This is a genomic window from Longispora urticae (genome assembly GCF_053902585.1).
Genome location: NZ_JAQZSH010000051.1, coordinates 1 through 57,671, shown reverse-complemented (window position 1 = coordinate 57,671; position 57,671 = coordinate 1). Strand labels below are relative to the sequence as shown.

At 73.9% G+C, this 57,671-nt stretch carries 48 protein-coding genes and 1 pseudogene (1 of these 49 running past the window's edge); 21 read left to right on the top strand and 28 right to left on the bottom strand.

Going from position 1 to position 57,671, the window contains the following annotated elements; translation table 11 throughout:
• The 3 genes from PT931_RS34045 to PT931_RS34035 form a co-directional block, all read right to left on the bottom strand.
• Positions 1-530, bottom strand: the 5' portion of a protein-coding gene (locus PT931_RS34045; protein ID WP_456249831.1) for a phosphotransferase enzyme family protein. The gene continues 457 nt to the left of window position 1, outside the view; the window shows 530 of its 987 coding nt (coding positions 1-530); it begins with the start codon at positions 528-530; its stop codon lies beyond the left edge, outside the window.
• 86 nt (positions 531-616) lie between these two features.
• Positions 617-1,510: a universal stress protein gene (locus PT931_RS34040; protein ID WP_456249830.1), complete on the bottom strand. Its 894-nt coding sequence runs from the start codon at positions 1,508-1,510 to the stop codon at positions 617-619.
• A gap of 22 nt (positions 1,511-1,532) precedes the next feature.
• Positions 1,533-2,540 carry an Acg family FMN-binding oxidoreductase gene (locus tag PT931_RS34035; protein ID WP_456249829.1) on the bottom strand — a complete coding sequence of 336 codons (1,008 nt, stop codon included), beginning with the start codon at positions 2,538-2,540 and terminating at the stop codon, positions 1,533-1,535.
• Between the two features lie 182 nt (positions 2,541-2,722).
• Between PT931_RS34035 and PT931_RS34030 the strand changes: the two genes are divergently transcribed.
• Together PT931_RS34030 and PT931_RS34025 are read left to right on the top strand one after the other, a co-directional pair.
• Positions 2,723-3,268: a hypothetical protein gene (locus PT931_RS34030; RefSeq protein WP_456249828.1), complete on the top strand. Its 546-nt coding sequence runs from the start codon at positions 2,723-2,725 to the stop codon at positions 3,266-3,268.
• 17 nt (positions 3,269-3,285) lie between these two features.
• A pseudogene (locus PT931_RS34025) lies at positions 3,286-3,699 on the top strand (response regulator); the annotation flags it as partial.
• A gap of 48 nt (positions 3,700-3,747) precedes the next feature.
• Here the strand turns inward: PT931_RS34025 and PT931_RS34020 are convergent.
• Positions 3,748-5,460, bottom strand: a complete 1,713-nt coding sequence (locus PT931_RS34020; protein WP_456249827.1) for a GAF domain-containing protein — start codon at positions 5,458-5,460, stop codon at positions 3,748-3,750.
• Between the two features lie 34 nt (positions 5,461-5,494).
• Positions 5,495-5,755: a helix-turn-helix domain-containing protein gene (locus tag PT931_RS34015; RefSeq protein WP_456249826.1), complete on the bottom strand. Its 261-nt coding sequence runs from the start codon at positions 5,753-5,755 to the stop codon at positions 5,495-5,497.
• 37 nt (positions 5,756-5,792) lie between these two features.
• Here PT931_RS34015 and map point away from each other — a divergent pair, with 37 nt between their 5' ends.
• Positions 5,793-6,560: a type I methionyl aminopeptidase gene (map, locus tag PT931_RS34010; protein WP_456249825.1), complete on the top strand. Its 768-nt coding sequence runs from the start codon at positions 5,793-5,795 to the stop codon at positions 6,558-6,560.
• A 45-nt stretch (positions 6,561-6,605) separates the two neighbouring features.
• Here the strand turns inward: map and PT931_RS34005 are convergent, their stop codons facing one another.
• Complete coding sequence (locus tag PT931_RS34005) at positions 6,606-7,304, bottom strand: response regulator transcription factor (protein WP_456249824.1); 699 nt, start codon at positions 7,302-7,304, stop codon at positions 6,606-6,608.
• Between the two features lie 93 nt (positions 7,305-7,397).
• Here PT931_RS34005 and PT931_RS34000 point away from each other — a divergent pair, with 93 nt between their 5' ends.
• From PT931_RS34000 to PT931_RS33975, 6 genes are all read left to right on the top strand, one after another.
• Positions 7,398-8,357 (top strand): LysR family transcriptional regulator, encoded by a 960-nt coding sequence (locus PT931_RS34000; RefSeq protein ID WP_456249823.1) that lies wholly within the window; start codon positions 7,398-7,400, stop codon positions 8,355-8,357.
• Between the two features lie 581 nt (positions 8,358-8,938).
• Positions 8,939-9,421, top strand: coding sequence for an SRPBCC family protein (locus PT931_RS33995; RefSeq protein ID WP_456249822.1), 483 nt, complete (start codon positions 8,939-8,941; stop codon positions 9,419-9,421).
• Positions 9,422-9,586: 165 nt separating this feature from the next.
• The gene (metH, locus tag PT931_RS33990) at positions 9,587-13,204 is read left to right on the top strand and encodes a methionine synthase (RefSeq protein WP_456249821.1); all 3,618 of its coding nucleotides are present in this window, start codon (positions 9,587-9,589) and stop codon (positions 13,202-13,204) included.
• Positions 13,205-13,355: 151 nt separating this feature from the next.
• Positions 13,356-15,152, top strand: coding sequence for an RICIN domain-containing protein (locus tag PT931_RS33985; protein ID WP_456249820.1), 1,797 nt, complete (start codon positions 13,356-13,358; stop codon positions 15,150-15,152).
• A 131-nt stretch (positions 15,153-15,283) separates the two neighbouring features.
• Positions 15,284-16,846, top strand: a complete 1,563-nt coding sequence (locus PT931_RS33980) for a DUF885 domain-containing protein (RefSeq protein WP_456249819.1) — start codon at positions 15,284-15,286, stop codon at positions 16,844-16,846.
• A gap of 106 nt (positions 16,847-16,952) precedes the next feature.
• Positions 16,953-19,037: a HEAT repeat domain-containing protein gene (locus PT931_RS33975; protein WP_456249818.1), complete on the top strand. Its 2,085-nt coding sequence runs from the start codon at positions 16,953-16,955 to the stop codon at positions 19,035-19,037.
• Here the strand turns inward: PT931_RS33975 and PT931_RS33970 are convergent.
• From PT931_RS33970 to PT931_RS33935, 8 genes are all read right to left on the bottom strand, one after another.
• Positions 19,006-21,393 (bottom strand): penicillin acylase family protein, encoded by a 2,388-nt coding sequence (locus tag PT931_RS33970; RefSeq protein WP_456249817.1) that lies wholly within the window; start codon positions 21,391-21,393, stop codon positions 19,006-19,008. The genes PT931_RS33975 and PT931_RS33970 overlap by 32 nt on opposite strands.
• The gene (locus tag PT931_RS33965; protein WP_456249816.1) at positions 21,394-22,362 is read right to left on the bottom strand and encodes a DMT family transporter; all 969 of its coding nucleotides are present in this window, start codon (positions 22,360-22,362) and stop codon (positions 21,394-21,396) included.
• 80 nt (positions 22,363-22,442) lie between these two features.
• Positions 22,443-23,690, bottom strand: coding sequence for a preATP grasp domain-containing protein (locus PT931_RS33960; protein ID WP_456249815.1), 1,248 nt, complete (start codon positions 23,688-23,690; stop codon positions 22,443-22,445).
• Positions 23,687-24,739, bottom strand: coding sequence for a lysine-2,3-aminomutase-like protein (locus PT931_RS33955; protein WP_456249814.1), 1,053 nt, complete (start codon positions 24,737-24,739; stop codon positions 23,687-23,689). The genes PT931_RS33960 and PT931_RS33955 overlap by 4 nt, the downstream gene beginning before the upstream one ends.
• A 5-nt stretch (positions 24,740-24,744) precedes the next feature.
• Positions 24,745-26,229, bottom strand: coding sequence for a pyridoxal phosphate-dependent decarboxylase family protein (locus PT931_RS33950; RefSeq protein WP_456249813.1), 1,485 nt, complete (start codon positions 26,227-26,229; stop codon positions 24,745-24,747).
• A complete protein-coding gene (locus PT931_RS33945; RefSeq protein ID WP_456249812.1) occupies positions 26,226-27,977 on the bottom strand; it encodes an NAD(P)/FAD-dependent oxidoreductase in 1,752 nt (583 codons plus the stop codon). Before PT931_RS33945 ends, PT931_RS33950 begins: the two co-directional genes overlap by 4 nt.
• A gap of 36 nt (positions 27,978-28,013) precedes the next feature.
• Positions 28,014-28,670 (bottom strand): GNAT family N-acetyltransferase, encoded by a 657-nt coding sequence (locus PT931_RS33940; protein WP_456249811.1) that lies wholly within the window; start codon positions 28,668-28,670, stop codon positions 28,014-28,016.
• 8 nt (positions 28,671-28,678) lie between these two features.
• Positions 28,679-29,383 (bottom strand): gamma-glutamyl-gamma-aminobutyrate hydrolase family protein, encoded by a 705-nt coding sequence (locus tag PT931_RS33935; protein ID WP_456249810.1) that lies wholly within the window; start codon positions 29,381-29,383, stop codon positions 28,679-28,681.
• A 479-nt stretch (positions 29,384-29,862) separates the two neighbouring features.
• Here PT931_RS33935 and PT931_RS33930 point away from each other — a divergent pair, with 479 nt between their 5' ends.
• The gene (locus PT931_RS33930) at positions 29,863-30,231 is read left to right on the top strand and encodes a hypothetical protein (protein ID WP_456249809.1); all 369 of its coding nucleotides are present in this window, start codon (positions 29,863-29,865) and stop codon (positions 30,229-30,231) included.
• 102 nt (positions 30,232-30,333) lie between these two features.
• Here the strand turns inward: PT931_RS33930 and PT931_RS33925 are convergent, their stop codons facing one another.
• Together PT931_RS33925 and PT931_RS33920 are read right to left on the bottom strand one after the other, a co-directional pair.
• The gene (locus PT931_RS33925) at positions 30,334-30,591 is read right to left on the bottom strand and encodes a hypothetical protein (RefSeq protein WP_363723030.1); all 258 of its coding nucleotides are present in this window, start codon (positions 30,589-30,591) and stop codon (positions 30,334-30,336) included.
• A gap of 71 nt (positions 30,592-30,662) precedes the next feature.
• Positions 30,663-31,115, bottom strand: coding sequence for an ATP-binding protein (locus PT931_RS33920; protein ID WP_456249808.1), 453 nt, complete (start codon positions 31,113-31,115; stop codon positions 30,663-30,665).
• Positions 31,116-31,708: 593 nt separating this feature from the next.
• Here PT931_RS33920 and PT931_RS33915 point away from each other — a divergent pair.
• Positions 31,709-32,104, top strand: coding sequence for a VOC family protein (locus tag PT931_RS33915; RefSeq protein ID WP_456249807.1), 396 nt, complete (start codon positions 31,709-31,711; stop codon positions 32,102-32,104).
• 288 nt (positions 32,105-32,392) lie between these two features.
• Complete coding sequence (locus tag PT931_RS33910) at positions 32,393-35,134, top strand: helix-turn-helix transcriptional regulator (RefSeq protein WP_456249806.1); 2,742 nt, start codon at positions 32,393-32,395, stop codon at positions 35,132-35,134.
• Here the strand turns inward: PT931_RS33910 and PT931_RS33905 are convergent.
• The gene (locus PT931_RS33905) at positions 35,106-36,653 is read right to left on the bottom strand and encodes a diguanylate cyclase domain-containing protein (RefSeq protein WP_456249805.1); all 1,548 of its coding nucleotides are present in this window, start codon (positions 36,651-36,653) and stop codon (positions 35,106-35,108) included. The two genes, PT931_RS33910 and PT931_RS33905, sit on opposite strands and share 29 nt — an antisense overlap.
• A gap of 293 nt (positions 36,654-36,946) precedes the next feature.
• The gene (locus PT931_RS33900) at positions 36,947-38,194 is read right to left on the bottom strand and encodes an RNA polymerase sigma factor (protein WP_456249804.1); all 1,248 of its coding nucleotides are present in this window, start codon (positions 38,192-38,194) and stop codon (positions 36,947-36,949) included.
• 300 nt (positions 38,195-38,494) lie between these two features.
• On the opposite strand from PT931_RS33900, the gene PT931_RS33895 reads away from it, so the two are divergent.
• Positions 38,495-40,429: a M3 family metallopeptidase gene (locus PT931_RS33895; RefSeq protein ID WP_456249803.1), complete on the top strand. Its 1,935-nt coding sequence runs from the start codon at positions 38,495-38,497 to the stop codon at positions 40,427-40,429.
• A 36-nt stretch (positions 40,430-40,465) separates the two neighbouring features.
• Here the strand turns inward: PT931_RS33895 and PT931_RS33890 are convergent, their stop codons facing one another.
• Both PT931_RS33890 and PT931_RS33885 read right to left on the bottom strand, forming a co-directional pair.
• A complete protein-coding gene (locus PT931_RS33890) occupies positions 40,466-40,915 on the bottom strand; it encodes an SHOCT-like domain-containing protein (RefSeq protein WP_456249802.1) in 450 nt (149 codons plus the stop codon).
• 20 nt (positions 40,916-40,935) lie between these two features.
• A complete protein-coding gene (locus tag PT931_RS33885) occupies positions 40,936-41,298 on the bottom strand; it encodes a DUF2089 domain-containing protein (protein ID WP_456249801.1) in 363 nt (120 codons plus the stop codon).
• Positions 41,299-41,608: 310 nt separating this feature from the next.
• Here PT931_RS33885 and PT931_RS33880 point away from each other — a divergent pair, with 310 nt between their 5' ends.
• A complete protein-coding gene (locus PT931_RS33880; RefSeq protein WP_456249800.1) occupies positions 41,609-41,926 on the top strand; it encodes a DUF6355 family natural product biosynthesis protein in 318 nt (105 codons plus the stop codon).
• Between the two features lie 212 nt (positions 41,927-42,138).
• On the opposite strand, the gene PT931_RS33875 is transcribed toward PT931_RS33880, so the two are convergent.
• Positions 42,139-44,979: a M36 family metallopeptidase gene (locus PT931_RS33875; RefSeq protein WP_456249799.1), complete on the bottom strand. Its 2,841-nt coding sequence runs from the start codon at positions 44,977-44,979 to the stop codon at positions 42,139-42,141.
• A 296-nt stretch (positions 44,980-45,275) separates the two neighbouring features.
• On the opposite strand from PT931_RS33875, the gene PT931_RS33870 reads away from it, so the two are divergent.
• Positions 45,276-45,650 carry a hypothetical protein gene (locus tag PT931_RS33870; protein ID WP_456249798.1) on the top strand — a complete coding sequence of 125 codons (375 nt, stop codon included), beginning with the start codon at positions 45,276-45,278 and terminating at the stop codon, positions 45,648-45,650.
• 273 nt (positions 45,651-45,923) lie between these two features.
• On the opposite strand, the gene PT931_RS33865 is transcribed toward PT931_RS33870, so the two are convergent.
• Positions 45,924-46,799 (bottom strand): sigma-70 family RNA polymerase sigma factor, encoded by an 876-nt coding sequence (locus tag PT931_RS33865; RefSeq protein WP_456249797.1) that lies wholly within the window; start codon positions 46,797-46,799, stop codon positions 45,924-45,926.
• Between the two features lie 341 nt (positions 46,800-47,140).
• Between PT931_RS33865 and PT931_RS33860 the strand changes: the two genes are divergently transcribed.
• Together PT931_RS33860 and PT931_RS33855 are read left to right on the top strand one after the other, a co-directional pair.
• Entirely contained in the window at positions 47,141-47,593 is a 453-nt protein-coding gene (locus PT931_RS33860) for a MarR family winged helix-turn-helix transcriptional regulator (protein ID WP_456249796.1), read from the top strand.
• Positions 47,590-48,186: a PH domain-containing protein gene (locus PT931_RS33855; protein ID WP_456249795.1), complete on the top strand. Its 597-nt coding sequence runs from the start codon at positions 47,590-47,592 to the stop codon at positions 48,184-48,186. The genes PT931_RS33860 and PT931_RS33855 overlap by 4 nt, the downstream gene beginning before the upstream one ends.
• 110 nt (positions 48,187-48,296) lie before the next feature.
• Here the strand turns inward: PT931_RS33855 and PT931_RS33850 are convergent, their stop codons facing one another.
• The 3 genes from PT931_RS33850 to PT931_RS33840 form a co-directional block, all read right to left on the bottom strand.
• Positions 48,297-48,668: a VOC family protein gene (locus tag PT931_RS33850; protein WP_456249794.1), complete on the bottom strand. Its 372-nt coding sequence runs from the start codon at positions 48,666-48,668 to the stop codon at positions 48,297-48,299.
• Positions 48,669-48,816: 148 nt separating this feature from the next.
• Positions 48,817-49,206, bottom strand: coding sequence for a VOC family protein (locus tag PT931_RS33845; protein ID WP_456249793.1), 390 nt, complete (start codon positions 49,204-49,206; stop codon positions 48,817-48,819).
• Entirely contained in the window at positions 49,203-49,493 is a 291-nt protein-coding gene (locus PT931_RS33840; RefSeq protein WP_456249792.1) for an ArsR/SmtB family transcription factor, read from the bottom strand. Before PT931_RS33840 ends, PT931_RS33845 begins: the two co-directional genes overlap by 4 nt.
• A gap of 179 nt (positions 49,494-49,672) precedes the next feature.
• Between PT931_RS33840 and PT931_RS33835 the strand changes: the two genes are divergently transcribed.
• Complete coding sequence (locus PT931_RS33835) at positions 49,673-52,891, top strand: PQQ-dependent sugar dehydrogenase (RefSeq protein ID WP_456249791.1); 3,219 nt, start codon at positions 49,673-49,675, stop codon at positions 52,889-52,891.
• A gap of 284 nt (positions 52,892-53,175) precedes the next feature.
• Here PT931_RS33835 and PT931_RS33830 read toward each other — a convergent pair whose 3' ends face one another.
• Positions 53,176-53,508: an ArsR/SmtB family transcription factor gene (locus PT931_RS33830; protein WP_456249790.1), complete on the bottom strand. Its 333-nt coding sequence runs from the start codon at positions 53,506-53,508 to the stop codon at positions 53,176-53,178.
• A gap of 86 nt (positions 53,509-53,594) precedes the next feature.
• Here PT931_RS33830 and PT931_RS33825 point away from each other — a divergent pair, with 86 nt between their 5' ends.
• On the top strand, positions 53,595-54,350 hold the full coding sequence (locus tag PT931_RS33825; protein WP_456249789.1) for a zinc-dependent alcohol dehydrogenase family protein: 756 nt from the start codon (positions 53,595-53,597) through the stop codon (positions 54,348-54,350).
• Positions 54,351-54,420: 70 nt separating this feature from the next.
• On the opposite strand, the gene PT931_RS33820 is transcribed toward PT931_RS33825, so the two are convergent.
• Positions 54,421-54,894: a dihydrofolate reductase gene (locus PT931_RS33820; RefSeq protein WP_456249788.1), complete on the bottom strand. Its 474-nt coding sequence runs from the start codon at positions 54,892-54,894 to the stop codon at positions 54,421-54,423.
• Positions 54,891-55,688: a thymidylate synthase gene (locus PT931_RS33815; RefSeq protein ID WP_456249787.1), complete on the bottom strand. Its 798-nt coding sequence runs from the start codon at positions 55,686-55,688 to the stop codon at positions 54,891-54,893. The genes PT931_RS33820 and PT931_RS33815 overlap by 4 nt, the downstream gene beginning before the upstream one ends.
• A gap of 98 nt (positions 55,689-55,786) precedes the next feature.
• Between PT931_RS33815 and PT931_RS33810 the strand changes: the two genes are divergently transcribed.
• Positions 55,787-56,458, top strand: a complete 672-nt coding sequence (locus PT931_RS33810; RefSeq protein ID WP_456249786.1) for a WHG domain-containing protein — start codon at positions 55,787-55,789, stop codon at positions 56,456-56,458.
• Positions 56,459-56,616: 158 nt separating this feature from the next.
• Positions 56,617-57,582, top strand: a complete 966-nt coding sequence (locus PT931_RS33805; protein WP_456249785.1) for an NAD(P)-dependent alcohol dehydrogenase — start codon at positions 56,617-56,619, stop codon at positions 57,580-57,582.
• Positions 57,583-57,671: the final 89 nt, after the last annotated feature.

The following is a 57,671-nucleotide window of genomic DNA, read 5'->3' as shown; positions in this document are numbered from 1 at the left end:
AGCCCCAACGCCTCCTCGAGCCGTTCCCGGCCGGGCAGGTCCCGGTCGGCCGGGGGAGGTGTGACGAGCGGGGTGGCGGCGTGCAGGGCGGCGAGGAGGCCGACCATCTCGGCCCGGTGCTCCCCGGGGTGCGGGCCGAACCGCCCGGCGTGGCCGTCGAGCAGGGGGAACACGGCGACGGAGTACCGTTCGGCGAGCCGCCACACCGTCGCCCCCGTCCGGGCCGGGACCGGCGCGACCACGAATCCGAGGTCGGCGTCCCGGCGCAGGGCCGACGCGGTGTCCATGGCCCGCCCGAGCCGCCCGAACGCGAGGTCCCGATCATCGTGCCCCAGGTCGTCGACGGTGACGAACAACGCCGGCCCGTCGCGGCCCGACCCAGGGCCGTCCGGATCCCCGACCCGCGCCGCCCAGTGGTAGCTCCCGGCCCCGACCGGCAGGTACGCCACCGACCGGACGGTCACGCCCCACCCGTCGGCCAACGCCGCGACCAGTGCGGACTCCGTGACACCCTCGGGCCGGTCCTTCATGGGCCGTGACTATTCCCGACGGTCGCCGGACCCGCTCCGTATTTCCGGCGACCGCGACAGCCCTGGTACCCGAAGAAAGGTCCCGCTCACTCCTTGACGGCATGGACGACGACCACCGGGCAGTCGGCGTGGTGGATCAGCGTGTAGCCGACCGAGCCGAGCAGCAGGCTGGCCACCTCGCCGCGGCCCCGGGAGCCGACGACGACCACGCTGGCGACGGTCGACTCCTCCAGCAGGATCTCCGCCGGGTTGCGGTCGTAGGACAGCGACCGGGTGACGTCCACCCGGGGGTACCGCTCGGCGAACCCGGCCATGGCCTCGGCGAGTACCCGCTGCGAGGTGTCCTCCGCCTCGGCGAACGTGAACCCGGCCAGCGCCGCCGACGACAGGCCCGACTCCGGGACCGTGTGCCAGACGTAGAGCGCCCGCAGCGGGGCGTGCCGGCGCTCGGCCTCGGCGAACGCGAACCCGAGGGCGGCCACCCCACTCTCGGTGCCGTCGACGCCGACCAGCACGGGTGCCGTCGACGGCCGGTTGACCTCGCCCCGCACCACCAGCACGGGGCAGGAGGCGTGCGTGGCGACCTGCCCGGCGACGGACCCCAGCACGAGGCTGGCGAACCCGCCCCCGCCCCGGGAGCCGACGACGACCAGGGCCGCCCCGGCGGAGCGTTCCACGAGCCAGGCGGCCGGCGTGGTGTGGATCAGGTGCGTGTCGACGTGCAGCTCGGGGTGCCGGCGCTGCGCGCGGGTCCCGGCGGTGTCGAGGACCTCGGCGACCTCCGGGGGCGGCATCGTGAACTCGACCGGGTACGGCATGGCCATCATCGGCCCGTACAGCGACGGCAGCACGTAGCTGTGCATGATCTCCAACGGAAGGCCGCTGGCGGCGGCGTGGTCGGAGGCGAGGTCGAGGGCGGTGTCGCTGAACGACGATCCGTCCACGCCCACCAGGACGGCGGGCCTGTCAGTGCTCTTCATGGGTTCTCGCGGCTCAGGGCGGTCATGTCGAGTCCTCTCCGGACGGTCGACGGGGGCTGCGCGGCACGGCGCCGGGCCGTTCGACGACCCCGAACCGCAGTGCGAGCACGGGCCAGCCGAGCCCGGACAGCATCCGGTGCCGCAGGTCCTCCCGGACCGCCGCGACCTCGGTGACATCGCTCATGGGCGAGGCGGACAGGCCGGCGCACACGGCGGTGAGCAGGACCGCGGACATCGCCTCGCCGGCCGTGAGCCAGTCGGCGGGGGTGTCGGCGTCGGTGAACAGCAGCGCGTACCGGGTGCCGGCGTCGGCCCCGGTGCCCGCCGGCAGCGCCGCGTCGCCGTCGAGGGCGAAGTCGCGGACCGCCACCCGGCGGGGCACGGTGGCCACCGCGGCCTCGGCCGGGACGCCGTCCGCGCCGCCCGGCGGCCGGCCCCGGGTCCAGGCGCCGAGTTCGGCCCGGTAGGCCGGATCGGTGACCTCGGCGTCGGAGGCGTGCTGGGCGGCCACGGTCAGCTCGACGACCTGCTCGTCGCGGAGGAACTGCAGATGCGCGCCGTGCCGTTCGGCCGCCGCGCGGAGCGCGTCCACCGTCTGGTCGGGCACCGGGAGGGCGGTGAAGGGCCTCCGGTCGGTCCGCCGGACCCCGATGGCCTGGGCGAGCCGCAGGTCCATGGCAGCGGGCGGCCGGTGGCCGGTGGGTTCGAGGCGGGCGAGCAGGTCCGGCTGGTGCGGGTCGGGACCCCGGCGCACGGCCACCGTGTGACCGGCGGCGGTCAGGGCGACGACGGCGTGGTGCAGTGCCGTGCCGCAGCTGACGACCAGCAGCCGGCTGTCGGGGTCCAGGCCGGGCAGCCGGCGGCCCACGTCGGCGCGCAGGTCGGCGACCCCGTCGTGCAGGTCCCACCGCCAGGGCTGGGTGTTGAACACCGACGGGGCGCGCAGCGCCGTCAGCACGGCCTGGCCGAGGGCGCTGAAGCCCGCCCGGGCCCGCTGTGCCGGGTCGGTGTCGGTGAAGTGGATGGACATGGCTTCCGCCTTCCAGTGCCTGGCGTGCTGTCCACGGGATCCCGCGTCGGCTACCCCTCACCCTGCGGCGTCCGGGCCGGGCCGAACAGTGCCGAAGGTCCCGGCCGGCCCGGTCCCACCGGCCCTGTCCCCGGACGGGTGCGCGGCCGGAAGCTGGGCGGGACGACTCGAAGGGATCCGACATGAGCACCATCACCCGGCAAGACAGGGCCATCCGCTCCGCCGCTTCCAGCCCGGAACGCGCCCCCGCCGTCCGGTACGTCCTCGCCGGCCTGCGCCTCGCCCTCGGCTGGGTGTTCCTGTGGGCGTTCCTCGACAAGCTGTTCGGCCTCGGGTACGCCACCAAGGCCCCGGCGGCGTGGATCAACGGCGGCCACCCGACCCTGGGGTTCCTGAAGAACTCCGCCAAGGGCCCGTTCGCGGACTTCTACCACTCCATCGCCGGTACCGCGTTCGCCGATGTCGCGTTCATGGCGGGCCTGGCCGGCGTGGGGGTCGCGCTGATCGCGGGGATCGGCCTGCGGGTCGCGGCGGTCGCCGGTGCCCTGCTCATGGTCATGATGTGGACGGCCGTCCTGCCGCCGGCGAGCAACCCGTTCATGGACGACCACCTGGTCTACGCCGGGCTGCTCGTGCTCCTGGCCCTCACCCGGGCCGGCGACACCTGGGGCCTGGGCGGCCGGTGGTCGCGGCTGCCGTTGGTGGCCCGGCTGCCCTGGCTGCGCTGACGGGGGCCCCGTGCCGGGTGACCTGCCCGGTTCGGGACCTTCGGCACGCCGGTGACACCGAGGTCGTGGGGGAGTCCGGTTCGGCCGTGGAGGCGACGAGCCGGATTCCCGCGCTCAGGCCGCACGTCGTGGTCCTCGACGCCCGGTTGCCCGACGGCGACGGGGTCGAGGTGTGCCGGGCGGTGCGGTCGGTGGACCCGGCGATCCAGGCGCTGATCCCCACCTCCTACGAGGACGACGAGGCGCTGTTCGCCGCCATCATGGCCGGGGCGGCGGGCTACGTGCTCCAACAGATCCGGGGCACCGACCTGGTGGACGCCGCCCGCCGGGTCGCCGCCGGCCAGTCGCTGCTGGATCCGGCGGTCACCGCCCGGGTCCTGGACCGGATCCGGCACGGCGTCGGCGCCCCCGACGCCCTCGCCGGCCTCACCTCCTCGGGGACCGGGGCGGAACCACCCCCTGACGGGTACGGGACCGGTTCAGCCGCCGCGCACCGGCACCCACCACGTCAGCCGGGTACCCGTCGGCTCGACGTCGGCCACCTCGAACCCGCCGCCGAGCCCCTCGGCCCGTTCGGCGAGGTTCAGCAGCCCACCGCGCGGCACCGCCCCGCCCACCCCGTCGTCGACGACGGTCAGGGTGAGCCCGTCCGGCGCGACGCGTAGGGTCACCGCGACCCGCCCGGCCCGCGCGTGCCGGGCGACGTTGGACAGCGCCTCGCGCAGCACGGCCAGCAGGTCGGGACGTATCTTGTCCGGCACGGCGCTGTCCACGGGGCCGTCGAGGGTCAACGTGGGCCGCAGTCCCAACGTGGTGCCGGCCTCCTCCACCAGGTCGCGCACCCGGGTCCGCAGGTCCGCGGCCGCCGGGGCGCGCAGTTCGAAGATGGCGCCCCGGATGTCGCGGATCGTGCCGTCGAGGTCGTCCACCACGGCGTCGATCCGGTCGGCGACCTCGGGCCGGTCCGCCAACCGGGCGGCGCTCTGCAACTGCATGCCGGCGGCGAACAGGCGCTGGATCACGACGTCGTGCAGGTCCCGGGCGATGCGCTCGCGGTCGCCCAGCACCGCCAGCAGCCCGCTCTCGTCGCGGGCCCGGGCCCGGACCAGGGCGAGCGCGGCCTGGCCGGCGAACGTCTCGACCAGCGCCACATCGGGGCCCCCGGCGAAGGCGACCCCGCCCGGTTCGTACGCGACGGCCAGGACGCCGAGCAGGGTGTCGTCGGCGACCAGGGGCACCAGCAGGGCCGTACCGGTCGACACCGGCACCGGCCAGGTGGCCGCCCGGCCGAGGTCCTCCACGACGGCCAGGTGCCGGCCGGCGATCATCGTGGAGATCTCGCCGTGGTCGGCCGGCACCGCGAAGCCCTCCAGGGCCGCGCCGGGGCCGCCGTCGGCCACCTCCACCACCAACCGGCCGCCGTCGGGGTCGTAGAGCAGGATCATCGTCAGGTGCGCCTCGGCGACCTCGCGGGCCCGGGCGGCGACCAGGCGCAGCGCGTCGGCGCGGTCGGTGTCGCTGAGGATCACGGCGCTGGTCTCGGTGGTCGCCTCCAGCCAGCGCTGCCGCCGGCGGGACTGCGCGTACAGCCGGGCGTTGTCGATCGCCGCCCCCGCCGCCACGGCCAGCGCGACCATGATCTCCTCGTCGTCGTCGGTGAACGGCCCGCCGCCGCGCTTCTCGGACAGGTACAGGTTGCCGTAGACCGTGTCCCGGATCCGGACCGGCACCCCGAGGAACGTGTGCATGGGCGGATGCCCGGCCGGGAAGCCGTACGCGCGGGGGTGCGCGGCGATGTCGGGCAGCCGGATCGGGCGCGGGTCCTCGATCAGCAGTCCCAGCACCCCGTGCCCGGACGGCAGGTCGCCGATCAGGGCGTGCGTCGCCGGGTCCATGCCGTGGGTGATGAACTCGACGAGCGTGCGGTCGGGCCCGATCACCCCGAGGGCCCCGTACTCGGCGTCGGTCAGCTCGCACGCCGCCTGGGTGATCCGTTCGAGGGTGGCCCGCAGCTCCAGGTCGGTACCGATCCCGACGACGGCGTCGAGCAGGGACCGGAGCCGTTCCCGGCTGGTCATCACGTCCCCGACCCGGCTCAGCAGTTCCTGCAGGAGTTCGTCGAGGCCGGTCTGGGACAGCGCGTTGAGCCCCAGAACCGAGGAAACCGGACGAGCCAGGGGTTTCTTGGGCATGCCCCGATGCTATGCCGCGCGGACCGGGCGCGGCTCAGGCCGCCCGCTGCCCCCCGGGCGCGGTGACGGCGGCCAGGGTGCGCAGGTCCAGGCCGAGCACCTCGGCGAGGGCGGCGACGGTGAAGAACGCGGGCGTCGCGATGGCGCCCCGCTCGATCTTGCGCAGGGTGTCCAGGGAGATGCCGGCTGCCATCGCGATCTCGGCGGCGCTGCGCCCGGCCCGGGCGACCTGGAGCGCGCGGCCCAGGGCCTGGCCGCGCTGATGTTCCTCTGCTGTCAACGGGGTACGCACCATGTGGGTGATTGTAATCCTAGTATTATAATCTTCAACCATGGTGACCCTGAAGACTGAGAACGAGCTGGCCACGATGCGCGAGGCGGGCCGGGTGGTGGCCCGCACCCTGGCGGCCGTCGCCGACGCGGCCCGCCCCGGGACGACGCTCCTGGAGCTCGACGCGCTGGCCGCCGACCTGATTTCCAGCCTCGGGGCCGGCTCCTCGTTCCGGGGGTACCGGCCGGCGTGGGCCCCGACCCCGTACCCCGGAGTGCTGTGCCTGTCCGTCAACGACGTGGTCGTGCACGGCATCCCGGACGGCCGGGTGCTCCGCGAGGGCGACCTGCTGTCCGTCGACTGCGGCGCGTACGTCGACGGCCTGCACGGCGACGCGGCGGTCACCGTGGCGGTCGGCGCGGTGGACGAGGCCGCCGAGCGGCTGTCGCGGACCACGGCCGAGGCCCTGGCGGCCGGCATCGCCCAGGCCCGCCCCGGGAACCGGCTCGGCGACATCTCCCACGCCGTGCAGCGGGTGGCCCGCGCCGCCGGCTACGGCCAGGCCGACGGCATGGGCGGCCACGGGATCGGCTGGAAGATGCACGAGGCTCCGGACGTGCCGAACGAGGGCCGGCCCGGGCGGGGCATGCCGCTGCGCGCCGGACTGGTCCTGGCCATCGAGCCGATGCTGATCGAGGGCGGCGGCGACGACCACCGGACCCTGGACGACGGCTGGACGGTGGCCACCCTGGACGGCAGCCGGGCGGCGCACTGGGAGCACACGGTCGCGATCACCGAGGCCGGGCCGGTGATCCTCACCCTGCCGTGAGCCCTCGGTGCCGCGGCGCGTGCAGCCCGGGTGCCGCGCGCGTCCTCAGTGCCGCGGTGCGCGCAGGACGACGCCCTTGCTGCGGCTGCTGTGCAGGTAGCGGGGGTGCTGGGCCGTCTCGCCGAGCTTGGCGCGGAGCCGGGACAGCAGGAAGTCGACGGACCGGGGGGCGGTGGCCGGCCGGCCGGGCCACAGCCGGGCGACGAGCGCGGCCCGGGACAGCTCCCGCCCGGGCCGGTCGCTGAGACAGGCCAGCAGGTCGAACTCGGACGGGGTGAGCCGGACCGTCTCGCCGCGCAGGGTGACCTCCCGGGCGCCGGTGTCCAGCCGCAGCTGGCCCACGACCCGGGCGGCCGACGGGGTGGGCCCCGGTACCCGGCGCAGGATCGCGGTGACCTGGGCGTCGAGGAGTTCCGGGGTGCACGGCTTGGCGGCGTAGCTGTCGGCCCCCGCGTCGAGCGCCCGGGCGATCTCGGCGTCGGTCCGGCCGGCGGCGGTCACGACCACCGGCCGCCGGGCGCCCAGCCGGAGGAGGCGCAGGAGCAGCAGGCCGTCCACGTCGGGCGCGTAGGGGTCGAGGACCAGCACGTCGGGCCGGTCGTGGGTGTCGCGGGACAGGTCCGACAGCGCCGACCCGACCCGGCGCAACGGCAGGTCCTCGACCCGGTGCCCGAGGGCGGCCAGCCCCGCCGCGGTGACCCGGCGGTCGGCGGTGTTCTCGTCAATGATCAGGATGTCCGCCATCGCGCTGTTCCCTCGGATCCGCCGCTGTCGATCACCAGTAGGTTCACATCCTTCGGTCGCGGCCAGCCATCACATTCGGTATAGCCTTGTGTTATGGATCTGGAGGTCCGGCACCTGCGGGCGATCTGCGCGCTCGCCGACGCGGGCAGCGTCTCGCGCGCGGCGACCCGGCTGGGCATCTCCCAGCCGGCGCTGAGCACCCTGCTGCAGAGAATCGAGAGATCCTTCGGGGGTACGTTGTTCCTCCGCGGCCGGACCGGTGTGCGCCCCACCCCGCTGGGCGAGCAGGCCCTCCGCCGCGCGCGCCTGACCCTCGCCGACCTCGACGGCTTCCTGTACGAACAGCCGGACGGCGACCGGGCCACGAGCACCCTGCGCCTGGGCTCGGCGACGATGGCCTGCCTGGGCACCCTGCTGGCGCGGGTGACGGCGGCCCTGCCCGGTACGACCATCACGCTGAAGGTGGACTCCTCGGCCGTCACCCTGGCCCAGGCGCTCGCGCACGACCGGCTGGACGCGGCGGTGGTGCTGATGATGGACGACCACGACGTGCCGTTCGCGCCGGAGCTGGCGCAGCGCGCGCTGGTGCCCCGGGTGCCGATCTTCGTCGCGCTGGCCGAGGGCCACCGGCTCGCCGACCGACCGGAGATCGAGCTGGCGGACCTGGCGGAGGAGGCGTGGATCTCGCCGCCCGGGTCGGAGGACGGTTCGCTGGCGTCGTTGCGCGCGGCGTGCCGGCGGGCGGGCTTCGACCCCCGGGTCCGGTACGACGCGCCGGACGGCGGGGGCATCCAGCTGATCGCGGCCGGGCACGCGGTGCGCCTGGTCGAACCGGGGGCACCGAGCCACGCGGGGGTCGTGGTCCGTCGGCTGGCCGGGGATCCGCAGCGCGGCCGGCTGGTGTTCGGGTGGCGGCGGTCCCGGATCGCCGAACAGGACGCGGAACGGGTCTACCTGGCGGTGGCCCGCGCGTACACGGAGCACGCGGTGGCCAGCCCGACGTACGGGCCGTGGTGGGCCGCGCACCCCGAGGTGCACCCGAGGGTCGAGTGAGCGGGGCCTGCCCGGCGCACTCCGGGCAGGCCCCCGTCGGGCTGGTACTCGGTCCTGACGGTCACCCCGGCGCACGTGCCGCGCCCGCGGGTCCGGCCCGGCCGGCCGGGTGAGCCCGAAACGTAAGGTGTCACCCGCCACGGGGCAACCACGCTTAACGCACCGCCGACCTCCCGACCCCCCAACGTTGCCCAACCCTTAAGACCCGACCCCTGCGACGGGTACGCCTTCCGCCCGCCGGTGTTCGAGCGCGCGGTGCGCTGTGGCGCCCGGGAGACACCGCCTACGGCGCTCACGGTCGACGGAGACGCACTCGGTGCCCGACGCCCGCGCCGTCCCGGGTCGGCCGGCGCTCGCAGCGCCGCGTGCACGTTCGCCGGGAACACGAGAACGAGCAGCGGAACCATGGGGAACCCTCCGGAGTGCCAAACTTGACACTGCAAAGATGCCGGCCGCCACCCCAACTTGTCAATGCCTAGATTGAAGGGCGAAAGACGGAACCCTCGATGGGTACCCATGGAATGTCGGGTATTTCTGGGTTGTCCGGCGGTACATTTCGGTCTGGGTGACAGGAGGCAGGGATGGACGCGATCCGCCACGAGGTGTGGATCAACGCCGACCGGCCGACGGTGTTCGCCGCGCTGACGACCACCGCCGGCCTGGACGCCTGGTGGGGCCGGGCGGTGCGGGCCGATCCGACGGTCGGTTCGGTCACGGAGTTCGACCACGGGCTCGGCGCGCCGCTGCGGATGCGGGTCACCGACCTGGTGCCCGACCAGCGCCTGGAGTGGCGGTGCCTGTCGGACTTCACCGAACCGGGCAACCCGGCGTCGGAGTGGCTCGGCCACCGGCTGGTGTTCGCGCTGACCACCGTGCGACGGGGCGACGTCGGTCCGCTCCTCGCGCCGCTGATCACCGGCGCGCAGGTCACTGTCCTGCGGTTCGAGCACGCCGGCTGGACCCGCGCCGCCCGCTGGTTCCCGTTCTGCAACACCGCCTGGGGCCACGCCCTCGGCACCGATCTGCGGGCCTACTGTGAGACCGACGCGGCCCCGCCGTCCTAGCCGCCGGCCGGGGGAGTCGCGCCACGCCGTGGGATCCGGTGGCGGCGGCGGCGCTCGACGGGTAGCGTCAGTTGCCAGGTCGAGAGGCGCTGCGACGGACGAGAGTCCGCCACGCTCGGCCGGTCCGGATCTCCAAGGGCGCCTCCCTACCTGGGAGGTGGACTGTTGGACAGGACTGTGACCGGCCGTGAGCAGGCACTACGCGACCTGCTCGACCAGCGGGTGGCCGTGCTCGACGGCGCCTGGGGCACGATGCTGCAGGGCGCGGGGCTGACCCCGGCGGACTACCGCGGCGAGCTGCTGCCCGCCCACACCCACGACGTCACCGGTGACCCTGACCTGCTGAACCTCACCCGGCCGGACGTGATCCTGGACGTGCACCGGCAGTACCTGGCGGCCGGCGCGGACATCACCACCACGAACACGTTCACGGCCACCAGCATCGGCCAGGCCGACTACGGCCTCCAGCACCTGGTCCGCGACATGAACCTGCGCGGGGCCCAGCTGGCCCGGCAGGCGGCGGACGAGGCGGGCGGGAAGTTCGTCGCCGGTTCCGTCGGGCCGCTGAACGTCACGCTGTCGCTGTCGCCCAAGGTGGAGGACCCGGCGTACCGCGCGGTGACCTTCGACGAGGTGCGCGACTCCTACGCCGAGCAGATCCGGGCCCTGGCCGACGGCGGGGTGGACCTGCTGCTGATCGAGACCATCTTCGACACCCTGAACGCGAAGGCCGCCATCGCAGCCGCCCGCGAGGCCGCCCCGCACCTGCCGCTGTGGATCTCGGTGGCGATCGTGGACCTGAGCGGCCGGACGCTGTCCGGGCAGACCGTGGAGGCGTTCTGGGCCTCGATCGAGCAGGCCGAGCCGCTGGTCGTCGGGGTGAACTGTTCGATGGGCGCCGAGCAGCTGCGCCCGCATGTGGCCGAGCTGTCCCGGCTCGCCGGCACGCACGTCGCCTGCCACCCGAACGCCGGCCTGCCCAACGCGTTCGGCGGCTACGACGAGACCCCGGAGGAGACGTCCGGGCTGCTGGCCGAGTTCATCTCCTCGGGCCTGGTCAACGCGGTCGGCGGGTGCTGCGGCACCAGCCCGGCGCACATCGCGCTGATCGCGGCCGCCGCGGCCGGCCAGCCGCCCCGGGTCGTGCCGGAGCTGACCCCGGCGACCCGGTTCAGCGGGCTGGAGCCGTTCTCGATCGGCCCGGACACCGGCTTCGTCATGATCGGCGAGCGGACGAACGTGACCGGTTCGGCGAGGTTCCGCCGGCTGATCGAGTCCGGTGACCACCAGAAGGCCGTGGACGTGGCCCTGGAGCAGGTCCGCGGCGGCGCGAACATGCTCGACGTGAACATGGACGCCGACCTGCTCGACAGCGTCACGGCGATGACCACGTTCCTGAACCTGATCGCGACCGAGCCCGAGGTCGCCCGCATCCCGGTCATGATCGACAGTTCGCGGTGGAGCGTGCTGGAGGCCGGCCTCAAGTGCGTGCAGGGCAAGGGTGTGGTCAACTCGATCAGCCTCAAGGAGGGCGAGGAGCAGTTCCTGGCCCAGGCCCGCACGATCCTGTCGTACGGGGCCGGCGTGGTCGTGATGGCCTTCGACGAGCAGGGCCAGGCCGACACCACCGAACGCAAGGTGTCCATCTGCGGCCGTGCGTACGACCTGCTGACCGGGATCGGCTTCCCGGCCGCCGACATCATCTTCGACCCGAACGTGCTGGCCGTGGCCACCGGGATCAGCGAGCACAACGGGTACGCGAAGAACTTCCTCGACGCCCTGCCCCTGATCAAGGAGCGCTGCCCGGGCGCGCACATCAGCGGCGGCATCTCGAACCTGTCGTTCTCCTTCCGGGGTAACGACATCGTCCGCGAGGCCATGCACTCGGCGTTCCTGTTCCACGGCGTCCAGCTCGGCCTCGACATGGGCATCGTCAACGCCGGCCAGCTCGCCGTGTACCAGGACATCCCCGCCGACCTGCTCGAACTCGTCGAGGACGTGCTGTTCGACCGGCGCGAGGACGCCACCGACCGGCTGGTGGCCTTCGCGGAGAACGTGAAGGGCTCCGGTACCCGTCGGGTGGTGGATCTGTCCTGGCGTGAGGCCCCGGTGGCCGAGCGGCTGTCCTACGCGCTGGTGCACGGCATCGTCGACTTCATCGAGGACGACACGGAGGAGGCCCGGCTCACGGCCGCCCGCCCCCTGGAGGTCATCGAGGGCCCGCTGATGGACGGCATGAAGGTCGTCGGCGACCTGTTCGGCGCCGGCAAGATGTTCCTGCCCCAGGTGGTGAAGAGCGCGCGGGTGATGAAGCGTTCGGTCGCCTACCTGGAGCCGTTCATGGAGGCCGAGCGGGAGGCCGACCGGCTCGCCGGCCGGGCCGACACGGGGCGCGGCCAGGGCAAGGTCGTGATGGCCACGGTCAAGGGCGACGTGCACGACATCGGCAAGAACATCGTCGGCGTGGTCCTGGGCTGCAACAACTACGAGGTGATCGACCTCGGTGTGATGGTGCCGGCGTCCGTCATCCTCGACACCGCCGTGGCCGAGCACGCCGACGCGATCGGGCTGTCCGGCCTGATCACCCCGTCCCTGGACGAGATGGTCACCGTCGCCGCCGAGATGCAGCGTCGGGGGCTCAAGCTCCCCCTGCTCGTGGGCGGTGCCACCACCTCCCGGCAGCACACCGCCGTCCGGATCGCCCCGGCCTACGACGGCGCCACGGTGCACGTCCTCGACGCCTCCCGGGTCGTCGGCGTCGTGTCCGACCTGATGAACGAGGAACGGGCCGAGGTCCTCGACACCGAGAACCGGGCCGAGCAGGAGCGCCTCCGCGAACAGCACGCCAACCGGCAGCAGACCCCGCTGCTGAGCCTGGAGAAGGCCCGGGCCAACCGGCAGGTCGTCGACTTCGGCGACCTGCCGACGCCCGCCTTCACCGGCCTGCGGGTCGTCGAGCCGCACCTGGACGAGCTGCGGGCGATGATCGACTGGACGTTCCTGTTCCTGGCGTGGGAGCTCAAGGGCAAGTACCCGGCGATCCTGGAACGCCCCGAGGCCCGCGAGCTGTTCGACGAGGCCAACGCCCTCCTCGACCAGATCATCGCCGAGGGCTCCTTCACCGCGAAGGGCGCGTACGGGTACTGGCCGGCGCACTCCGACGGCGACGACATCGTCCTCGACGGCGGCCCGGACTTCCCGATGCTGCGCCAGCAGACCGCCAAGCCCGCCGGCCGGCCCAACCGCAGCCTCGCCGACTACATCGCCCCCGCCGGCGACCACCTCGGCGGGTTCGCGGTCGCCATCCACGGCGCGGAGGAGCTGGCCGCCCGGTACGAGGCGCAGAACGACGACTACCGGGCCATCATGGTCAAGGCGCTGGCCGACCGGCTCGCCGAGGCGTTCGCGGAGTACATCCACCTCAAGGCGCGCCGCGACTGGTTCGAGCCCGACGCGCAGCCGGAGCTCGCCGACCTGCACGCCGAACGGTTCCGGGGCATCCGGCCGGCGCTCGGCTACCCGGCCAGCCCCGACCACAGCGAGAAGCGGGACCTGTTCGACCTGCTCGGCGCGGCGGACCTGGGCATGGCGCTGACGGAGTCGTTCGCGATGACCCCGGCGGCCAGCGTCAGCGGCCTGATCTTCGCCCACCCGGACGCGAAGTACTTCACGGTCGGCCGGCTCGGCCGCGACCAGACCGCGGACTACGCGGCCCGCCGGGGGCAGGACCTGGCGGAGGTGGAGCGCTGGCTGCGCCCGAACCTGGGCTACGAGCCCAGCTAGGGTCCGTTCCCACAGGTTCGTGGCCGGCCGGGGGAACCTGGCCGGCCACGAACGTTTTCGGTGATCTCCACCACTTCCCCGCCGACAGTTAACTTTCCTCAGATTAACGTCCAACCAGGACTGTCCTATCCAGAGGAAGGCAAACCATTCGATGAGTACGCGCACCGCCCTTGTCGGGCTCGCCGTGTCCGCTCTCGTCCTGTTCCCGGGAGCCGGCGCGACCGCCGCGCCTGGTTCCCCCGCCCCGACCCAGGGTGCCGACGGCTGGTCCGCCGCCCCCTTCTTCGCCGAACCGCTGCCGCCCGGCGCCACCCCCGTCGCCCCGCTCGCCCCCGCCGTCGCGCACGCCCAGATCGCCGCCAACCCGGTGGTCTGCGAGGGCGACGGGGTCACCGGCAAGCGGATCGAGGTGCTCTACGTCCGCGAGGCCGGCCAGCCCGACCGGTACGCGGCGGTCGTGCCCTCGTTGCAGGCCTACGCGGCCGGGGTCGACGACGCGTACAACGACAGCGCCGCGCAGACCGGCGGCAGCCGGCACGTCCGGTACGTCACCACGGCCGGCGCGGGCTGCCAGCTCACGGTCGGCAACCTCGTGGTGCCCGACGGCACGTACACGTCCGGCGCGATCCGGGACCGGGCGATCGACGCCGGCTACTTCAACGCCGACCGCGACTACCTGATGTTCTCCGACAACGCCGGCACCTGCGGCGGCACGTGGGGCGACAACGACGACCAGCCGGGCCCGGCCAACGCGTTCAACAACGGCCGGCACTACTCGGAGATCGCCGTGCCGTGCTGGGGCGTCAACGCCACCGCCCACGAACTGGGCCACATGCTCGGCGCGGTCCTGACCGGCGCCCCGCACCACCAGGGCGGCGGGCACTGCTCCCAGGAGTGGGACCTGATGTGCTACGGCGACACCCAGTCCTTCGACTGCCCGCAGCGCGACGGCGACCGCCTGATGGACTGCGGCCACGACGACTACTACAGCACCAACCCGACCCCCGGCAGTTGGCTGGCCACGCACTGGAACGTCGCCAACAGCGCCTTCCTGATCAAGGCGAACACGCCCGACAACAACGACGGCCACGCCCAGGGTGGGAGGACCTACGTCATCACCGGCGCCGTCCACGGCGAGGCCATCGAGGTCGTGGGCGCGGGAACCGGCGGCCTGGTCGAACTCAGCCACCGGACCCGGGTCGACTCCGCGAGCCAGAAGTGGGTCCTGGGCTACGACTCCGGCCTGCAACTCGTCAACGCCAACAGCCAGCTGTGCGCCGACAGCGCCTACAGCGGGACGGCGCCGGGGACGCACATCATCCAGTACAACTGCAACGGTCAGAACGGCATGCGGTGGGCGTTCCGGCCGGTCGGCAACGGCAAGGTGGCGATCTTCAACTACCTGACGGGGTACGCGGTCACCGACGGCGGCGCGTACCCGGCGTCCCTCGTCCAGCAGCCCTACACCGGGGCGGCCAACCAGCAGTGGACCCTGAACGAGATCGCCGACCCCGGTCCGCAGCCGGCGACCAACTACCACCTGACCAGCGCGGCCAACGGGGACAGCGCGGCCGTCGTCGGCGGCTCGACCTCCCCGGGCGCGCAGGTCACCCACCTGGCCCGGCAGAACGTCGCCAGCCAGAAGTGGAAGCTCGTCGCCGTCACCGGCGGGTACTGGCGGATCGTGAACGTCAACAGCAACCTGTGCCTGCGGCCGGTCTCCGGCGGCACGGCGGCCGGCGCGCTCCTCGAACAGTGGACGTGCGGGACGGCCACCAGCCAGCAGTGGACCCTGGTCCGCACCGCCGACACCCGGTACGGCCTGGTGAACCGGGCCAGCGGGCTGGCCGTGCGCGAGGTGGACAACGGCACGGCCTCGATCCTGGAGCACCGGCCGTTCCTGGGCGGCTCCAGCGACGAGACGGTCTGGGGGCTGGTGCCCGCGTGACGTCGGTGGGGCGCCTCCGCCGGGGGCGCCCCACGGGTCCCGGGCGCCGTGAGGTACCCGAACCGGTCGTGCGGGACCTGCCTCGTGGGCGGCGCCCAGCGGGGCCCGGGAAGTTGATCTAGACTGCGGCCGTGGATCTTCAGAATCTGGCCGACGAGGTGTGGGACGGCATCCTGGCCCGGGACCCGTGGGCGGCCGAACGCGCCGGGCGCGAGGTCACCGTCCTGCCCGACGGCGGCCCGGAGGCCGTGCACCGCCAGGCCGCGACCGCCGAGGCCACCCTCGCCCGCCTCGACACGGTCCCCGTCGCGGACGCCGACCGGCTGACGGCCGCCTTCCTCCGCGACCACCTCGAACACGAAGTCGCCGAGACGGAGCGGTTCTGGTACCGGTTCCCGGTCACCGCGTACAGCGCGATGGCCCTCGCCGACCAGCGCACCAGCATGACCGGCGTGGACCTCGCCGCCCCCGACGGGCCCGAGCGCCTCCGCACCCTGTTCGACTCGCACATCGGCGCGGTCGAGCAGCTCCGCGCGACCCTCGCCGGACAACGCGCCCGGGGCGTGCACCTGCCCCGGTCGGCGGTCGGCCCGGCGCTGGACACGATGCGCGGCCACGCGGCCGCCGGAGCCCGCCTGCCCGCCCCCGCCGCCGCGCTGCACCGGCTCGGCGCCGCCTTCGACGCCCTGATCGCGGACATCACGGAGCACGCCGCCGCCGGCCCCGCCGAGGGCGGCATGCATCACTACCCGGGCGGCGACGAGTGCTACGCCGGGCTGATCCGGCTGCACACCGGCCTGGACCTCACCGCCGAACGGGTGCACGAGATCGGTCTGTCCGAGGTGGACCGCCTGACCGCCAGGATCGGCGACGAACTCGGCATCACCGACGAGGCCGCGCACCGGGCCCGGCTCAACGCGGACCCGGGGACCTTCGCGGCCGACCCGGCCGAGGTGGAGCGGCGGCTCCAGGGGCACCTGGACCGGGTGCTGCCGATGCTCGCCGGGCAGTTCGCGAAGCTGCCCGCCGCGCCGTTCCGGCTGAAGCGGCTCGACCCGTCGCTGGAGGCCGACATGACGTGGGGGTACTACGACGTGCCCGGCGCCGACGGCTGCGGGTACTACTACTACAACGGCTCCGACCTGCCCAACCGGCCCATGGTGCAGGCGGCCAGCCTGATCCTGCACGAGGCCCTGCCCGGCCACCACCTCCAGATCGGCCGCCAACTGGAGAACGACCGCCTGCACCCGCTGCGGCGCGAGTTCTCCGCGCAGAGGACATTCGCCATCGGGGGGTACTGCGAGGGCTGGGCCGAGTACGCCGCCGGCCTGGGCTACGACTGGGGGCTCTACGAGGACCCGGTGGACCGGTACGGGCGGCTGTGCGCGGAGCGGTTCCACGCGGCGCGGCTCGTCGTGGACACCGGACTCAACGCGCTGGGCTGGACGTTCGAGCGCGCCGGGGCGTACCTGCGCGGGACCGGTTTCCTGTCCGAGGTGGAGATCGGGACGGAACTGGTCCGGTACGCGGTCGACGACCCCGGGCAGGCCCTCGGCTACCACCTGGGGCACTGGTACCTGCGGGAACTGCGCGGGACGACCGACGCGCTGACCTTCCACGAGGCGGTGCTGGACGAGGGGCCGCTGCCGTTGTGGCTGCTCGGCGAGCACCTCGGGGGAGCGCCGGTCCGGTAGCGCCGCCCCCGGCCGCGCGCGGTGGGGCGTCGCCCGGGTGGGGCCGTGGGCTGGCGTACCCGTCGTGGTCGTGGTTCTGTCGGTGGGCGGTCGTAGTCTGTGCGGCGTGACCGGAACCGACGACATCCCCTGGCCGTCCCTCGACCACGCCTACGGCAACGCCCGCGACGTGCCCGCGATGCTGCGCGCCGCCGCCCAGCCCCGCAGGGACCGCGCGCACCGGGGCGTCCAGAACCTGCACGCCAGCGTCCTGCACCAGGGCAGCCTCTACTCGGCCACCGCCCCGGCCGTGCGGCAGGTCGCCGCCCTGGCCCTCGAACCCCGGGTCAAGGTCCGGGCCGCGCTCGCCGCGTTCGTGGGCACGGCCGGCGCGTCGGCCGCGATGCTGTACGACGACGAGATCGTGCTCGCGACCCGGGAGGCGGTCACCGCCGCGGCCCTCGTGCTGCTGCCCCTGCTGTCCGACCCGGACCCGGACGTGCGCGCCTCGGCCGCGTTCGCCGTGGGCCACGGGCCGGCGGAGGCCCGCGACCCCGTGGCGGAGGCGTACGCGCGGGAGGAGCACCCGACGGCCCGCGCCTCGCTCCTGCTGGCCCTCGCCCGGCTCGACCCGGCCGGCGCGGCGGTCACGGCCGCCTGCGCCGACCCGGAGCCCCCGGCGGTCCGCGCCGCCGCCGGGTACGCGCGGGCGGTCCTCGACCTGGGCTGGGATCCGCTGGCCACCGCCGCCGTGGTCGACGCGTGGACGGCGGCCGACGAGGACGGCCCGCTGGCCGACTGGCCCTGGTCGCACCGCCCCCTCGACGACCTGACCGAGATCCTCGGCACCCGCGCCGTGCCCGTGGCCCTCGGCCTGCTGGCCAGCCCGAACCCGGCCGCCCGGGCCGCCGGCGGCTCGATGGCCGAGAAGCTGTGCCGGGCGTACCGGTCGGCCCCGCCCCTGCTCGTGCCCGCGATGGCCGCCGCGCTGACCGACGACGACCCCGACGTCCGGCGGCGCGCCGTCACGGTCGTGCGCATCGTCGGCGGCGCGCACCGGGTCGCCGACGCCCTGTACGCGGTGGCGGCCCGCCCACCCGGCCCGCCCGACCCGGAACAGCGCCTCGTGCCGAAGGACCCCTCCGAGGCGGCGTTGTGCCTGCTGGCCACGACCGGGCACCCGGCGCTCGGCGACCTGGTCCGGGCGGCGCTCGACCGGGGCCGGATCCCGATGGAGCTGCCAGGGCTGCTCGCCGAGGCGGGACTGCCGTTCTCCGCCGACCTGCTGGCCCGGGTCCGCGCCCGCCTCGCCCTGCTCGCGGACACCCCCCTGGTGCCCAACAACGAACGCGCCGGCTGGTGCGACCTCCTCGCGTCCTGGGGGACCGCCGCGTCCCCCGCCCTGCCGGAGGTCCTCGCCGTCGCGCCCCTCGCCGGGGTGCTGGCGGCGGACGTGCTGGTCACGTTCGGCGGTCCGGAGGCCGTGGCCGCCCTGGCCTCGGTGGCGGTCGAGGCCAACCCGTACAGCAGGGTCGCGGCCGCCCGGGCGCACTGGCGGGCCAGCGGCGACCCGACCGTGGCCAGGGCGGTGGCCGCCGACCTGTTCGCCCGCGACCAGGACACGGCCGGCGCCGTCGGGCTGTGGCAGGACCTGGACGCCGGGCCGCTGCCCCCGGCCGTGCTCGGCCTGCTCAACGGTGTCGCCGATGTCAGTTTCCCCGGCCGCGAGGCCCAGGTCGCCGTCGCCCGGCACGTGTACCGGACCACGGGCGACGCCGCCCGCGTCCTGCCGACCGTGGTCGCGGTGATCCGGGCGGGGGAGCGGCCGGCGGGGCTGGCCGCGACGCTGGCCGGCGAGATCGGCGACCCCGGGGTGCTCGACGACCTGCGGGCCCTCCTGGACGACCGCTGGGCGGCGACCGGGGCGGCCGGGGCGATCCACGCCCTGACCGGCGACCGGTCCGGCCTGGTGGACCCGCTGGTCGCCGTGGTGGCATCCGGGTTCGGGTGGCGTCCCGCCCTGGACCTGCTGGTCCGGTGGGGTGCGGCGGAGGCGGTGCCGGGGCTCGCGGAGCTGGCCGACCGCGACGAACGGGTCGTGACCTCCGGGGTGCTCCGGGACGGCGCCTGCGCCGAGGACGACGCGCTGGTCGTGGCGGTGCGCGCGGCGGTCGAGGAACTCAGCCGGGCGGCACCAGGAGGTACCGGCTGACGGTGTGCGCCTCCACCGCGGCCCGGCTGTAGTACAACGGGAAGCTGCCGTCCGCCGCCCACGCCGGGTACAGGTCGTCGAAGTGCCGGTCACCGGGCCGCCCGGACTGCCCCGGCGCGTTCATCGCCCGCGACCCGTCCCAGTCGCCCACGTCGACGACGATCCGGAACGTGGCCCCGTCGGTCTGCCGGAACGCCGGGTCGTAGTCGGCGCACATCACGGTGTCGCCGCTGCCGCCCCGTTCCCGGACGGGCAGCGGCGCCCAGTCCGGCCCGAGCCACCCGGACAGCGGGTGCGCGGGGGCGGCCCGGTGCAGCGCGCCCCACCGCCACCGGGTCGGATCGCCGCCGAGCAGCGCCGCCGCGTCGGCCCACGCGTCCACGAGGGTCCGGGACAGCAGGCCTTCGAGCACGGGCCGGTCGGCGTCCAACCCGGCGAGGTGCGTCAGGTCGGCGCGGACGTCGGACCCGAGCACCTCGTCGCAGGTCAACCGGTCCAGCGCCTCCTGGACCGCGCCCGGTCCGACGAGCCCGGCCAGGGCGTCCCGCAGCAGTGCCGGCCGCAGGTGGCGGCGCGCCCACACCTGGTAGAAGGCCGCGGCGGCGGAGTCCCGGGTCTCGTCGCAGTCCCAGCCGTCCAACAGCTCCAGAGCGGACACCAGCTCAGCGGTACCCGTCGGATCGGTCGCGACGACCACGCCGGGGGCCGACGGAAGCAGCGGACCCGGCCTCCGGTGGGGAGGCGCCACCAGGTCGGGAGCCGGCGCCGCGACCAGCGTGGCGGCACGGATCCGGCGCAGCGCCGCGAGTACCGGCCGGGCGGTGACGTTCACCGTGTCCGCCTGGAGCCGCACGCAGTCCGCGACCGTCAGCCCCGACGCGCCCGCCAGCACCTCCCCGATCCGGTCGTGCCGGAACCGGTGCTCCCACTCACAACTCACCGCGGACCCCACCGGCACGTTGCACTCGTTGGCGGTGGCGATCCAGTCCCGGGCGGGATCCCGCTCCGCCAGGTCGGGCGCGCGGAACCCGGCCCACTCGTACCGGCCGTCGCCGGGCACGGGCAGGGTGCCGTCCCAGTTCGGCCGGACGGGGACCAGCCCGGCGGGCCGCCAGCCGATGGTGCCGCCGGGGGTGGCGTACACCTGGTTCTCGCCGGGGGAGCCCCACCGGTCGAGGGCGTCGACGAACGCGTCGGCGTCCCGGGCGCGCAGGTAGGCGAGGCTGCCCAGGTAGGGGGCCATGCCGGGTTCGAGCCACGCGGCGCGGACCGCGAAGGCCAGGTTCCTCGTCCGGTCCTCGTGGATGACGGGGCCGTGCCGGGTGAACCGGAGTTCGGCGTCGACCGGCGCGCCGTCCGCGACCCCGATCAGCTCCCGGGTGACCCGCATCGGCTCCCACCGGTCGGCGTAGCGGTACTCGTCGGGGGCGTCGGGGTTGGTCCGGTAGACGTAGAGGTCCTCCTGGTCGATGGCGAAGATGGTCAGCCCGAACGCGAGGTGTCCGTTGTGTCCGATCGAGATGCCGGGCAGCGCGGGCTCGCCGGCCCCGATCACGTCGAATCCCGGCGCGGACAGGTGCGCGAGGTAGCGCAGCGAGGGCACCTCGACGGCCCGGTGCGGGTCGTTGGCGAGCAGCGGCCGACCGGTGGCGGTCCGGCCGCTCCCCACCACCCACGCGTTGCTGCCCTCGGGCCCGACCCGGGGCAGGGGCAGGTCGGGGCCGTCGAAGGTCGGCCGGGTGGTGGCGAGGCGGTACACGTCGAGGACGTCGTCGGGGATGTCGGCCAGGTCCAGCCCCTCGGGGACGACGAGCTCGCGGTGCGGCTCCCGGGCGCGGCGCAGGTCCTCGACCCCGGGGCCGAAGTCGCGCAGCGTGCGGGCGCGGGCGACCTCCTGCTCAAGGTTGGCGTACAGGCCGTGGCTACGGATGACCGCGATGTCGGTCGGTTCCCACGGCGCCGGCCGGTAGCCGAGCCGGTCGAACTCCGCCGGCAGCAGCTCCGGTCGCTGGTCGCACAGGGCGATGTACGCGTTGACTCCCGCCACGAACGCGGCCGCGGTCCGTTCGACGCCGTCCCCGTACGCCAGCCACTCGGCGCGCAGGTCCCCCCGGTACAGGAACAGGCGCGCCGCGCGGTCCCGGGCGACGTACCCGGGGCCGAACACCTCCGCCAGCCGTCCGAGTCCGCGCCGCCGCCACAGGTCCAGTTGGAACAGCCGGTCCCGGGCCGCGTTGAAGCCCTGGGCGCAGAACAGGTCGGGCTCGTTGTCCGCGTACAGGTGCGGCACGCCGTACCCGTCGACGAGGATCTCCACGGGCGCGGCGAGGCCGGGCACCGGGAACTCGGCCCGCACTCACTCCTCCAGGTCCGACTCGGTGAACAGGAAGATGCCGCCGATCATGATCGCGCCGCCGATCAGTTGCCAGGCGGCGACGCCCTCGCCGAGCAGCAGCACCGCGAACACCAGGCCGAACAGCGGGATCACGTTCAGGAACACCCCCGCCAGGGTCACCGGGGTGCGGATGATCGCGTAGTTGTAGAGCAGGAACGCGGTGCCGAGCCCGCCGCCGCACACGACGGCCGCGACGATCCAGTGTCCGGGCCGGGCGCCGGCCGTGGTCGCCGTGTCGTCGAGGAACCACTCCCAGGCCATCAGGGGCAGCGTGAACAGCAGCCCGAACCCGAACTGGTAGGACGTGGCGACCAGCGGTTCGGAGTGCTGCACGACCCGGCCGGCGATGATGCTCCCGATGGCCGCGAACAGCGAGCCGAGCAGGACCAGCGCGTCGCCGAGGGTCAGGCCCATGGCGCTGGGGCCGCCGCCGAGCACGGCCACCCCGACGGCGGCGAGCAGGACGCCCGCGATGGCCCGCCCGGTGGGCAGCCGGCGGCGGAGGACGGCCGCGAGGGCCACGACGAAGCACGCCTCGGTGCCGGCCAGCAGGGATGCCTGCCCGGCCTCGATGTGCGCGAGGCCGAGGCCGATCACCCCGTACCCGAGCATGGGTTCGAACAGGCCGAGCAGGGCGAGCCGGCCGAGCTGGCGACGGGGCGGGCGCCGGTGGCCCCGGCGGAGCAGCAGGGTCCACAGCAGCAGGGTCGACCCGGCCAGGGAGAGCCCGAGGACGGTCATCACGGGCAGACCGCGCAGCGAGTACTTCTCCGCCGTGATCCACAGCCCCCAGATCGCCGAGGCGGCCAGCAGCGCCAGGAGCCCGGCCGGCCGGCGGAGCATGGCGGTGACCCGCAGGCCGTCGGGCGGTCGGCGGTCCGGGGTCGCCACGTCCGTGGCGGGTCCGCCCGGTCGGTCGTCAGTGGACATCGGTTTCGGGTCCTCTCAGTTGGTCACTCCGCGCCGGCGGCCGGCACGGTTCGCGAGCCCGGCACGGGTCGGTCGGGCGCTCAGATCCCCAGCACCCCCTCCACGACCCGCTCCGCCTCGGCGACCACCTCGGCGTCCGCCCCCACCACCAGGTACCGCCACTTGCGGTCCAGGTCCCGGGTGTCGGTGACGAGCACGGCGCGCACCTCCGGGGAGTCCCCGCCGAGCCCCTCGGCCGCCAGCCGCCGCACCGCCCCGGGGAAGTCGGGTCCGTCGGGACCGAACCGACCGTCGGCCCGCCAGTGCACGGGACTGTCCCCGGGCCGCAACCTTCGGGCGAGCTTCTCCAGGTACGTGCCGCCCGTGGTCCGCACGTTGGCCTCGGTGAGCACCCAGCCCCCGGCGTGCACCCCGCAGTCCACGTCGAACCAGCCCCGGTACCCCTGGCCGTGCAGCCAGTCCCCGAACAGCGCGGCGGCCTTGCGCAGTTCCGGGTCGGCCGGGTCGGCGGGGGACGGGGAGACCATGCCGGTCCAGGCGTTGCGCACGGTGCGCTGGTCGCAGGAGTAGTAGCCGGTGACGCCGGAGTCCTGGGCGAGGAGTTCGATGCTCGGTGAGGAGTACAGCGGCAGGTACTCCTCGTACACCCAGCCGCAGCCCCCGGCCGGCTGGTCGTCGACGGCCGCGCGGATCCGGTCCCCGACGGTGGCACGCGGTTCGGCCTCGATGACCAGGTTGCCGAAACCGGTGGAGGAGCGGTCGGTCTTGACGATCGCCGCCGGGTACTCGGACAGGAACGCGACCAGCCCGTCCACCAGGTCCGGCAGGTTCCCGGCGTACCCGCCCGGGGCGACGGGCAGGCCGAGCGCCACGGCCGCCGCGCGGAACCCGTGCTTCGTGTTGGCCAGCCGCACGGCGGCGAGCGTGGCGTCGGTGGGCGGCGTGCCGTAGGGCAGCAGCCGCAGCCCGGTGCGCCGGACGAAGTCGAGCACCGGCCGGTCCAGGGCGAACGCGTCGAGGTCGGGCCGGGCGGTGATCCGGCCGGTCGCGCCCTGCCCGGCGGCCACGTCCAGCGCGTGCGCCGTGGCGATCCCGGGCGGTTCGACGAGGTCGACCCGGTGCACGTCGAGGCCGGTGACGTCGGCGACGTAGTCCTTGAACCGGGGCGGGCACGGCGCGAGGGTGACCAGGCAGTCGCCCGGTTCGGCCTCCCACAGCATCCGGGGCGTGACGACGGCCATCGCCCGCAGGTACGCCGGACCCGGGTTCTCGGCCATCGTGTCGCTGTTGACGTTGGCCAGAATGGTGCGCGGCGCCCGCCCGGTCACGCCTGCTCCCCGGCCACGACCGGCGGGTACGCGTGCCGCACGCCCCACGGATCGGTCACCAGCGCCTCGTCGCCCTCCCCGGCCAGGTACGCCGGCCCGATCGGCACCTTCCCGTGCCCGCCCGGAATGTCGAGCACGTACGTCGGCTGGCACATCCCGGACACCCGGCCCCGGAGCCGCCGCATCAGTTCCTGGCCCTCGCCGATCGTGGTCCGGAAGTGGCTGGTACCCATCGCCAGGTCCCCGTGGTGCAGGTAGTACGGCTTGACCCGGTTCACGATCAGGGTCCGGAACAGGTCCTCGAGGGCCTCGGGCGTGTCGTTGACCCCCTTGAGCAGCACGGTCTGGCTGACCAGGGGGATGCCGGCCCGCACGAGCCGGCGCAGCGCGACCTGCGCGTCGTCGCCGATCTCCTGGCTGTGGTTGGTGTGCACGACCACCCAGACGGGCGTGTCCAGGGTCAGCGCCGCCACCAGCTCGTCGGTGACCTTCTTCGGGTCCACGACCGGCACCCGGGTGTGGAACCGGATCACCCGGACGTGCTCGATGGCGTCGAGCGCCTCCAGGATCGGCCGCAGTCTGGCCGCCGACATGATCAGCGGGTCGCCGCCGGTGAGGATGACCTCCCACACCTCCGGGTGCTCGCGGATGTAGTCGAGCGCGGCGGCCAGGTGCTCGGCGCCCAGCATCGAGTCCCCGGGGCCGACGACCTCGCGGCGGAAGCAGAACCGGCAGTACACCGGGCAGACGAGGACCGGCTTGAGGAGCACCCGGTCCGGGTACCGGTGCGTGATGCCCTTGACCGGGGTGAACGGGTCGTCGCCGATCGGGTCCGCGCGCTCCTCCGGGGTGGCGTGCAGTTCCCCGCTGGTCGGCACGAACTGCCGCGCCACGGGGTCGTCCATCTCGAAGATCCGGTCCTGCATCGCCGACGTGATGCTCACGGCGTAGCGCTGCGCCACGTCGGTGATCGCCGGCAGTTGGTCCTCGTCGATGAGTTTGTTGGTGAACAGGTCCTTGGGCGTGCGGATGGAACGCGAGCCGGCCATGCGGGTCACCTCTCTCGGGGAACGGTGGGAACGGGGGTGGCGTCGACCAGGAGCGGACCGGCGAGGGCGGCGCCGAACTCCAGGACCCGGGCCACGAGGAACTCGACGTCGGCCGGGACGGTCCGGTGGTTGTTGTTGGCGAACCGGAGCACGAACGCGCCGTCGATCCAGGTGTGCGACGGCATCGCCAGACCCGCCGTCTGCAGCCGCGACAGGATGGCCTGGTTGACCCGGTTGAGGTCGTCGGCGTGCGCGCCCGGCCAGACGTACCGGAAGCAGGTGACGTTGAGGACGCCCCGGGAGACCGTCTCCAGGTGGGGCGCGGCGTCGACGAGCCGGGTGAGGAGCGCGACCTGCTCGATGTTGCCGGCGATCGAGGCCGCGAACGCGTCGATCCCGTGCGTGCGCAGTGCGAACCACACCTTGAGCGCCCGGAACCGGCGGGACTGTTCGATGCCCCGGTCGGAGAACGCCAGCCGGTAGGCGGCCGGGCCCTGGTCGGTCCGGCTGATGTAGTCGGCGTCGGCGCTGAAGGCCGCCTCCAGGGCGCCCGGCTCGCGGACCAGCACGCAGCTGACGTCGAACGGCAGGTACAGCCACTTGTGCAGGTCGAAGACGAGCGAGTCCGCCTGGTTCATCGCGGCCAGCAGCCGGCGGTGCCCGGGCACCAGGTAGGCGAACGCGCCGAACGCGCCGTCGAGGTGCAGCCAGACGTCCTCCTCCCGGGCGAGGTCGACGAGTTCCTCCAGTGGGTCGACCGCGCCGGTGTTGACGGTGCCGACGTTGCCGACCACGCACAGCGGGTGGAAACCGGCCCGGCGGTCGTCGCGGATCGCCTGGCGCAGCGCGGCGGTGTCGATCCGGAACTCCTCGTCGACGGGTACGAGGCGCAGGTGCGCCCGCCCGATGCCCAGCAGTTCGACGGCCTTCTCGAACGAGTGGTGGGTCTCGGCCGAGCCGTACACGGTGAGCCGGGGGGCGGCCGCGAGTCCGTGCCGTCGGATGTCCCAGCCGCCCGTGCCCGCCTCGCGCGCGGCGGCCAACGCGATGATCTGGCCCATCGAACACCCGCTGGTCAGCAGCCCGTCGCCGGCGGCCGGCCAGTCGAGGGCCTCCTTGAGCCAGGCGAGGACCTGCTGCTCGACGATCATGGCCGCGTTCTCGCCGGAGCCCAGGGTGCAGTTCATCACGGAGGCGAGCAGGTCGGCGTACGCGGCCACCGGGACGCCCGAGCCGTTCGCCCAGCCCCAGAAGCGGGGGTGGATGTTGCCCCGCGGGTAGGGCAGCACCGTCGCGCGGAAGTCGTCGTACACCGTGGACATCGGGGTCGCGGAGCGGGGGAGCGGGGTGCTCAGGGCGCTCTGGACCTCGTCCGGCACCGGCCGCCAGACGGGGCGGGTCCGGACGCCGGCCAGGTACTCGACGACGTCGTCGACGATCCGGTGCCCCAGGGCGCGGAACTCCTCCCAGTCGGGGTCGAGGCCGGTCACCGCTGCCCGCCCGCGAAGGACGAGAACCGCTCCGGGTGGTACAGCGCGTGCATGGCGTGCTCCTCGCCCCGCAACGACGCGAGCACCGCCCGCGCGATGGCCGGCGACTGGGCGAACCCGCCGGTGTTGTGCCCGCCGTTGACGATGAACAGCCGCCCCCGGCCGGTGGTCTCCGCGTGGTAGAGCCCCAGCGACGTCGCTGTCCACGGCCGCACGCAGAACTTGAAGTCGTAGTTGTCCGCCGGCAGCGAGGACTCCTGCATCTCCGCCCGGTCCGGGAACAGCCGGTCGATCGTGTCGAGGATGCCCGCGCGGATGGCCGCGAGCTGCGCGTCGTCCACGGCGTCGACGTCCTCGCCCAGGTACCCGTACCCGGAGCCGACGATCAGCACCTCCTGGCCGTCGGCGTCCACGGCCACCGTCACGTTCGCGTCCTCGGTGACGTGCCCCCGCCGGGCGATCTTCAGCGAGTTGCCGAGGTTCGCGTCCTTGTTGCTGATCCGGATCCAGCCGCCCAGGATGCCGTGGATCCGCCCCGCGCACGGCGAACCGTCCAGCAGGGCCCGGCCGTGCACGCCGGGCGAGGCGACCACGTGCGCGTCGCGGGGTACCCGGCCGGCGGTGTCGAGTTCCAGCACCGTGCCCGCCGCGTCCCGCCGGACCCCGGACACGGGCGTGTCCCACTGGAACGCCACCCCGCGCGCCTCCAGGTGCGCGATGACCTTCCGGGTGAACTTGTGCACGTTCAACGTGAAGCCGCGGGCCATGAAGCCGCCGGCGAGGTCGCCGTCCCGGAGCGGCCGGTGCAGCGCGGGGAAGTCCCGGGCCAGCTCGGCGGGTGTCAGGTCCCGGTCGAGCGCGCCGACCCTGCGGTGCCGGGCCAGGGAGGCCGCCAGGTGCGCGGGGTCGCTGTACACCCGCAGGACGCCCTCGGCCAGCGCGACCCCGTCGAACAGGTCCGGATGCGTGTCGCGGAGCTCCGACCAGCCGTCGAGCGACTCGGCCGCGAACGCGAAGATGTCGTCGTTGTACGCCCGGGCCAGCCAGGACGGCACCCGTTCGAACTCGGAGATCCAGTGCCGTTCGTCATCGGTCAGCTGCCGGCCGTGCGCCAGCCAGCCGCGCTGGGAGACCGGTGACCGGAAGTACCCCGGGGCGGTGCCGTGGTAGTCCTGGTTGTTGTAGTTGTCCATCTCGGTCAGCGTGAACATCCGCGCGTCGTCCCCGGAGTGGGTGCAGCCGTAGTCGCGCCAGCCGCCGCCCGGCGCGGGGGACCGGTCCAGCACGGTCACCCGGTAGCCGTGCGCGTCGAGGTGCAGGGCGGTGACCAGGTTGACGATGCCGGCGCCGACGAGGACCACGTCGCGGCCCCCGTCCGGTGGCCGCCCGGGTGGCGCGAGCCGGTCGAACGCCGCCCGCCGCTCGAACGACCGCAGCGCCGCCGCGACATCGCCCAGCCCGCCGTCCTCCAGCCGGAACTCGACGAGCCCCGGGTCCCCGGACCGGTCGGGCAGCCCGATCGTGTACCCGACGAACCTCGCGCCGGGCACCGCCCCCGACCAGCGCCGCAGCAGGGACCGCGACGGCCGGCGCGGGGTGAGCAGGGCGGTCGCGCGGTGTGCGGTCAGGGCCGCGAGCAGGTCCTTGTCGGCGGCCCCGGACAGCTCCGGCGCGTAGGTGATGTTGCCGAGCCGCAGGAAGTCCGAGCTTTCCAGGCCGGGACAGGGCATGGTGATCAGGGTGTGCATGACGCTGGTCCTCCTGCTTCGGGGTGGAGGGTGCGGTTAGGAGTGGTACGGGACCGCCTGGCGCGCCATGCGCAGCCGGACGGCCGGGCCCTCGCCGGTGAGCGCGACCCCGACCCAGCCGTCACCGAAGGCCTGTTCGAGGTCCCCGGTCGCGTGCAGCGGGACGTCCAGCCCGGTCGGCGCGGCCGGCCAGTCGCCCGGATTCGGCCGGTACAACAGGAACCGGAGCCGGCCGCCGAACTTCCGCACCAGTCGGACCGGCCGGAATCCCGCCGAGAGCAGGGAGCCGATGCCGTGCGGGTTGCCGGGCGCGCTGGTGGCGAACAGGTGCCGCAGACCGGTGCCGGCCACGTCGCGCAGCGCGGTGGTGTTCAGCAGCCGGGCCAGGCCGTGGCCGCGCCAGTCGGGCAGGACCGCGATGGTGTCCCAGTGCGCGACCAGCCCGTGCTCGCCCGGCGGCAGGGCGCTGTCCCTGGCCAGGTTGAACTCCCGGTCGCGCGGGTAGTAGACCAGCCGGTAGGCGACGGTCTCCGGCCCGTGCCGCACGCCGTAGCAGCGGCCGCCGCCGTCCAGGCAGTAGGACAGGAACTCGGGGGTACTGGTCTGGAACACGCCCGGGTCGGCCAGCCCGGACCGGACGCGCTCCTGGAGTTCGAGCAGCAGGCCCAGGTCCGTGGGTTCGAGGGTGCGCACCACGAACATCACGCACCCCCGGCCGCGTGCGTGAACGCCGCCACCAGCGGATCCGGGGACCCGTCGTCGGCGCCCGGCGGCAGTTCGGGGTGCCACAGGACGCCGACCGCCCAGCCGCCGCCCCGGTACTCGACGGCCTCGACGAGCCCGTCCTCCGAGTGCGCGGTGGCCCACCAGTCCCGGTCCGGCTCCCCGAGCCCCTGGTGGTGGTAGGACGTGACCACGAACGACGGCGCGTCGTACGCCTTCGCGAGCCTGCTGCCGCCGACCACGGTGACCAGGTGTTCGGCGGGTTCCGTGAGCGAGGTGCGGTGCGCGACGAGCCCCTGGTTGACGTCGGGGATGTGCGGGATCAGCGGGTTGCCGCTCGCCACGTGCAGCACCTGGCAGCCCCGGCAGACGCCGAGCGTCGGGAGCCCCCGGTCGAGCGCGAGGGCGGCGAGCCGGAACTCGAAGACGTCCCGTTCGGGCTGGTAGTCGTAGCCCTCCTGGCGGAGGGTGCCGGGGGCGTGCGCCGGGTCGATGTCCTCGCCGCCGGTCAGCAGCAGGCCGTCGAGCCCGGCGAGCACCTCCCCGCACAGCGCCCGGTCGCCGGTCGGGACGACGACGGGCAGGCCGCCGGCGCGCACGACCTGGTCGACGTAGCCCTCGTGGACGCTGTGGCTGCGGATCGACCGGCGGAACCGGGTGGTGATCCCGATCCTGGGCCTCATCTGGGCACACTCATGGTGAGAAACCCCCGTAAAATTCTATACAGTGGACAAAGGCCTGCCTTGGCGGGTGATACGGAGATGGCGGTTCAACCCGGATGTGTCGGGGTAATCGGAAACCAGGTTAACAAAGCCGTGAAAGCGAAAACAAGATAGATGTCCAGCTATTTTTTACACAACTCTGTGGGTACAAGTGGGCGGCGCGCGATGGACGTGCGGGGGCGCCGGCGGGGTCCGTGGATCCGGGTGGATCGGGCGGAATGGGCGGTCATGGGCGACCAAACAGGCCCATCCTGGCGTGTCCAAAATGGACTGTCAATACCGCGTTCGCAGTATGCGCGCGGCCCGCTACGGCGCCGGCGGTAGCGCCGTACCGCCAGATTCACGGCCAATTCTCCAACATCGATGGGATGTCGGGATTTCCGCTGGTCCGTAGCGTCGCTCTCGGCAACGGAAGCACCCGATCAAGGAGTTGACCAGCGATGAGAAATGCTCTGCGCAAGGCTGCTGTGATCGCCGTCGGTATCGCCGCGCTCGCCATGACCCCCGCCCCCGCCAGCGCGGCGGCGGGCGGTGACCCCGCCGGGCTCCTCGGCGGCGGCTGCACCACCCTGAGCGCCCCGGGCGGCGGCACCGCCCACGTCTGCCGGACCTGGAACGCCAACGGCGACGGCACCTACTGGGGCGAACTGTCGGTCGACAGCGCGTCCAGCCGGGTCTACACCCAGGCGTCCCGCGACGGCTCCGTCGTGCAGGTCTCCGGGCGTGGCCAGAACGGCTACGTCCAGTACAACGGCTACAAGAAGGTCTACCAGCGCGCCTGCAACACCAGCTGCGGCGCCTGGTGGTAGCCGGGCCGGCACGGAGCGGCGGAGACCGTCGCGCCCCGTGAGCACCGAGGCGCCGGGACCCCGACGGGTTCCGGCGTCCTCCCGCGCCCCGCAGGGGACCGGTCAGCCGACCCGCATCAGCCGGTACCCCAGCGGCTCGGAGGGGTCCTCGATCGCCAGGACGTGCACGCCCCGGTCCGGCCGCACCCGGCGCAGCACGTCGCCGAGCGCCTCGTGTACCCCGGCCGGGATCAGGTGCGCGGGCCGCCCGCCGGACAGTTCCCGCACGGCGCGGCGCAGGAGCGGGTTGTCGAGCGCCCGGGCCATGCGCGCGGACGCCGCCCGGTGCGGGGCGTCGGGATCAGCCGGGTCTGTGCTCACGGGACGAGCCTAGTCAGGATCGCCCGGTGCCGGGGCGACGGGTTTGACCGCGCGCCCCTGCCCGGACGCGGTCAGCCGGCGGGGGAGTCCGCGAGCAGCAGCACCGCCGTCACCGTCGAGCCCTCGATCCGCAGGTGGTCGCTGAGCTGGCGGATGATCCACAGCCCCCGGCCACCCTCCGCGTGCCGGGACACCAGACGGGTACCGGCGCCCGCCGGGTCGGCGATGCCACGCCCGGGGTCGGCGACCTGGCAGAACAGCGCGGAACCCGTGCGCCACAACCGCAGCCGGCCCGACCCGCCGCCGTGCCGGACCGCGTTGGTGGCCAGCTCGCTCGCGAGGACGACCAGCCCGCCGATCCGGTCCTCGGGGAGCCCCAGCGCGCCGGCGTGCGCGGCGACGGCGGCCCGGAGTACGTGCAGGCCGTCGACGCCGAACGCCTGGTCCAGCGCCACCTCGGCCGGGCTCCACACGGAACCGCCCGGGGACCGCCCGCCGTCCGTACCGTCCTCAGCCCCGTCCATGGGCCTGTCCTACCCCGAATCCGGCCACCTCATGCGCGCCGAGCAGGGGAAACCGGCCCGGGGTCCGGCGCGGGGCGACACGACGGTTTGAGGTGCCGTGCGGCGGGGTACCTGTGCGTCAGGGGGAAGGGCGCTCCGGCTGTCGCATGTCGGGGCGTGGCGGGGAACGACCGGGGCCGGTGGGTGGCCCGCACCCACGTGGCGCGCATGGAATCCGCCGGCCCCGGCATCCGCCGCCGTCCCCTGGGCGGGAGCGCGGCCCGCCGCCGGTGTCGTTGATCACCGGATCGTTGTCGGGGCCCGGCCGGCGGTTGTAGTGTTCGGGGCGTGACTGCCGGGTCGGCCTCGTGCCGTGAACAGACGGGCCATCCGGCTGCGCCGTGATCGCCCGGCGGGCCCGTGGTCCGCCCCCGCTCCAGGTCGAACGCCCACCGGGCCCCACCTGTCGAGCACCGCGGTGGACAGCCCCGCGTAACACGACGCGCCGGCTTGCCGCGCGTCCAGCACCTTCCGCACGGAGTGCCCCGAGGCGTGTCCCCGGCACGGGCCGTGCGCCTTCCCCTGGTACCACATCGTCTGCTTTGGAGATCTTTTTGCCCATCCACCTCAACCACACCATCATCGCGTCGACCGACCGGCGGGAGGCCGCCGAGTTCTTCGGCCACATCTTCGACCTGGCCGTCGGCGCGCCCGCCGGCTTCTTCATCCCGGTCCAGCTCGGCAACGGCGTCACCCTCGACTTCGCCACCATGCCGGACGGCGCCCCGGTCCCGGCCCAGCACTACGCCTTCCTGGTGTCGGAGACCGACTTCGACGGCGTGTTCGCCCGGATCCAGGCCGCCCGCGTCGACTTCTGGGCCGACCCGCGCCAGAGCGAACCCGGCCGGATCAACCACAACGACGGCGGCCGCGGCGTGTACTTCCTGGACCCCAGCGGCCACTACCTGGAGGCCATCACCCGGCCCTACGGCGGCGGGGATCCCCTGTAACCCCCGGACCTGACGGCCCCGTCCCCGGCCGGAGTCACCCACTCCTGCCGGGGACCTCCGCCGGACGGTGCGCCGCGGCCAGTCGGGAATCCCGGCCCGCTGTCCTACCAGGACGGGAGTGCGGCAACGTGAGCGGGGGACCGCCACCATTCGGCGGCACGGATCAGGCCCTGTCGCGGGCCGGGAGAACCCGGCGGGGCACGGTCGCACCGGGTCGTCGGCGCGCCCGGCGGGAGGATTTCGCGGCTCGGCTGGCCTGATCCCGCCCGTCCGGGGCAGACTCAGCCCATGGAGGACGCGCCGGAACTGCTGGGTCGCCGGGCCGCGCTCGCCCGGTGCGAGGCCGGGCTCGCCGAGACCGGCGGCGTGCTCGTCACCGGGCCGGCCGGGATCGGCAAGTCCGCGCTGCTGGCGGCCGTGGCGCGCGCCGCCGCGGACTCCGGCGCGCTGGTCCTGCGCAGCGGCTCCTCGCCCACCGAGGCCGCGCTGCCGTACCTGGCCGTGTTCGACCTGTTCTCCGCCCTCGCCGCCGAGGAGGCCGGGCTCCTCACGCCCCGGCTGCGCGCCGCCCTCGACGGGGCGATGCTGCGGGCCGTCCCCGCCGACGGCGCGCCCCCGGAGCGGCTGGCCGTCCGGGTCGCGGTGCTGCACCTGCTGCGCGGGGCGGCGCGGCGCGGGCCGGTGCTGGTGGTCGTGGACGACGCGCAGTGGCTGGACGCGGAGAGTACGGAGGCGCTGGCGTTCGCTGCCCGCCGGCTGGCCGACGCGCCGGTGCGGTTCCTGGTCGCCGAGCGGGTCGAGGAGGACGCCGAGCCGCGCTGCCAGGGCCTGGTGCCCGTACCCGGCAGGGAGGTGGCTCTCGGCCGCCTGTCCGACGCGGTCCTCGCCGAGCTGTTGTCCCGGCAGTTCGACCTGGGGCCGACCAGCCGGATGTCGGCGCGGATCCGGTCCGTCAGCGCCGGCAACCCGCTGTTCGCGCTGGAACTCGGCCGGGCGCTGCGCCGGGGCCAACCGGTCGGCGACGCGGGACCGCTGCGGGTCCCCGAACGCCTGCGCCGCCTGCTGGCCGACCGGATCGGCGCCCTCCCGGACATCGCCCGCACGTCCCTGCTGGTCCTCGCGGCGGCGGCCCGACCGACCAGGGCACTGCTGCCGCCGGGCGACGCCGGCCTCGCGGCCTGTGTGGACGCCGGGGTGGTCACCGGCGGCCCCGAACTGCGCCTCAGCCACCCGCTGATCGGCGAGATCGTGTACGCCGACGCCTCCGCCACCCAACGCCTGTCCTGCCACGCGCACCTCGCCGCCGTGCTCCCCGACCCCGTCGAGCGGGCCGGGCACCTCGCGCTGGCCACCCCCGGGGCCGACGCCGCGGTGGCCGACGAACTGGCCGCGACCGCCCGGGTGGCCCTGCTGCGCGGCGCGCCGGGCACCGCCGCCGACCTGTACCGGCTCTCCGCCGCCCGCACCCCCGACGACCCGCACCGGGAGGCCGACCGCCGGCTGGCCGGCGCCTGGCACGCCTTCGAGGCCGGCCGGCCCGACCTGGCCCGGGACTGCTGCGCGCACGTGCTGCGCGGCCCGAACGCCGCCGCCCGGGTCGAGGCCCGCCTGCTGCTGATCGAACTCGGCGGCCGCGACCACGCCGGGGCCGACGCGCTGCTGGACGACGCGGAGACCGACGCAGGCGACGACCAGCACCTGCTCGCCCGGGTCGCCCTGTACCGCGCCGACCTGGCCTTCCAGCACGGTCACCTCCCCGAGAGCCTGGCCGCCCTGGACCTCGCGGAGGAACTGACCACGGCGACCGGCGACGTGGACCTGCGGATCGAGATCCTGGCCCTGCGCGCCCCGGTCACGATGCAGTACGCGCCGCGCGACGCCGACGCGCTGCTCGCCCGGGGCGCGGCGCTCGCGGCGGGCCGGCCGCTCACCGAGTCCTCCGTGCTGCTGCGCCGGGTGTCCGTGGCGGCGCTGCTGCGCTCCGGCGAGATCGACGCGGCGGTCGACGAGGTGTCCCGGCTGCGGCTGGACGTCGAACGGGCCGGCCGGATCAACGACCTGGCCGAGGTGATGCGGCTGTCCACGGCCGTGTACGAACGCGCCGGCCGCTGTACGGAGGCCTACGAGTCGGGCCGGCACGCCGGCCGGCTGCGCACCGAGATCGAGGCCACCCCCGGCCCCGGCCTGGTCCTGTGCGGGATGGCCGAACTCAACGGCGGCACCGCCGAGGAGGCCGCCCGGTTCGCCGACGAGGCCGTGGCGGCGTGCGAACGGCCCCAGGACACCGAATGGCTCGCCTACGCCCACGGACTGCGGGGGAGGGCGGCGGTCCTGCTCGGCCGCACGACCGACGCGGTCCGGGCGCTGAGCCGCGCGCACGGCCTGCTGCTCGGCCTCGGGTTCGTCGACCCGGCCCTGTTCCTGATCCACGCCGACCTCGCCGAGGCGCACGCCCGCAACGGCGACGTCGACAGCGCCCGCGCCGTGCTCGCCGAGGCCACCCGCCAGGTCGAGTACCTGGACCGGCCCGTCGTCGGTCTTGGCCTGGTCCGGGCGGCCCGGCTCGCCGACGCCGTGGTCGGGGACGCGCACCTGGCCGCCGACCGGCTGCGGGCCTCCCTGCCGGCGGCGCACCCGTACCCGCTGGAGATCGCGCGCGCCTACCTGACCCTCGCCGACATCGAACGGCGGGCCCGCCGGCGCGCGGCGTCCCGGGCCGCCCTGCGCGAGGCGGCCGACCGGTTCGCCGAGGCGGGCTGCGTGCCGTGGCGCGCGTACGCCGAGGACCAGCTCCGCCGGCTCGACGGCCCCGGCCCGACCCTGACCGCGTTGCAGCGCGGCATCGTCACCATGGTCTGCTACGGGGCCACGAACCGCGAGATCGCCGCCACCATGCACCTGTCCGTGAAGACGGTAGAGGGCAACCTCACCCAGATCTACCGCCGGCTCGACGTCCGCAACCGGGCCGAGCTCGCGCTGTGGATGCCGGGCCGCGCCGGGGTCACCGCTCCTCCTTCGCCTGGAGCATGACCAGGTCGGCGGCCCGGAACGCGGTGGCCAGGTCCGTGCGCGGGCCCAGTTCGGCCAGGCCCATGGTCAGGGACACCGGGGTGCCGGGCACCACGACCGTCCAGTCGAAACCGGCCACCGCCGCCACCAGCCGGCCGGTCACCTCCGCCGCCGCGGCCAGCCGGGTGTCGGGCAGCACGACCACGAACTCGTCCCCGCCGTACCGGGCCAGGAAGTCGCCCCGGCGCAACAGCCGGCTCAGGATCGCGGCCACCTGGCGGAGCACCTCGTCGCCGGACAGGTGCCCGTGCACCGTGTTCACGGCCTTGAACCCGTCGAGGTCGGCCACCCCGACCGTGCCGTACGTGCCCCGCCGGGTCAGGTCGGCCACGAACCGCTCCAGGTGCCGGCGGTTGGGCAGACCGGTCAGCATGTCGGTGTGCGCCTCGTCGGAGTACCGGGTGACGCTCTGGCGCAGCTCGTCCTGGTCCAGGCGGGCGGTGACCCCCTCCACGTACAGGCCGTGCAGCCGGGCCGTCCGGTCGCGCAGGGCGCGGTGCACGGACCTCTCGCAGGCGAGCGCGGCGGCCAGTTCCCCGGCCCGCGCGTACGCCAGCGCCTGCAACCGGCGCACCTCCGGCTCGGACACGTGCCCGTCGCGGTCCACCTCGGCGAGATGGACGAGCGCCCGCCGGGGGTCGCCCTCCGCGATGGCCAGGCACGCCCGGGCCGCGAGCATGACGGCCACGTCCTCCGGGGACGTCGCCTCGTAGCTGAACGTGTCCGCCGCCTGCCGGGGCCGCACGCCGAGCGCGGCGAGCCGGGCGACCGAGTACACCAGGTAGGGGATCTCCTGGGGTTGGGCGTCGCGCGGGCCGAGCGTCGCGTTGACCCGCAGCAGCTCGCGCACGCACCCGGACGTGTCGCCCTGCTGGTCCAGCCACAGCGCGTACCGGACCCGGATCTCGGGGTGCGAGAACGTCGCCGCGTCCAGCCCGGCGGCGCCGGCCACCCGTTGCGCCCGGGCCAGGGCCTCCACCGCGTCACTGTGGAAACCGATGTACGAGTACGTGACGGCCAGGTCCAGCCAGGCCATCGCCGACGGAAAGCCGTCCGGCGCGCGTTCCAGCGCCCGCGCACCGCGCACCAGGTGGTTGACGGACCGCTCCAGCGCCCCGAGCCGCTGGGCCACCCCGGCCGCGAGGGCGTGGAACTCGCCCACCATCGCCGGGTCGTCGAACCGGCCGAGGAGCGCGTGCACCGCGTCGACGGCGGCCGGGCACCGTTCGATGTCGTCCAGGTTGAGCAGCGCGCCGAGGCGTTTGAGGTGCACCACGGCGGCCGTGTGGTCGGGCAGGGTCTCCTGGAGGGCGGCGTCGGCGAGCACCACCGCCTCGCCGGGGCGACCGGCCCGGATCAGCCGGCCGAGCTCGTCGAGGAACGCCGTGTGGTCCCGGTCGGCGAGGGCCGGATCGGTGGTGTCCGGCTCCGAGCCGGCGCGCTCCGAGCCGTCGTGCTCCGTGCCGGTCTCGCGCGTCACCCGCACCCCCGAACCGCTCGTGGTTGACACCCATTGTCTGCCACGGACGGCCCGTGCGAGGCCCACTTCGACGCCCCCCGCACGCCGCTTCCCGACGCGGCGGGGCCGGCGGTCGCGACCGTGAGCCCGCCGAGGACGGCGGCTGCGACGAACGTGCGTCCGCTCATGACCCCGGAGTCACAGTGGACTCCCGCGGCGCCATCAGCTCCAGGTCGGACCCGAACATCCCATCAGAGGGGTACTACCGCCCCAATCTCCTTCTCAGGACATGGCCGTGAGGCGCACCCGCCAGGTCAGGGCACCGGATCCTGGCACGCGTCGAGCGTCGCCCCCGTCCGCCGGAGCGTCGCCCCCGTCGGCAACGTCGCCTCCACCCACCACCGCAGCGGCAGGTTCCCCCACCCCGACACCGTCCACCGCTGGTCGGCCCCCACGGTCATCGGCCCCGAGTACGTCCCCGACGAGTCCGTGAACGAGAGCCTGACCTCGTTCGGCGTCGCGCCGGTCACGGTGGCCACGACGGTGAACCGCTGCCAGTCGCCCATGCACCGCGCGGAGCTGACGGTCGCGTCCAGCGCCGCCGGGGCCTGGCTGGTCGGCGACGGGGTGGGGCTGGAGCGCCGGGCGCTCGGCGTCGGGCGTGCGCTCGGCGTCGGTGTCGCGAGCCGTGCCACCTGGCGGTCCTGCTGGGGCAGGGGCGGCGGCGCGGCGACGACCGGCTTGAGCGGGGGAGCGGGCTGGCCCGGCTGCCCGACCTCCACCGCGAGGACGAGGACCGCCGCGGCGATCACGGCCCCGGCCACGCACCAGCCGACGACGCGGGTGCGGCGGCGGTCGCGTTGGCGGGGGAAACCGTGCCGGTCGAGCTTGCCGACCTGCTCGGCCAGCTCGGTGAGCAGCGCGGGCGTGGTGCTGTCCAGGGTGGCCTGCAGGCGGCTCCACGCGCCGGATCCGACCTCGGGCGGCGCGAGCCGGGCGTACCGGTCGAGCAGTCCGGGCGGGCCGGTCCGGGTGATCAGGGTGACGGACCGGGCGAGGCGGGCGGCGACGACCCGGGCCGGCGCGCCGGTGACCGCCGCGATGTCGGGGACCGCCAGGCCGTGCCGCACCGACAGTTCGACCCGTTCGAGGTCGGGTCCGCGCAGACCGCCCGCCGCAGCCGCGAAGGCGCCGAGGGTCCGCCGCTCGTCCCCGGCGGCGGGCAGTTCCACGGTGTCGCGGGTCGGGCCGCCGGGCTCCGGGGTCCGCCGGCGCGCCACCCACCTGACCAGGGCGAACAACCAAATCCGGGTACGACCGGGGTCGGTCAACCCCGGATACAGCTCGGCGGCGACGACGAACGCGTGGTGCACGATGTCCCCGGCGGCCGCGTCGTCGAACCCGAGCGCCGTGCAGTACCCGTGCAGGCCGCCGCCGTGCTCCCGGACGGCCCGCTGGATCCACCCGGACCCGGACCCGGACCCGGTGTCAGGATCGGCGCCCGCCCCGTCCCCGTCCCCGGGGTCGCTCGAACTCGGGCGGTCGGCAGCGGCTTCGGGCACGGCGGGCTCCTTGAGGGGAAAGAGTGCGCGACCCGGGCCGACGGGCCGGGGCCCTGGGGGGACCTCCCCAGGGCCCCGGGGTTCCGGTCAGCCGAGACGCGTCGAAGAGTACGCATGCATCCCAACTCGGTCAATACATCCTTATCTATTAATAAGCTTGCCAGCTCCACAACGGACCCACGACCCGGCCCGACGTCCCCGACCCGGCCACCCGGCATTCCGGCCGGGCCCCGGCACCGCCCGCCGTCCGCGCCCGAAAATCCCGATCGCCCCGGCGCACCGATGGATAGGATGCCCGACATGTCACACACCCCGACCGGTACCGCGCTGATCACCGGCACCCCCGACCAGCTCGGGGCCGCCGCCACCGAGGCCATCGCCACGGCCCGGGACACCATGGCGGCCTTCGTCGCCGGCGCCTCCGTGCTGCCCGCCGAGGAGGCGCTGGAGCTCTACGACGAGGCCCGCGCCACCCTGGACGGCGTCCTGCACCCGGCGGTCCTGGTCCGGCAGGCGCACCCCGACCCGCTGATGCGCGCGGAGGCGGAGGCCACCGAACAGCTGCTCGGTCGGGCCGGTACGGAGTTCTCCCTCGACCCGGCGGTGCACGCGGCCCTGGCGGCGCTGGACACCTCCGCCCTGGACGCCCCCGGCCGGCACCTCGTGACCCGGGCGCTGCGCGACATGAGCCTCCTGGGCGTGGACCGCGACGAGGAGACCCGGGGTCGGGTCCGCGCGCTCCAGGACCGGCTGGTCGGCCTGGGGCAGGCGTTCGGCCGCAACATCGCCGCCGACACCCGGGAGCTGCGGGTCGACCCGGCGGCGCTGGCCGGGCTGCCCGCCGACTACGTGGCCGCCCACCCGCCGGGCGCGGACGGCCTGGTGGCGGTCACGACGAACTACCCGGACCTGGTGCCGTTCATGACCTACGCCGCCGACGCCGACGCCCGCGAGCGGTTGTGGCTGCTGAACCGGCGGCGCGGGTACCCGGCGAACGTGTCCGTGCTGGCCGACCTGCTCGCCGGCCGGCACGAGCTGGCCACCCTGCTGGGCTTCGCCACCTGGGCGGACTACGTCACGGCGAACAAGATGATCGGCTCGGAGGCGGCCGCCGCGGGGTTCGTGGCCGAGGTGTCGGCGCTGGCCGGCGACCGGGCGGCCCGGGACGTGGCGACCCTGTTGGAGCGCAGGCGGGAAGACGAGCCGGCGGCGGGGGAGCTGCGGCCGTGGGACCTGGGGTACCTGACGGACCGGGTCCGCTCGGAGCGGTTCGCGTTCGACTCGCAGTCGGTCCGGCCGTACTTCGAGTACGAGCGGGTGAAGGCCGGGCTGATGGCGGTGGCCGGCCGGCTGTTCGGGATCGAGTTCCGGGCCCGGCCGGAGGTGCCGACGTGGCACCCGGACGTGGAGACGTTCGACGTGCTCGAGGACGGCCAGCCCATCGGCCGGATCCACCTGGACATGTTCCCGAGGGCCGACAAGTTCAGCCACGCGGCGATGTACCGGGTCGTGACGGGCAAGCGCGGCGTGCGTACCCCCGAATGCGCCCTGCTCTGCAATTTTCCGCAGCCGACGGCCGAGCCGGCGCTGATGCAGCCGTCGGACGTGGTCACGTTCTTCCACGAGTTCGGGCACCTGCTGCACCATGTGTTCTGCGGCGACGTCCGGTGGGCGGCGAACTCGGGGATGGCGATCGAGCGGGACTTCATCGAGGCCCCGTCGCAGCTGCTGGAGGAGTGGGTGCGCGACCCGGCGACGCTGGCGACGTTCGCCGTGCACCACGGGACGGGCGAGCCGATCGACCCGGGGACGGTGGCGCGGATGCGGGCGGCCGAGGAGTTCGGCAAGGGGCTCGAGGTCCGGCAGCAGATGTTCTACGCGGCGCTGAGCCTGGAGCTGCACCGGGGCGCGGACGTCGACCCGGTGGCGGTGGAGCGGGCGACGGCGGCCACCCATCTGCCCTACCCCTATGTGGACGATCCGCGCATGCACCTGTCGTTCGGCCATCTCGACAGCTACTCGGCGTTCGTCTACACCTACATGTGGAGCCTGGTGATCGCGAAGGACCTGATGACCGCGTTCGACGGGAAGGACCTGCTGGACCCGGCCCGGGCCGCCCGGTACCGCGAGGCGGTGCTCGCGCCCGGGGCCAGCGCGCCGGCCGCCGACCTGGTCCGCGACCTCCTGGGCCGCGAGTTCACCTTCGACGCCTACCGGGCCTGGCTGGACGCGTGAGTGGGGCCGGCCCGAAGCCCCCCCCCCACCGCGGGATCACCGCTCGACGAAGAACCTGACGGTGCTGTTCTTGTTGTTCTTCTCGTTCTCCACGTCGACGGTCACGTCGTCGAGGTGTTCGAGCAGCAGGTCGAGGTCCTCGGTCTTGAGGGTGGACACGTCGAACGCGGCGCCCTTCTGCCGGAGCACGTCGTTCACCGTGTCCTTGGCCCGGTCCGGCAGCATGGTGCCGAGCTTCATGCCGGCCCGCAGCAGCTGGACGGGCACCCGGAGGTTGACCCGGGTGGCGTGCTTGCCGGTCTCGTCGTCGCCCTCCGCCACGACCACGCGCAGGTATCTCGCCTTGCCGGGGGCGACCAGCGGGGCGCTCCCGATGGCCGCCGTCGCGCTGTCGTGCCCGAGGACCGCGAGCAGCTGCTCGCCCTCCTCCGCGGTGATCTGGCCGGAGGCCACCATCCGCAGCACCTGCATCCGCTCTTCGCTCATGTCCGCTCCTTTGGGGGGTGTCACTGGCGGGACCGCAGTTCCCTGAGTGCGTCTTGCACGTCGATCTCGCCGCGCTGGAGCCGCTCCAGCACTTCTGTCCGGGGCGGGGCGGGGTCGGTCTCGACGTATTCGAGGCTCTGGGCGATGCGGTTCAACCGGTTCTTGATCGTCGGGTAGCTCACCCCGAAGATCCGCTCCATCTCCTTGATGGAGCCGTGGCAGCGGACGAAGGCGGTGACGAACACCTGGTCGGCCGCCTCGAGGTGCGCGAGCTGGGGCAGCTCGAACTCGCCCTCGATCACGACGCCGCGTTCCGGCAGGCGGACCCGCTCGACCACCAGCGGTTGGCCCTGCGTCAGTTGCGTCAGCTCCTGCCATTCCATACTTCAGTTCTACCTGAAGAATCTTAAGATCACAATCCAAAAATCTTAACTTCTTTGATTTTACGGTGAAGATAGGTCGTTCCTCGTCCTCGAATGCCCGAATGCTCCGGTATGCGGGCCACCCGAACGCGGTGATCATGAACGGTTCGTTGATCGTTTACCGGACGGCCATCTGGCGTAGTCGCTGCATTCCAGTACTTAAAGCATCTTAAGTGGACATGGCGGGGCGTTACTCCACAAGCAATCTGGAGCGCCGCAAGAGCCATGGACCCTGTGTTGTCGACACAAAGGAGTGAACACGATGCGAGGAATGACGAAGCACGGTGCGATCCTGTCCGGCGCGGTCCTGCTGGGCGCGGCCCTGACCGCGATGGCCCCGACCGCCGCCGTGGCCGCCCCGACCGACGCTTCGGCCCCGGCCTCGGCGCGCATCCAGGTGTGCGGCTTCTACGAGACGCACTCCACCGCCTACTACAACCACTGTGGCGACGCCCCGATCTGGATCGTCGTCGACTACGCCTCGGGCCCGAACCAGTACCGGCAGATCTGCGGCCGGGGCGTCACCGACATCGGGGGCGCCGGCGCCGTCGACAACGCGTGGTACTCGCACCCGGCCCCCGCCTGTTAGAGCCCGTTCACCCCACGGGAGGCCCCGTCCGCGCCGTCGGGCGGGGCCGTCCGTCCACCGTGTCCCGTCAGGTGGACGGACACCGTGCGTTCCGGCAGCGGGAGCGGACCGAAAGTACGGGTCGGCGGCCCGCCCCGGGGCCACGGAGGTGGCAGCATGTGGGGCGTCCCGCCGGGCTCAGGAGGACCACTGAGCCCGGCGGGGCCATCCCGCTAGCTCAGGGCGCCGTGCACGCCGAGCTCACTCGCCGACACGTAGGTGCACGCCGAGAAGTTGCCCGGGCACACGCCGCCGATGTCGCCGAGCTGGGTACCGACCATCGTGAACCGCAGGTACCGCACGCCCGTGCCGGTACCCGCCGTCGGCACGACCGCGTTGTTGCGGTGCCGGTCCGCCGGCCCGAAGTGCCCGGCGGCGGCCGTCTGCCACGCCTGGCCGTCGGCGGACGTCTCGACCGTGTAGTCCCCGACCGAGGCGCTGCCGCCGAGCCCGCACGAGGACGCCGGGTCGATCAGGAACTCCGCGACCGTGACCGCGTCGGGCAGCTTCACCGTGACGCTGCGCGGCGCGATCCCGTTGCCCTGCGCCACCACGTCGCTGACCCAGCCGTTGCCGGGGGACTGGTCGATCATGTTGCCCGGTCCGCAGCCGTCGGCCGTGAAGTCCTGGCCGGTGGACGCGGTGACGGAACCGCCGCCGGACCGCGAGGCCCAGTTGCGGGTGAGCGACCAGTCCGCGGTGTTGGCGCCGGTGTTCACCGACACGGCCGAGCTGCGCTGGTCGTAGCCGGCGGCGCTGGCCGACACCTTCGGGTACGTCCCGGCCGTGATGTTGTTGATCACGTACTTGCCGGTGGTGTCCGTGACCGCCGTGTACGCCCCGGCGAAGCTGGACCGGTGCCCGCCGAACACGACGACCGCCCCGGTGAGCGGCTTGCCCGTACCCGTGTCGACGACCGTGCCGGTCAGGGAGCCGCGCGGCGTGTTCGGACCCGGCGGCAGGCTGAAGTCCTCGGCGGGCGTGGTGTCGTCGCCGTCGAGCGTGCCGGCGAACCAGCCCATCCCGCGCGCCGCGAACACCTTCCAGATCGCGGCCTGGTGCTTGCCGCCGCCCACGATGTTGTCGGCGCGCAGGATCGCGTTGCGCTGGTCGAGGAACGACGGGTTGGCCGGGGACAGTTCCATGCCCCGGGTGACCAGGTTGCGGGTCAGCTCACTGCCGAGCGCGGTCCGCAGGTCCCACAGGGTCTCGCCCCAGATCTCGCCGTCGGCGTGCACCTCCGGGCCGGCCGTGATCTTCCCGAACTTCCCGTAGGTGTACCCGCCGCCCGGGCACTTCGGCGAGGCGGGCCCGACCGGGCAGTCCAGGGGCTGGGTGCGCAGCAGGTTCGCGCCCGCGCCGAGGTACTTGCCGAGCTGGATCTCGCCCGGGGCCGCCGTGTCGGGGAACAGCCCCTTGCTGGCCAGCAGGTCCATCGCGTACCAGTCGCTCCACGCCTCGCCCATCGAGCCGGCCTGGATCCCGCCCAGGGTGGACACCCCGTTGGCGTCGACGACGAGCCGGTTGGACAACCCGTGGGTGTACTCGTGGTAGACCACGTCGGCCACGTCCCCGGAGTTGCCGGCCAGGAACGGGTCGTCCGGGTTGGTGGGGCTGTGGAACAGGTACATCCGCATCTGGGGCGGGATCCCGTCGGGGAACGTCGCCATGTTCGCGTTGTCGATGTGGTCGGCGTCGGGCAGCCCGTCGGCCGTGTTGGCCCCGTCGAGGCCCCGGATCTGGACGGCGTCGTTGTCCTTGGCCTCGAAGTTGCCGGCCGCGCTGGTGAAGCCGATCGGCGCGGCGGCCAGGTGGTCGTGGAACGTGCCCGCGAACGCCAGCAGCTGCACCGCGTTCTGCTTCGAGTTCTTCTGCCACGAGTTGGCCACGGCCGGGTTCCACGAACACGGGTACTGCGCCGAGCACGGCGGACCGACCGCCTGGTTGAAGTTGGTGAACGGGTAGTTCCACTTGCCGGGCGCGCTCGGCCCGACCTCCTCGCCCGGGTCGGCGGCGGCGTTGTCGTTGAGGTCGAGGTAGACGTGCGCGACGTTCCCCTTCAGGGTCGCCGACCCGGCCGGCAGCCAACCGGGCTTGGTGAGGTCGCGGGACACCTGCTGGCCGCCCTTCGCGGCACCGGGGTAGTTCTCCCACGTCGTGCCGGTGTCGTGCTGGGCGAGGTTGCGGCGGAGCAGCACCCAGCCGGTCCGCGCGTCCACCACGTGCAGGTACGCCGCCCCGCGCAGCGTCGTCTGCCAGCCGAGCCGGGGCCCGGACGCGGTCTGGAACACCACGAGCTGGGCCCGGTCGCCGTTGCCGAACTCGGTGGCCCGCTCGGGGCCGGCCGAACCGTCGCCGGGGCCGGACACCGGCGCGCCGTGCACGTCCTTCGCGGCGGCCGCGCGGGCGGCGGCGGCGGTCAGGGTGGCCGGTTCGAGCTTCGCCGGCAGGTCCGCCAGCGGCGAGCCGTCGATCTGGATCAGCTCGCCGGCCTTCGTGACGTGCGCCTTGACGCCGTTGCCGTACACGGGCACGCCGGCGACGCGCTGGACGTAGTGCAGGTGGTGCGTGCCGGCGATGTCCACGTAGTCCTTGCGGAGCGTGAGCCCGGCGACGGCCGCCGGGGTCAGCCCGAACACGTCCGCGTGCGCGCGCAGGTAGTCGAGGGCGACGGTCCCCGCCTCGGCCCGGGCCGGGCCGGTGAGGAAGCCGTCGAGCCGGGTGACGAGCCGCGGGGTACCGGTCAGCGGGTCGATGTCCACGATGCCCTGGGCGCCGAGCGCGTCGCGCAGCGCGTGCACCCGCGGGTTCGCCGCGCCGCGGTCGGGGGCCGCGCGGCCCGCGCCGGTCCGGGCGTCGTAGTCCGGCGGCCGTTCGCCCCGGGCCGCGCCGCCCGGGGTGGTCGGCGGGTCCGCCCGCGCGACGGTCGGTTGCAGCCAGGCGCCCAGCACCGCCAGTACGGCGACGCCGGTCGCGGCCCGTCGCCGCGAGAAGAACGCGAAAGGTGTACGCACAGAGCCTCCTCGACGTGGCGGCCGCACAGCGCTACCGCACCAGCGGGGACTCTATTGACAATTGCGGCACAAATCCGTATTTTGCGGATTCAGCCCGTCCGGGGACGGCCGGATGGTAACCACCCCCTTGACATCCCCCGAACAACGGACATCGACCCACGCCGGTCGCTTCCGGCCCCCGAACAGGGCGGACGGCACCCGACGGGCGGGGAGCGGGCCGGGCGGTACCCCTCGTTTTCACCCTTGGCCTGCGGTCGCGGGTTGAAGAAAGCCCAGCGTGACCCCATGATCCAGACGTGGAACCGACCCTGTGCGACATATGTGGACGGGTCCTCGCGGCCTCCAAGGCCCGTACCGCCCTGGTCCCGGACTCCTCGGCGGTGCACCCGACCCGCCCGCACCTCGACGGCCTGCGCCCGGTCACGGCGTGCGGCGAGAACCACCTGGCGGCCGTCACCGCCGAGCTCGCCACCCGGGACTGGGCCGACGAGGAACTCTGGGCCGGCCAGATCATCCGCGCGCTGACCGCGGCGGCCCCGGACCCGCTCGGCGGGGACGACCTGGCCCGGGCCACGTCGCTGACCCGGGACCAGATCGAGCGGGCCGTGACCTGGCACAACACCCAGATCCGCCGGTGCGACCTGACCGGCTTCGGCCCGCTGCCGCTCTGACCTGTCCCGTGCGTGCCGGCGGGCCGTGACCCGGCCCCCGCGTGCTGCCGAGCCGTGACGCGGCCCCGTGTGCCGGCGGGCTGTTCCGGCGCCCCACCCACGTGCGCGGCCCGGCCCGCGCCGCGCCCTCCGCCCGCCCGCGTGGCCGGCGGACATCGCGCTCGACTGGCTCGCCGACACCGACACCGACACCGACGCCTACCCGCCCGCGCGCCCGCGTGGCCGGCCCCGGCGCCCTCCGCCCGATCGGATCCGAGGGCGCCCGGCCGGGGCTCAGTCGTCCAGCACCGTGAGTTCCAGCTCCCCGAGGCTCGCCGGCTCGCCGACCAGGTCGATCGCGGTGATCCGGCCCTCCACGATGCTGAACCGCAGCACCACCTTCGGCTTGCCGCCCGGCGCCCACGTCGCCCCGAACACCCCGTCGATGAGGGCGACCTTCGCCGCGGACGCGCGCCCGTTGAAGTAGGTCGCCACGTCGAAGGCGCCCCGCGTGACACTCGTCGAACCCAGCGCCACGGCGCCGCTGTCGGCCCGGACGACGACGTCGGGGTCGAGCACCTCCAGCAGGGCGGCGAAGTCCCCGCCGCGCGCGGCCGCGAGGAACGCGCGCACGACCTCGCGCTGCCGGGCCGGTTCGGTCTCCGGGGCGGGTCCCGCGCCCTGTACCCGGCGGCGGGCCCGGCTGGCGAGCTGCCGGGCGGCGGCCGGGGTCTTGCCCACGATCGGGGCGATCTCGTCGAAGGACACCGCGAACAGGTCGTGCAGCACGAACGCGAGCCGTTCGGCGGGGGCCAGGGTCTCCAGCACGACGAGCAGCGCGAGCCCGACCGAGTCGGCCTGCACGGCCTGCTGCTCCGGGTCGACCCCGTCCTCGCGGTCGGCGACCGGCTCGACGACGCGGGTCTCCAGAGACTCCTCGCGCCGGGTCTTCCGGGAACGCAGCATGTCCAGGCACACCCGGCCGACGACCGTGGTCAACCAGCCGCCCAGGTTCTCCACCCCGTCGGTGTCGGAGCGGCTGAGCCGGATCCAGGCCTCCTGCACGGCGTCGTCGGCCTCGGTGTGCGAGCCGAGCATCCGGTAGGCGACCGCCCGCAGGTGGGTGCGGTTGGCCTCGAACCGCTCGGCCAGCACGTCGTGTTCGTCCATCGGGCACTTCCCCGTTCGTCGTCGCGTTCCGTCGTGACACTGACGCGCCGGCGCGCACAGGTGTGACAACGGGGTCCGCCCGGCGGCCCGCCAAGATCATATGGCGCCAAGATCCAGAGCGGGCCCCGTGGGGGTACGCGGCCCGCGTGGCGACCCCCGGCACACCTTCCTGCGCCTGGCTCAGCCGTGCATGGGTGATGTTCGGGTGCCCGTGTCCGAGGACGGGGGTATCGGGCCGCCCCGGTGTGCGTCGATGCTGGACGGCGCCCGCGCCGCCGCGGTGGCTGCGGCCACTATCGTGAAGCTTGCACATGATGAAGGTGCATCACTATATTGGGGCTATGACGACACGCGAGCAGGCGCTGGATCAGGTGATCGAGCTGGTGCTGCTGTTCAACGAGGACATGGACCGCGAGTTCGCCCGGCTCGGCCTGTCGGCCTCCCGCGTGCACCTGCTCTGGGAGCTGCGGCAGCGCGGAGCCGTGACCCAGCGCGAGCTGGCCGACGCGCTCAAGGTCAGCGCCCGCAACATCACGGGGCTGGTCGACGGCCTGGTCGAGACCGGCTTCGTCACGCGCCAACCGCACCCCACGGACCGTCGGGCGACGCTGGTGGCGTTCACCGCGCGGGGCGCGGAGACGATGGCGGCGATGGCCCGGGACCACGAGGACCTCGCCGGGTCCCTGTTCGACGGTATGCCGGACTTCGCGGCGTTCGTCGACGGGGTCGGGCACGTGACCACCCGGCTGCGGGCGGCGATGGCGGAGGCGGCGGCAAGGGAGGCGGGCGCGTGAACATGGTGCTGATGGCGGTCCGGTACGAGTGGGGCATCTGGAAGAGCCTGTTCCGCTGGGTGCTGCGCCGCCCCGTCGCGCCCGCCGGCGAGCAGCCGTTCGGCTACGCCCAGGCGGTCGCCCCGGTGATGTGGGTCTTCATCGTCCTCTCGGCGATCGAGATCCCGGCGTTCCACATGCTGATCCCGTGGAAGACGGTGCAGGGCATCGGCCTGGTGTTCGGCGCGTGGGGCCTGTTCTGGATGATCGGACTCCTGGCCGCGCTCAAGACCAGTCCGCACACCCTGGGGCCCGACGGCATCCGGGTGCGCAACGGATTCGGCGTCGGCGTGTTCATCCCGTGGGCCCAGGTGGCGGCCGTCCGCCCCGGGCGCCGCACCCTGGAGCGGTCGCGGACCATCCAGGCCGACGGCGACACCCTGAGCCTGGTCGTGCTCAGCCAGACCAACGTGGACATCGTGTTGCGCGAACCGGCGACGTTGCGGCGGATGCGCGGCGAGACCGCCCCCTTCACCGAGCTGCGGGTGTTCGCCGACGACGCCGCAGGCTTCGTGGCCCGCGCGCGGGAGCTCCAACCCTCCGCGGCCTCCTGACCGGGGGCGGGTCGGGGGGTGCGCGGATCGTTCTCCGCGTCACCCGCTGGGCGCCGCCCTCGCCGGCCCGTGCGCCGCGCCCGCCCTGCCGCGACGGGTACCGGTCCGCGTCAGTCGCGTTTCGGCAGTTCCTGCAGAGTCCAGGTGTTGCCGTCGGGGTCGTCGAAGGTGACGAAGCGACCCCACGCCTGTTCGTCGACGCCCGCGGCTGTGACTCCCGCCGTCGCCAGGTGCGCCAGGGCCTCGTCGGCGTCCGGCACGACCACCTGGATCGTGTTCTGTCTGCCGGGCTCGAGTTCGATTCCCAGGTTCGTTCCGAACGCGATCGAGCACGCCGATCCCGGAGGGGTCATCTGCACGAACCGCAGCCCCTCGAACGGCACCTGGTCGTGATCGGCGTGGAAGCCGATCCGCTCGTAGAACTCCTTCGAGCGGTCGACGTCGGTCACCGGTACGAAGATGAGTTCGATCTTCCAGTCCATGAGCTGCCGCCTTCCGTCACGGGGCGCCGGTCGGTGCCCACATGTCAGGCTACAAGCGGTCGGGGTGCCGAGACCTCGGGAAGCGTGCTGTCGGACCGACCGCGGGCCGGCGGGCATCGGGCCAGGCCACGCGGTGTCTCCGCCGGGCCTAGTTCATCTGCATGAGCTGGATGAGGTTGCCGCACGTGTCGTCGAGGACGGCCGTGGTGACCGGCCCCATGACGGTCGGCGGCTGGGTGAACTCCACGCCCAGCGCGGTCAGCCGGTCGTACTCCGCCCGCACGTCGGACACGGCGAACTGGGTGAACGGGATCCCGTCGGCCACGATGGCGGTCTTGAACTGCTTCGAGGCCGGGTGCTCGTCGGGCTCCAGCAGCAGTTCGACCCCGTCGGGGCGCTCGGGCGACACCACGGTCAGCCAGCTGTGGCCGTTGCCGAGGGGCACGTCGGTCTTCTTCACGAATCCGAGTACCTCGGTGTAGAAGCGCAGGGCCTTGGCCTGGTCGTCCACCCAGACGCTGCACACGTTGATGATCATGTTGGCTCCTCCTCAGTGTTCCGCCCGCGCCACCTGTCGGCGAGGCGCTCCAGCGGTCCGGTGTCGATGTCGTGGAACTTGTACCGCCCCTGCCTGCGGGACCGCACCAGCCCGGCCGCCTCGAGCACGTCGAGGTGCTGGGAGATCGCCTGCCGGGAGGAGGCGAGCCGGTGCTTCATCGCGAGCCGGGAGCAGAGCTCGAACAGGGTCTGCCCGTCGCGCTCCGCCAGCTCGTCGAGGATCAGGCGGCGCGTGGGATCCGCCAGCGCCTTGAAGATGTCTCCCACCCGGCCATCATAGGCAAGTAACGGCTTGCCTGTGCGAGGTCAGGGCAGGTTTCTGGGAACTCGGCGTGCGATTTGGGACTCCGGGGGAGCTATCTCCGAAGTCAATCCCGACTAATAACGCCTATGGGAGCATCTAGGCGCTGTCCGAGGAGAGTCCGCCGCGCTGGAGGTCAGTCCCGATGCACCGTTCGCCCCGCGCGTCGCGTACCCGTCGGCTGGTTGTCGTTGTTCTGGGGCTCCTACTGGTCGTGCTGGGGCTGCCCCGGCCCGCGCTGGCCGCCGTGCCCACCGGCTTCTCCGAGTCGGTCGTCGCCTCGCCCACCGCGCCGACGGCGATGGAGTTCGCCCCCGACGGCCGGCTGTTCGTGTCCGAGCAGGCCGGCACCCTGCGGGTGATCAAGAACGGGGCGATGCTGCCCACGCCGTTCCTGACCGTGGACACCGACGCGCAGAGCGAACGCGGCCTGCTCGGCATCGCCTTCGACCCGGCGTTCGCGACCAACCACTTCGTGTACGTGTACTACACGGCCAAGCTCCCCGCCAGCCACAACCGGGTCAGCCGGTTCACGGCCAACGGCGACACCGCCGTCCCCGGCAGCGAACAGGTCCTCATCGAACTGCCCACCCTCGGCGCCCTGGTGCACAACGGCGGCGACATCCACTTCGGAGCCGACGGCAAGCTCTACGTGCCCGTCGGCGACAACGCCTCGCCGTCCAGGGCGCAGCTGCTCACCAGCCCGCTGGGCAAGATCCTGCGGTTCAACGCCGACGGCACCATCCCGGCCGACAACCCGTTCCACTCCCAGACCACGGGCCTCAACCAGGCCATCTGGGCGCTCGGGCTGCGCAACCCGTTCACGGCGGCCGTCCAGCCGGGCACCGGCCGGTACTACGTCAACGACGTCGGCGAGCACACCTGGGAGGAGGTCAACGAGGTCACGGCCGGCGCGAACCTCGGCTGGCCGACCGTCGAGGGCCCGTCGACCGACCCGCGGTTCACCGCCCCCGTGTTCGCCTACGGGCACGGCACCACCGCCACCACCGGCTGCGCGATCACCGGCGGCGTGTTCTACAACCCGGCGACGGCCCGGTTCCCGGCGCAGTACGTGGGCCAGTACTTCTTCGGCGACTACTGCGGCTCCTGGGCCCGCCAGCTCGACCCGGCCAACGGCACGGTCACGCCGTTCGGGACCGGCTTCCGGTTCGTCGTCGACCTCGCGGTGTCCGCCGACGGGCACCTCTACGTCCTCACCCGCGCCGACCGCGACCCCGCCCGGGTCCGGAGGATCTCCTACGACGCGGCCCTGCCGCCGACCGTCACCAGCGACCCCGCGCCCCGGACCGTGTCCCTCGGCGACCCGGCCTCGTTCACGGTGTCGGCGAGCGGCACCCCGCCGCTGGCATACCAGTGGCAGCGCGACGGGGTGGACATCCCCGGCGCCACCTCGCCGACGTTCACGATCGCCACCACCACGCTCGCCGACGACAACGACGTGTTCCGGGCCCGGGTGACCAACGCGCACGGGACCGCCGTCAGCACGGGGGCCCGGCTGCGGGTCCTCGACAACCGGCCGCCCGTCGCCACCATCGACCAGCCGGCGTCCGGCGCGCGGTACGACGCGGGGGACACCGTCACCTTCGCCGGCGGCGGCACCGACCCCGAGAACGGCCCGCTGCCACCGTCCGCCCTGACCTGGGAGATCGTCTTCCACCACGACGACCACGTGCACCCGTTCCTCGGCCCGGTCACCGGCCAGGCGTCGGGCACCTTCGTCGTCCCGACCGTGGGGGAGGTGTCCGCGAACGTCTTCTACCGGATCCACCTGACCGCCACCGACGCCGTCGGGCTCACCCACCACGTCGTCCGCGACATCCACCCGAACACGGTGCAGGTGACCCTGGCGTCCACCCCGTCCGGGCTGCGCCTCACCCTCGACGGCCAGCCCGTCACGGCCCCGCACACGGTGACCGGGGTGGTGGGCATGACCCGGGAGTTGGGCGTCGTCTCCCCGCAGGACGGGCGGGAGTTCTCCTCCTGGTCGGACGGCGGCGCGGCCACCCACACGGTCACGCTGCCGGCGGCCCCGGTCACGTACACGGCCGCGTTCACCCCCTCGACCGGGATCACGTTCCGGGCCGCCGCCTCGAGCGGCTCCGCCACCGGCCGCAACAGCATCACCATCGCCAAGCCGACCGGCACCGCGCCCGGGGACGTGATGGTCGCGTCCATCGTGGTCAACGACCAGGTCCCGACCCTGGCCACGCCCGCCGGCTGGACCCTGGTCCGGGAGGACAGCATCGCCGCCCGGCTCCGGCAGGCCGTCTACACCCGGGTCGCGGGCGGCACCGAGCCGGCCACCTACACCTGGACCCTGACCTCGGACTTCCGCAGACTCGCCGGCGGCATCTCCTCCTACACGGGCGTCGACCAGAACCAGCCGGTCGACGTCTCCGCCGCCACGGTCGACACCACGGCGGACACGGCGATCGAGGCGCCCTCGGTCACCACCACCGTGCCCGGCACCCGGCTGCTGCACCTCGCCGCGGTCAACGCCGAGGGCGGCCTCACCCCACCGGCCGGCCTGACCGAACGCTACGAGGCCTCCGCACCCAACCCGACCGAGACCCGCGACGCCCTCGCCGGGGCCTCCGACGCGGCCCAGCCGAACGCCGGCGCGACCGGCGTCCGGACGGCCACGGCCAGCGCCGCCGGGGTGCACATCGGGGCGCTGGTCGCCCTGCGCCCGGCCGGCTCGGTGCCCCCGACGGGCGGGATCAGCTTCGTGGCCTCGGCGTCGTCGGGTTCGGCCGCCGGCCGGCAGAGCGTCACCGTCGCCCGGCCGGCCGGCACCGCCAACGGCGACGTCATGGTGGCCTCCGTCGTCGTCAACGCGGACGACGCGCCGCTCACCGCCCCGCCGGGCTGGACCGAGGTCCGGCAGGGCACCGTCCCGGGCGCGCTGCGGCACGCCGTGTACGTGCGCGTCGCCGGGGCGGCCGAACCGGCCGGGTACACGTGGACGGCCACCCAGGTCCGGCGGCTGGCGGCCGGGATCTCCAGCTATCGCGGGGTCGCGCCAGGCGGCCCGGTGGACGTGTCGGGGCTGACCGTGGACACCAGCGCGGACACCGCCGTCGAGGCGCCGTCGGTGACGACCACGGTGGCGGGTGCCCTGCTGATCCACCTGGTCGGGATCAACGCGGAGGGCGGGGTGGCGCCGGCCGGCACCGAGCGGTACGACGTGTCCTCGCCGAATCCGGATCTGCCCCGCGACGCGCTGGCCGAGGCGTCCGACAGTGTGCTGGTGGCCGCCGGGCCGAGTGGGGTGCGGACGGCCACGGCGGCGAATCCGGGGGTGCACATCGGGATCCACGTGGCGCTGCGACCGGCGCCGTGACCGGGGGCTGAGGCCCGGCGCGATGACCGACGCGGCCGGTCGCCAGGTGGGCGGCGCGACCGGTCCGGCGGCGGGCCCGGCACTGCGACGGGATCCGGCGGGAGCCGGACCAGCGGCGGGATCCAGCGGAAGCCGGACCAGCGGCCGGCTCCGCACCCCGAGGTGATCCGGCGTAGGCCGGTCCAGCGGGCGGAGTGCGCCGTCGGGTGCCGGTACCCGTCGGATCGGGGTCCGGGTTCTCGCGACGCGGCGAGCCTGCCCATCGCGCGGACGACCCGCGGCGGTCACGTCGTCGCGGGCACCCCGGCCCCCGCCGTGGTCAGCGCCGCCAGCAGGCCCGGGAAGGCCCCGTCCATCTCCGCGCGGCGCAGGGCGTTCATCCGGGACGTGCCGACGTAGTACTGCCGGATCACGCCCGCCTCCCGGAGCACCTTGAAGTGGTGGGTGGCCGTGGACTTGCTGACCGGCAGGTCGAAGTCGCCGCACCGGATGTCGGCCCCGGCGGTGGCGAGCTGGGTCACGATGCCGCGCCGCACCGGGTCGACGAGCGCCTCCAGGACCTGCTGGAGGCCGACCTGGGTCAGGTCCGGATGCGGCGGCGTGCGTCCTTCGTCCATCCGGCCATGGTACGACACCGATCAAAGTTTGACAGCCATCGTACCTTCGTGCTTGAGTCGATCATCCGGCGAGTGAGGGAGTTGGCGTGGCGAGAACGGTGCGGTTCCACGAGATCGGCGGCCCGGAGGTCCTGCGGCTGGAGGACCTCGACCGTGCGCTCGTCCCCGCCGCCGCGCTCCTGCACCGCCCCGACGGGGTGGACGCGGTGTCCGGCGCGGCGGTGTGGATGCCCTACCTCACCGCGTACGGCGCGCTGGTGGAGGTCGGCGGCATGCGGGCCGGCGACACGGTGGTGCTCACCGCCGCCTCCAGCAGCGTCGGCCTGGCCGCCATCCACACGGCGAACCGGGTCGGGGCCACGCCGATCGCCGTCACCCGGACCGGAGCGAAGCGGGCCCGGCTGCTCGAGGAGGGCGCGGCGCACGTGCTGGTCTCCGACGAGGAGGACGTGCCGGCCCGGGTGCTGGCCCTGACCGGCGGCAGGGGTGCCGAGTACGTCTTCGACGCCGTCGCCGGCCCGGGCGTCACCGACCTGGCCCGCGCGGTCGCCCCGGGCGGCACGATCCTGCTCTACGGGGCGCTGAGCGGTCGGGCGACGCCGTACCCGGGGTTCGACCTGGGCATGCCGGCCCTCAACATCCGGACCTACACGGTGCTGGAGACCACGAAGGACCCGGAGCGGCTGCGCCGGGGCGCGGCGTACGTCGCCTCGGGCCTGCGGACCGGTGCCTTCCGGCCGGTGGTGGACCGGCTGTTCCCGCTGGAGGACATCGTGGGGGCGCACCGGCACATGGAGGCCGGGGAGCAGGTCGGGAAGATCGTGGTGACGGTGGGGGACTGAGGGTCGGGGCCGGCCGCCGGGCTGTCGGGTCATGAACCGGCCCCGGTTCGGTCCCGGTCCGGCGGCGTCCCTACCGGATGTAGGTGACGTGCCGGTAGTGCAGCCCGGTGCTGGACGTCGCCCACCCGGTCGCGGCGTGCACCGGCAGGTCCACGGCCGGCGCGTACACGTCGCCCTCGAAGGACTCCCGGAGTTCCGTCACCTCCACCCGGTCCGCGAACGGCAGCGCCTCGGCGTAGACGGCCGCGCCGCCCATCACCCAGACGTCCCCGGTCACCGCGTCGAGCGCGTCGGCCAGGGAGCCGAACACCTCCGCCCCCGGGGCCGACCAGTCCGGCTGCCGGGTGAGGACCAGGTTGCGCCGGCCGGGCAGCGGCCGGAACCGCTCCGGCAGCGAGTCCCAGGTCCGCCGGCCCATGATCATGGTGGCGCCGGCGGTCAGGGTGCGGAAGTGCTTCATGTCCTCGGGCAGGTGCCACGGCAGCGCGTTGTCCCGGCCGATCACGCCGTTGGCCGCCTGCGCCCAGATCAGTCCGAGGGTCATACCGCGATCGGGGCCTTGATCGACGGGTGGTGCCGGTAGCCGACAACCTCGAAGTCCTCGTACCGGTAGTCGAACAGCGAGTCCGCCTTGTGCAGGGTGAGCTGCGGGAACTCGTACGCCTCCCGGCTGAGCTGCTCGGTCACCTGGTCGACGTGGTTGTCGTAGATGTGCACGTCGCCGCCGGTCCAGACGAAGTCGCCGACCTCCAGGCCGACCTGCTGGGCGATCATGTGGGTGAGCAGCGCGTAGCTGGCGATGTTGAACGGCACGCCGAGGAACAGGTCCGCGCTGCGCTGGTAGAGCTGGCAGGACAGCCGGCCGTCGGCCACGTGGAACTGGAAGAACGCGTGGCACGGCGGCAGTGCCATCCGGTCGAGCTCCGCGACGTTCCAGGCCGACACGATCATGCGCCGCGAGTCCGGGTTCTCCCGCAGGGTGGTCAGCAGCTCGCTGATCTGGTCGATGTGCCCGCCGTCCGGGGTCGGCCAGGAGCGCCACTGGACGCCGTACACCGGCCCGAGCTCGCCGTCCGGTGCGGCCCACTCGTCCCAGATCGTCACGCCGTGGTCGCGCATCCACTGCACGTTGCTGTCGCCGCGCAGGAACCACAGCAGCTCGTAGGCGACCGACTTGAAGTGCACGCGCTTGGTCGTGACCAGCGGAAACCCGCGATCCAGGGCGAACCTCATCTGGTACCCGAACACCGAGCGCGTCCCCGTGCCGGTGCGGTCCTCCTTGCGGGTCCCCTTGTCGAGTACGTGTCGGAGGAGTTCCTCGTATTGGGTGTCGGGCATCCCGCGAGGGTACAACGCCCGACTCCCGGGCGCCGGGCTCCGCGCGGTGGTGTCACGGCCGTCACGGGCGTATAACGCGGTTATGGCACCATGGCGGGATGCGTTCCCGACCCGAGGACCCCGATCTGCGCGCCCGGCTGGTGGCCGCCGCGATCCGCCTGCTCGCCGACGGCGGCCCCGAGGCGCTGCAGGCCCGCCCGCTGGTGGCCGAGGCCGGCACGTCGACCATGGCCGTCTACACCCGGTTCGGCGGCATGCCCGGGGTCGTCGAGGCCGTCGCGGAGGAGGGCTTCCGGCTGCTCGCCGCGCGCCTCGACGCCGTGCCGGAGACGGCCGACCCGGTCGCCGACATCTTCGGGCTCGCGATGGGCTACCGGCAGGCCGCCCTCGACAACCCGCACCTGTACGGCGTGATGTTCGGCCTGACCGCCCCCGGTGGCCGCAGGGTCCCCACGGTCCAGGTGACCGCCGAGACACCCCAACTGGGCCAGCGCGCCTTCGAACGCCTCACGGGCGCGGTCCGCCGGGCGTACGACGCGGGCCGGTTCCACGTCGGCGAGCCGTCCTCGGCCGCCGCGCAGCTGTGGAGCGGGCTGCACGGCTTCATCACCCTGGAACTCGCCGGCTACTTCGGCGCCGAGGACGACAGCCTCGCCCAGGTGCTCGCCCCGCTCGGCGCGAACCTGGCGGTCGGGCTCGGCGACGACCTGGAGTCCGCCGCGGCCTCCTCGCTGGCGGGGGCGGGCGGGTGGCTCCGGGAGAACCGGTAGCCCACCGGCCGTGCGCCCGGTTCTACGCCGCCCGGCGCAGCCGGCCCCGCCCGGATACCGCCGGGGGAGTACCCCGGTCGCCGCCACCGGTCGGACGCGGTGCCGACCGGTGTTCCGGCAGGCTGGGCGCACCACCCCGGCGACGAATGGGAACCCCGATGAAGGCGATCGTCCGAAGTACGTACGGCCCGCCCGACGTGCTGGAACTCCGCGACGTCGAGGTGCCGGCGGTCGGGGACGACGAGGTGCTGGTCCGGGTCCGGGCGGCCGGCGTCAACCCGTACGACTGGCACCACGTGACCGGCAGGCCGTACATCATGCGGCTCGGCCGGGGGCTGCGGATGCCCAGGCAACAGGAGACGGGGGTCGACCTCGCGGGCACGGTCGAGGCCGTCGGCGGGGCGGTGACCCGGTTCCGCCCCGGCGACGAGGTGTTCGGCATGAAGGGCGGCGCGTTCGCCGAGTACGTGGCCGTGCCGGCGGACAGGCTCGCCGCCAAGCCAGTGAACCTGACGTTCGAGCAGGCCGCGGCCGTGCCGATGGCGGCGATCACCGCGCTCCAGGCCCTGCGGGACGCGGGCGGGATCCGACCCGGTCAGCGGGTACTCGTCAACGGCGCCTCCGGCGGGGTCGGCTCCTTCGCCGTGCAGATCGCCCGGTCCCTCGGCGCGGAGGTCACGGCCGTGTGCGCGACGCGGAACGTGGAGACGGTCCGCGCGCTGGGCGTCGACCGCGTCGTGGACCGCACCCGCGAGGACTACGTCCGGAGTGGACCGTTCGACCTGGTCCTCGACGTGGCGGGCGACCGCACGCTCGCCGACCGCCGGCGGGCCCTGACGCCGACGGGCACCCTGGTCGTGGTCGGCGGGCCCAAGCGGAACCGCTGGATCGGGCCGCTGGGCTCCCTGCTCAGGGCGAACCTGGCCTCCCGGTTCACCGACCAGCGGCTGGTCGGGATGCTGGCGAAGGTGAACCACGTGGACCTGGAGTGCCTGCGTGACCTGATCGAGGCGGGGCGGGTGGCCCCGGTGATCGAGCGGACCTACCCGTTGCGCGAGGCCGCCGAGGCCGTCCGGTACGTGGCGGCGGGCCACACCCGGGGGAAGGTCGTCCTCACGGTCTGACGCCGCGTCCGGTCCCGCACCCCCGATGGCTGTCGCGGGACCGCCGGATCCCCGCTTGCGGTGGTGGCCGGGGGAGTACCCCGGCCACC

Coding starts and splice junctions, on each gene's coding strand:
- PT931_RS34040 (WP_456249830.1), bottom strand. CDS start 1,510: ATGAAGAGCACTGACAGGCCCGCCGTCCTGGTGGGCGTGGACGGATCG.
- PT931_RS34035 (WP_456249829.1), bottom strand. CDS start 2,540: ATGTCCATCCACTTCACCGACACCGACCCGGCACAGCGGGCCCGGGCG.
- PT931_RS34030 (WP_456249828.1), top strand. CDS start 2,723: ATGAGCACCATCACCCGGCAAGACAGGGCCATCCGCTCCGCCGCTTCC.
- PT931_RS34020 (WP_456249827.1), bottom strand. CDS start 5,460: ATGCCCAAGAAACCCCTGGCTCGTCCGGTTTCCTCGGTTCTGGGGCTC.
- PT931_RS34015 (WP_456249826.1), bottom strand. CDS start 5,755: ATGGTGCGTACCCCGTTGACAGCAGAGGAACATCAGCGCGGCCAGGCC.
- map (WP_456249825.1), top strand. CDS start 5,793: ATGGTGACCCTGAAGACTGAGAACGAGCTGGCCACGATGCGCGAGGCG.
- PT931_RS34005 (WP_456249824.1), bottom strand. CDS start 7,304: ATGGCGGACATCCTGATCATTGACGAGAACACCGCCGACCGCCGGGTC.
- PT931_RS34000 (WP_456249823.1), top strand. CDS start 7,398: ATGGATCTGGAGGTCCGGCACCTGCGGGCGATCTGCGCGCTCGCCGAC.
- PT931_RS33995 (WP_456249822.1), top strand. CDS start 8,939: ATGGACGCGATCCGCCACGAGGTGTGGATCAACGCCGACCGGCCGACG.
- PT931_RS33985 (WP_456249820.1), top strand. CDS start 13,356: ATGAGTACGCGCACCGCCCTTGTCGGGCTCGCCGTGTCCGCTCTCGTC.
- PT931_RS33965 (WP_456249816.1), bottom strand. CDS start 22,362: ATGTCCACTGACGACCGACCGGGCGGACCCGCCACGGACGTGGCGACC.
- PT931_RS33955 (WP_456249814.1), bottom strand. CDS start 24,739: ATGGCCGGCTCGCGTTCCATCCGCACGCCCAAGGACCTGTTCACCAAC.
- PT931_RS33945 (WP_456249812.1), bottom strand. CDS start 27,977: ATGCACACCCTGATCACCATGCCCTGTCCCGGCCTGGAAAGCTCGGAC.
- PT931_RS33935 (WP_456249810.1), bottom strand. CDS start 29,383: ATGAGGCCCAGGATCGGGATCACCACCCGGTTCCGCCGGTCGATCCGC.
- PT931_RS33930 (WP_456249809.1), top strand. CDS start 29,863: ATGAGAAATGCTCTGCGCAAGGCTGCTGTGATCGCCGTCGGTATCGCC.
- PT931_RS33920 (WP_456249808.1), bottom strand. CDS start 31,115: ATGGACGGGGCTGAGGACGGTACGGACGGCGGGCGGTCCCCGGGCGGT.
- PT931_RS33910 (WP_456249806.1), top strand. CDS start 32,393: ATGGAGGACGCGCCGGAACTGCTGGGTCGCCGGGCCGCGCTCGCCCGG.
- PT931_RS33895 (WP_456249803.1), top strand. CDS start 38,495: ATGTCACACACCCCGACCGGTACCGCGCTGATCACCGGCACCCCCGAC.
- PT931_RS33890 (WP_456249802.1), bottom strand. CDS start 40,915: ATGAGCGAAGAGCGGATGCAGGTGCTGCGGATGGTGGCCTCCGGCCAG.
- PT931_RS33885 (WP_456249801.1), bottom strand. CDS start 41,298: ATGGAATGGCAGGAGCTGACGCAACTGACGCAGGGCCAACCGCTGGTG.
- PT931_RS33880 (WP_456249800.1), top strand. CDS start 41,609: ATGACGAAGCACGGTGCGATCCTGTCCGGCGCGGTCCTGCTGGGCGCG.
- PT931_RS33865 (WP_456249797.1), bottom strand. CDS start 46,799: ATGGACGAACACGACGTGCTGGCCGAGCGGTTCGAGGCCAACCGCACC.
- PT931_RS33860 (WP_456249796.1), top strand. CDS start 47,141: ATGACGACACGCGAGCAGGCGCTGGATCAGGTGATCGAGCTGGTGCTG.
- PT931_RS33850 (WP_456249794.1), bottom strand. CDS start 48,668: ATGGACTGGAAGATCGAACTCATCTTCGTACCGGTGACCGACGTCGAC.
- PT931_RS33845 (WP_456249793.1), bottom strand. CDS start 49,206: ATGATCATCAACGTGTGCAGCGTCTGGGTGGACGACCAGGCCAAGGCC.
- PT931_RS33835 (WP_456249791.1), top strand. CDS start 49,673: ATGCACCGTTCGCCCCGCGCGTCGCGTACCCGTCGGCTGGTTGTCGTT.
- PT931_RS33830 (WP_456249790.1), bottom strand. CDS start 53,508: ATGGACGAAGGACGCACGCCGCCGCATCCGGACCTGACCCAGGTCGGC.
- PT931_RS33820 (WP_456249788.1), bottom strand. CDS start 54,894: ATGACCCTCGGACTGATCTGGGCGCAGGCGGCCAACGGCGTGATCGGC.
- PT931_RS33815 (WP_456249787.1), bottom strand. CDS start 55,688: ATGCCCGACACCCAATACGAGGAACTCCTCCGACACGTACTCGACAAG.
- PT931_RS33810 (WP_456249786.1), top strand. CDS start 55,787: ATGCGTTCCCGACCCGAGGACCCCGATCTGCGCGCCCGGCTGGTGGCC.
- PT931_RS33805 (WP_456249785.1), top strand. CDS start 56,617: ATGAAGGCGATCGTCCGAAGTACGTACGGCCCGCCCGACGTGCTGGAA.